Below are 56576 nucleotides of genomic sequence, written 5' to 3' on the forward strand. Positions count from 1 at the left end.
CTTCCTCCCGTTTTAGTGTATGGTTTCGGGGCGATTTTCGGCAAAATTACAGTCATAGAACCGCCTAAAATCTCCCGAAGTATCAGCGATAGGGTAGACTATCCCCCTATCAGGTTGTCGTGTTTCGGTATCATTTCGGTATCATTTCGGTGTCAGTTCGCCAGTTCTCCCCGGTGTCGTTCCTCCCCTGAATCTCACAACGGCGTATCGCTCCCTTTGGTATGCTCGTTTCGGTCAGGGTTCCTCCATATCCCTGCCAAAAGTCATGGCACTACATCGCCGGGGAAGCATATCCCACACAGGCTGGTCATTCGATTGGAATAATCCATCGATGAACTACCTGTATCATAGAACATTTTTGTGCCCTGTGCCGTATATCCACAAAGTAGGAATCAGGGGTAAAAATCAGAAATTTCCACGATTGCGGAAAGTGTGATATAATCCAGATAAGCGGCAGCAATCAAACCACCGGAAAGGAGCGTGCGCCCATGAAAGGAGCAACAAGCATACAGGAACGCCTTTGGGAACTCCGCAAGGACAAAGGCTTAAATCTGGAAGAATTATCAAAGCTGACAGGCATTTCCAAATCAGCTCTTGGGAATTATGAAAAAGAGGATTATAAGGAAATCAATCATGGCAACCTTATCCTGCTGGCAGATTTTTATGGGGTGTCCCTCGATTATCTCTTTTGCCGGACAGAAAACCGGGCGGAGATCAACACGCCATTAAGGGAGCTGCATTTGAGTGATAAGATGGTAGTACTTCTGAAAAGCGGTCGGATTAACAACCGTCTGCTGTGCGAACTTGCCACCCATAAGGACTTTATCAAGTTTCTTGCGGATATTGAGATTTATGTGGATGGGATTGCCACCATGCAGATTCAGAACCTCAACGCCCTTGTCGATACCGTCCGGCATGAAATCATTGAACGGTATCGCCCCGGCGAAGATGACCCCCATTTGAAAGTGCTGCAAGCCGCCCATATCAGCGATGATGAATATTTCAGCCACATGGTGCTGGATGACCTCAACCTCATTATCCGGGATATTCGGGAAGCCCACAAAAAGGACAGTGAGAGTGCGCCCCAGACCACCGTTGCCGATGAACTGAAAGAAAATCTGGAAGCGGTCGAAAATTTCAAGGGCAGCCGGGATGAAAAGCTGGTTGTACTTTACTGCAAGCAGCTTGGTATCAACTATAAAAATCTGTCAGACGAAGAATTTCGCTGGCTGATTCGGATTCTCAAAAAGTCAAAGAAAATGGGAACGCCTATCAGCCAGAGGAAAAAACGGTAAAGAAAAACCGCTGTTGCATGGTTTGTTGGCTTCCATGTAGCAGCGGTTTTTGCTGGGATTATTCAGTTGAATTTTTAGAACGACAAACTTGAAGTTGTACTATTGCAGCCCCATAATAAAGAGTACCAATGCCATGATCGTCAGAACAGTCCAGCCGATATATCTTCCTGCAATTTCCCAATCAGACGGCTCTGCGTGGTCGACATTGCGGATCCGAAATGCCAAACTCCAACGGAACAGCTCATCTGCAAACAAAATAGAAATTGTATTGAGAACGCAGATAAACACAGCCCCAAACCATGCAAACCATTCGCCCTTATGTGTCAGCTCGGGAGCGTTCATCAGTTCCAGTATAGTAGCTGCAGATGGCTCCACGGAATCAATTACGTCCCCGTTTTCATCCCTCTCGATCCCATCACTGGTTACATAAGAAAATCCAAAGTTATCTAAGGTTCCGTCCTCATTGTATAGCCAATATGAATCCCCTGTCTCCAAAACACCCCCACGAAACAAAATATCTCCTCCTTGACGAAGCTCCATACCGGTCATATATTCTGCCATTTCTTCGTTCCTCGGAATAGCTGTAGGATCTTCTTTTGCTGTATAAGGGCCATAGGTTTTATCGCCATACTGAAATACAACGGTCTTATCCTTCGACACCGTAAAATGTGCCTGTTTTCCTTGGATTTTACCGGAATACACCGTACTGCCATCTTCTTGACTTGGGACAAGAATTGTGTTCTTATATTCAAATCCAACTTGTGAGATTGTCATGGGATAAATCAACGCAAATACCAGTGCCATAGCAATCATAAATATTAGGACACCCTTTTGATAGCGATTCAAACTTTTGATTTTTTCCATAGTCTCATCTCCCATTCAAATTCCGATTTCTCAGTTTCAAAAACTGGAATTGATTTACTTTGTTTGTAAATCTTCCAGAAAGAAAATTCCCTCTGTTAGGTTGATAAACATTTCCTCGTCCTTGATTACATGAATTCTATTGTTCCACCAGACAGTAGTGTTATTAGCGGAGATTGTTTTGCTTGTTCCATCCTTAAGAAAATAAGTAATTGTAATAGTAGGTTCTTCTTCGCTATTCACTTTCTCAAATAAATCATATTTCAGAAATCCTGTTAGCTTTAAGGCTAAGTCAATATCTTCACGGCTTGAAATTTCTTTAACATCATCCGTGATACTCGGATACGTGATATTTACAGACTGAATATCATTTATGCGGGGCAATCCCCAAAGATACATACCATTCGTAAATATGTTGATTCCAACAATCAAAACTGTCATAACTATCACTTCTATCAAAAATCGAATAAGACATTTGAAAATCTTGTTCATCAATTTATCCTCCAATCTTGATTTCTCCTGCTCCCAAAATTCCGATTGTTCTAATCTTTTTCACGCCCACCTTCTTGCCCTTCGGACAAGAAGTATCCCTCGCTCAAAGAGCTCGGTCAATTCCGATTTCTCAGTTTCAAAAACTGGAATTTATATTTACATATAAGTGAAAAACAAATTAAACAAAATGAGAGATAGAATAACAGCCGCCCAAATTGAACTGCACCCCATTTGTTAGACAGTATGGTATACTATCTAACAAGTGGGGTGTTTTGTTATGCCAAAAGGAGTACCAAACAAACGATATACGCCGGAATTCAAAAAACTGGTGATTGAAACTATGCAGGAAGAGAAATTAAGTTACAGCGAAACCTGTCGTAGATTTGAGGTAAACAGCAGAGATCGAATCAAATCATGGGAGCGAATCTATCTGGAGGAAGGGCCGGAAGGCTTTGCCGTCGAACGGCGTGGCCGCAGCAGTAAGGGTCGTCCGCCAAAGCAGCTGCCGAAGCAGGTAGAAGAAGATCTGCTGGCCGAAGTGCAGCGACTGCGTGCGGAGAACGATTACCTAAAAAATTTGCAAGCCTTGGTTTTGGAAGACGAGCGACACCAGCACAAAAAACGCTGGTAGTTCAGAAGCTAAGGCAAAAACACGCACTCAGTATTCTGCTCTCAATCGCTCAACTGCCCCGTGCAACTTTCTACTATCATTTGAAGCAGATGCAGAAAGAAGACAAATATGCATCTGTTAAGGAAGAAATCACAACGATTTACCATGAAAACAGGGGTCGATACGGCTATCGCCGGATCACGGCAGAACTTCGCAAGCGTACATTCTCTGTGAACCACAAGACTGTCCAGCGGCTTATGAAAGAGTTGGGCTTAGTTTGCCGTGTCAGGATGAAGAAGTATCGCTCTTATAAGGGAGAAGTGGGCAAAATCGCACCAAATCTGCTAAATCGGGATTTCCATGCCGAAAAGCCGAATCAGAAATGGGTCACGGATGTGACGGAGTTCAGCCTGTTTGGAGAGAAGCTCTACCTGTCCCCGATTCTCGATCTGCACAGCAGCGATCTGGTCAGTTACACCATATCGGATCATCCTGTACTCAGCATGGTAACCACCATGCTGGACGAGGCGTTTGCAAAGATCCCGGCCGGAACACGCCTGATTCTCCACTCTGATCAGGGTTGGCAATATCAACACAAGCAGTACCAGCGGATGCTTCGCGAGAAGGGGATCCGACAGAGCATGAGCCGCAAGGGAAACTGTCTGGACAATGCTGTGATAGAAAATTTCTTCGGACTGCTCAAAAGTGAACTGTTATATCTGCAAGAATTTCAATCCATGGAACACTTCAAACAGGAACTGATCGAATATCTGGATTACTACAACAACCGCAGGATCAAGGCAAAGCTAAAGGGCTTGCCGCCTGCAATTCACAGACAGCAAGCCCTTTCGGCTGCTTGAACAATTTTTACTTCAAAATATTGTCTAACTTTTGGGGGTCACTTCAAATCCAAAAACGAGCTTTCTTTTGCAAAGTTAAGTTCAAGATACTTGTTCCAACCAAAATAATAAAACTACCAATAATAGCAGGATAATGTGTTCCACTTGAACCATTTGACCAAGGAGATATACCCAAGGCAATGAAGATTTCATCTCCAATGCAAAACTTCGCACTATTCCATGTGACACCAAATATAAGACCCAAAACAATCAGCAGGACAGCAATGAGCCTATTGGTCAAGTTCTTTCTTTTGCTCATATGATCACCTCATAAAATTGCGATTTCTCAGTTTCAAAAACTGGAAGTTGTTAGTCGCTATCTTGTTTGCGGTTAAATTCAAAAACGACAGGTTCAAATTCAACTAAATGCTTATCTTGGGTGTTAGTTCCTTTAGGGTTCTCTATGCCGGTAACTTCATAGTATTCATCACTGTATTGTATTTTACTACCATCAAAATCTTTTTGAATGGATTTGACATATTCAAACGGATTTTCTATTGGTAACAAACTTAATGCCCGCTGTAGCTGTTGTACCGCTGTCCTCTGCTCATCGGTCAGTATTTTTTCTTCGTTTGCCATGTGTTCTTCAAATTTATTTTTATCCATCCAAACGATTTGCTCCAATGGGTTAGCAGTACCACAAGCCAAGATTAAACGGATAAAATCTTCAAAATTTGCCGCTAATGGATATACATTTTGGTCTACACAACTTTCTGGATTGCAGGCAAATACCATTTCTCCATATTCCGGCAAAAAGCAATACAGAATACATCCTTCAAATCCGATTGGATTTGCGTTGACGGGATAGCAAAAATACGGGTCTGCAATATCTCCATATTCTAAACATAAAGATCCCTTATCTATGGGAAGTGCCATATACTTTTCGTAAATTGTTTCCATTGATGTGCCTCCACAAAATTCCGATTTGTCATAATCATTCTATCATACCGTTATGAATAAATCATCTCATGCAAAACAATTTCTTCTGCCCGGTTGTGGATATTATTGCACCGCTGCACCCATTCCATTTGACGGGTACGCTTCAAGTCCTCGGTCACGCCCTCGGCAGTTTTCATCTGCTCCATGATGGTGTCTAACCGTTCCTGTGCCTGTTCGTTCAGGTCTGCAAGATATGTCCACAATTCTCCGGTCAGTATCAATGTGTTCAATCTGGCTGGGTGGACTTCTCTTAAATATTCCCGGTGCATCCGTCCATACTTTCCGATGGGGCGGTGTTCTTCCGGCAGCTTCAAGTCTGGGATGTAGTAATCTCCGACAAGGATATAATCAATTCCGTTTTCCGTTATTCTTGGTTTCAATTCGCTCATGTTCCTTACCTCCTGTGGAAGCAGGCTCGTCTGGTACTAACTCAATCACATCGGTAATCTCACAATTCAGCGTTTCGCAGATACGGGCTAATGTGTCCATGCTGATGTGCTTTCCCTCTTTGCTCATGTTGGCAATCATATTCGTTGTCATACCGGCGGCAAGCCTTAAATCTTCTTTTCTCATATCACGCTCTAACAGTGTGTGCCAGAGTGGTTTATAGCTGATGTGCATATTGTTTTCCTGCCTTTCTATCCATACCACCGGGGCGGCTGCCCCGGCAGGAACTTTTCTCTTATTATAGCACCAATCTTGTGAAATCACAATTTATTCTTGTAGCCTGCCGCTGATACCGTCTGGATTGGTTTTTCCTTTCTTTTTGTTCCCTTTAATTAGCCATGAACTGCTTAATGCCCTGTGATTTTGCTTATGTGTGATAAAGAAGTAATAGAAGTGTAAAAAATTTTGCCGTTCCTATCCGGCACATGAGGTATGTCGGATAGGTCGGGCGGTTAGGTGTCGGGCAGTTCTACCTTGCCGACAAAAGAATAATAGATTTCGATTTCCTGTCTGCGTAACTTGCCCCGGCGTTTCCCGTCAAGGGCAACGCTTTCATGGACAACGATTTTCTCCACAAACTCCCGCAGCAGAGTAGGGGTAAGTTCTTCAATGGTAGTGTGCCTGCGTACCACATTCATAAACTTTTCAGCGTTTGCGGTGGCTTCCTGCGCTTTGGAAAGTTCTTCCCGCAGTCTGGCGGCACGTTCTTTCAGTTCTTTCTGCTCGGCTTCATAGTCTGCCGACAGCTCTGTGAAACGCTCGTCCGATATGCGCCCGGTTACGCTGTCCTCATACAGCCGCTTGAAGATAGCAGATAACTCGGCTATGCGTTTCTCGGCGGCTTCCAGCTCCTTTTTCTTGGCGGCGTTCCTGCGTCTGTCCCCGTCCTCATTCTGCTCGATTAAAAGCTTCATAAACCGGGCTTCATGCTTTGCCGCATAGCTGGTAACTTTCCGCAGATTGGAGAGTACGCCAGCGGTCAAGAGGTCAGTGCGGATAAAGTGCGCTGTGCAGTCGGCGGTGCGTTTCTTGTAGCTTCCGCAGATATAACAGTCCTGCTTGCGCTTGTCCGTCTGGTATCGCTGCTGGTACATGACGCTGCCGCAGTCGGCACAAAAGAGTATGCCGGAGAACAAGCCCACTTCGTCATAACGGTTGGGGCGTTTGCGCTGCTTGCGTAACTCCTGCACCCGTTCCCACGTTTCCCGGTCAATGATAGGCTCATGGTGGTTCTCAAAAACCGCCTGCTTTTCCGGGGGATTTTCTATGCTGTGTTTCAGCTTGTAGGACGGCTTCTCGGTCTTAAAGTTTACCAGACAGCCCGTATATTCCCGGTTTTCCAGCAGATGAACCACGGTATTGGTCGCCCACTTGCACTCATAGCCGGGGTGGTAGCGGCGGGTGCTGCCCGTCCTGCGGTATTCCAGCGTCCCCGGCGTGGGGATTTGCTGCTCGGTCAGCATACGGGCTATCTTGGTCGGACCGTTCCCGGCAAGGCAAAGGCTGTAAATCTGCCGTACCACCGGGGCGGCTTCCTCGTCAATGATAAAGTTTTCGTCCTCGTCCATGAGGTAGCCATAGACGGGCTTGCTTGTGATGGGCTTTCCGCTCATGCCCTTAGAGCGTTTTACTGCCTTGATTTTCTTGCTCGTATCTCTCACCAGCCATTCGTTAAAAATGTTCCGCAGCGGGGCAAAATCATTTTCCCCCTGTGCGCTGTCCACTCCGTCATTGATAGCGATGAAGCGGACACCTTTCTGTGGGAAAATCATTTCTGTGTACATTCCCACCTGTAAGTAGTTTCGCCCTAACCTCGACATATCCTTGACGATAACTGTCCCGACTTTCCCTGCTTCAATGTCTGCAAGCATGGCTTGAAATCCGGGTCTTTGAAAGTTCGCACCGGAATAACCGTCGTCGGTGTACCAGCGCAGATTAGAAAATCCATTCTGTTTGGCATAGGTTTCCAAAATCCTCTTTTGGTTGGAAATGGAATTGCTCTCGCCTTGCAGCTCGTCCTCATGGGACAGTCTTGGGTAAAGGGCGGTAATGAGTTGCTGGGTGGTCTGTCTTAACATAAATTCCTCCGTTTCCGACAGCCAGCCCCACTATTCCGTACCTTGATTGTACCACATTGGGCGGCTGTCTGTATAGCGGCAAAAGCGTCAAATCTGCTTCTTTACGGTCGGTAAAAATGACGGTTTTTCAATCAGGCTTATCACAGGTCAAATATCCGGCGGCGGCTTCTGCTTCCAGCACTTTCATCATCTTGTCAGCGGCGGTGTCGGTCGCCCCCTCCTTGAAAAAGCCAGACACCACAAGGATTGTGTTGCCTATCCTCGTTTCGGTCACGCAGTCCGGGCGGCGGGCAGGGCGTTTGTTTCTCTGGGTGTCGGTCATAGGCAAATCTCCTTTCCGGCAAGCAGCCGTTTCAGCTGTTCCATTTTTCCCTGTGCGGCGGCTTTCCTCAAATTCTCCCCGGTAAAGCAGAGAGGGGAACACATTTCAAGCAGGCGGTCATAAATCCGGGCGTGGGCGGTGTCCTCCGGGTGCTGCAATTCCTCCAGCGTGAGGTTGGTCGTCACAATCAGCGGCTTCCTGCTCCGGTAGCGGCTGTCAATCACATTGTAGACCTGTTCCAGACCGTATTCTGTGCCACGCTCCATTCCAAAATCGTCAATGATGAGCAGGGGGAAGCTGCAAAGGCGGGAAATATATTCGTTCCTGCCCGCAAAGCTGGCGGCAAGGTCGTTTAATATTGCTGCAAAGTTTGTCATGCACACCGGGACTTCCTGCTCCATGAGGGCGTTTGCAATACACCCGGCAAAATAGCTTTTCCCAGTGCCTACCCTGCCCCACAAGAGCAGCCCGTAGTTCCCGTCCTTTATCTGTTCCCAGCGTGCCACATATCCGGCGGCGTTCTTCATCTGCGGGCAGCTGCCGTTATCGTTGGCAAATGTCCAGTCCTGCATGGTCTTGTCTGTAAAGCCCTGCCGTTTCAGCCGTTCCACCGTTTCAAGGTGGCTGCGCCGCTTCTCGGCGGCTTCCCGTTCCTTACGGGCTGCCCGCTGGCAGTCGCACTCTGACGGGTGGCGGTCACGCCCGAAAAAGGTCTTGCCCTCCGGGAAATAGGCTTCTTTGGGTTTCCGGCATTTGCCGCAGTATAAAAGCCCGTCCTCCCCGGTGTAATCCTCCGGCTCGGCTGTGGTGTCGGTCATAGGCAGTATGGTGTTGTGGATTGTATCGGTCATAGGCTTTCTCCCTCCTTGAATGAATAGTCCGGTATGCCTTTCTTTGGCTTCTCTTTGGCAGCGTCCTCCTGCGCCCACTTGTAAATGGTGGCTGCATGGCTCTGGTACTGCTTCCCGGTGGAAGCGATGTGGCAGGAAAGGCGGTCAAGGTAATACTCCCACTTGCCGGGGAAGTCCTGTTCCAGCTCCAAAAGTTCTGTGTCAGAAAGAAATACATTTTTATATCTGCCATAAGCGGCGGGGGGCTGCCCCTCACTCGCTCCTTTTGTTTGGCTCTCTATTAGGTTGTTTATATTAGTTTGGTTAGGGGACGGTTTTCCGACCGTCATAAGGTCAGTTTTCCGGCTGTCAGTTGGTCGGTTTCCCGCCCTTATGAGGGGCGGTTTTCCGTCCGTCAGTTGGTCGGAAAACTGTACCACTGGGATAGGCGGCACTTTCACATACAGACGGTTGGCGGCAGAAAAGCCCGTCCGTCTGCGTTCCAGCAGCCCGGCAGCGTCCAGTTCGTTCAGTGCGCCCTTTATGGTGGTGCAGCCTTTATCCAGCATTTCCGCTATCTCTGCTATGGGGTAGACAATGTATGTCCGTCCCTCGCTGTCCTGCCAGCCGTTCTTCTGCGAAAGGGTGGAACGGTCTAACAGCAGCGCATATAACTCTCTTGCGGTGTGGGATAGGTCTGTTTCCAGCAGGAAACGGGGGTAAGGCAGGTAAGCGGGCAGCTCCGTTCCTGCGGTCATATAATCAGCGATAGGGTTCACCTCCTTGTGGTGTCTGTCTGTGGGTTCTGTTACGCTTTTAGGGGGCGTTTTTAAGGGAAAAGGATAAATGTATCACGCACCCTTTGACACCCTCCAAAAAAGCCTTGATTTATGCGGGTTTGAAATGCCCTAAAGCGTGACATTTCTCCCTTTGTTTCCGCTTCCGTTTGGCGGCGTTTATCCGCTTCATGCGTCCGGCGCAGTCCGGGCAGTATTTCCCCCGGTTGGATTTTGGGAAGAAGAACGCCCCGCAGACAGCGCAGCGTTTCCGGCTTCCCCGGCGCAAGAGGGCGGCTTCCAGTGCTTCATCAAGGGGCAGGACAGCGGCGGTAAACCAGCGGCAGAGCAGCGAATAGCTGATACTCTGTACACACACGCAAGGCTCGCCGTCCTCCAACAGCAGGCAGTTCCCGCTGTCATAGTTGCAGCACTCATGCACAAGGCGGCGGGCTGCCCGGTACTGGCGGTAGTCCATGCGGGGGATATTACCGTTCATGGCTCTGCTCCTTTCTGCGCTGCGGCTCGCTCCGGCGTAAAATCTGGTCGATATTGCCCTTGACAGTCTGCAAGCGGCGGTACTCCTCCCGTTTTGCCCGGTAATCGTTGTAGCCGCTGTTTTTCTCTTTGATAAGGCTTTCAATCTCTGCTTGCAGGGATTTATAGCTCGGCAGCTTGGAAATGCCGTTCTCCCTGAAATAGCGGGCGGCTGCGTCTGCTATGATAAAGTCACTTTCATGCTTCTGACGGTAGGCTGCTTTTGCTTTGGCGTTTTTCTGCTGTTTCAGCCCGTCCCGGACAGGGCGGGTCTTGGAATAGGCAAGCACCTGCCGTTGCAGCTCCTTTTTCCCGTTCAGCGTCTTTTCCACCTGCTTCAACCACGCAAGGCTTTCCTGCATGGCGGCATAGGCGGCAGAACAGGCTTCGTCCAGTTCCTCCGGGGAGGAAAAGCCGTACTGCTGATAGGCGGTAACGGTAGCTGCCATTTGCTTTAGGTTGTGCTTTGCCGCCCAGCGGTCATAGCCCACGCCCTTGCCCTCGGCTCGCTTGGCTTCCCGGTCAACCATGCGCTGCAAGGTGTTGTCTGCCGGGGTGGTTTTTGCAGCTTTTTCCCCTTGTAACGGCTTTTTAACTGCGGCAGGGTATTCGGGTATGGCTTTGGTCTGTTCGGCAGCTCTGTGGGCGTTCTGCGTGAGCAGGGCAAGGACAGCAGCCTTGTCAAAATCGTCCCCCAGCTTTCGGGCTGTGATAGGCTTTGTCCTGTCCGGCGTGAGGTAGGAAAGCCGCCCCCGGCTCTCCTTGACGGTCACACCCTCCCGCAGCAAAAGGGAAGAAAACTCGTCAAAGCTGCCAGCTTGGGAAAGTGCCTGCCGTATCGTCCGGCGCAGCTTCGCCTTGTCCGTTTCAAACTTGGTGGGCTTGGTCGGCTGTCCGGCGGCTTCTCTGGCGGCGTTCTCTTTGTCAAGGGCAAGCTGCCCTTTCTTTGCCGCCCAGTATTCCCGTTCGGTTATCCGTTCCTTGCTGCCGTTCAAGAGGTCGATTTGGTAAAGCCCCTCCCGGTGGCACATTTCCATGACTTCGCTCTTGAAATATTCCATAGCGGCGTTGGTGCAGCGGTGCTTGCAGCCCTCCAGCGTGTCGGCTGGTCTGTCCATGTAGGGCAGAAGCGGGACTTCGTAAATCCGCAGGGAGTTGATGACGATATGCACATGGATATTCCCGCTGTGGTTATGCCCGTCCGGGTGGGTGCAGATTAGGGCTTGGTGTCCGGGGAAATGCTCCTTGCAGAACTGCTCGCCCAGCTCCTGCGCCCGGTCTACGGTCAAGCCGTTGTCTGTCCCGTCCCGTGGGTCAAAGCTGATGATATAGTGGTGGCTTTTCACATCTTCCCGTTTTTGGTTTTTCTCATAGCGGAGATTGGCTCGCATACAGGCAACAGCGAAATCCTCGCCCCCGCAGTTGAGGGAAGAAATGCGGTAATCCTCCCTCGGTATCAGCCGCCCGTTTTCATCAAGGGTGGCTTTCATGGTAAACTCGTCATGCTCAAATGTGAGATAGGCTTCCGCTGCGCCATAGTCGGCGTTTTTAGAGCTGATATGTTTGAATGTTGCCAACAGCGTCACCCACTTTCTGCAAGACTTCAAACTTTAGGGCAGCAAGGTCGGAAACCGCCGCCCGTACCTCCCCGGCAAGCTGCGGATAGGGACTGTGCCACTCGTTCAGCGTCCGGGCTATCTGGTTTAAGTTGCCGCCGATCCTCCCGTATTCGGCGGTCAGCTTCCCGACAGCGGCAAGCAGCTCGTCATTGATGGGGGAAACGGTTATGATGGGGCGTATGGCTGCCCCGGTTATGGCTTGCCGGATAAACTCGGCTTGGCTCATGTGGTAAGCAGAAAGCCGCTGGGCAAACTCGGCGTATTCTTCCTCGGTCATGCGTGTTTTGACTACCCGGCTGCGGTGCGGCGTGTTGTATCGTTTCATAGGTGGTTGACCTCCTTTCTGTGCGTGGTGTCCTCTCACTAATAGGAGAAAAACAGGGTGTGAAGCGGAACTGTTTTTGAAAAATCCGAAAAATATTTTGAGGGGTTTTTCAGCGGCGCAAGCCGCATAAGCAGGGTTTGGGGAAGGCACTCCCCAACAAGATTCCCGCAGGGGCAAAATGAGCGATAAGCGAATTTTGGCACCTCGGTAGAATCTTGCTCTAAGAAACTGCCGGCCTGCCGTTCACTTGCTACTGCCACTTTTTCAGAAAATCTATAACCAGCTTTTTTTATAAAAGGCTGCGGGCTGGCGTTTTTCCCTTACTCCCTACAAACCACAAAAGAGCAGAATGGACGGACTTTCCGGCAAGAACTTTTCCGGCGGCTCGGTCTTTCCCGACAATAAGGCGTTTCGGAAGCTGCGTTTTGCCCGCTGTCTGAAAAAAATGGCAGCCTTTTTTGGTTTCACTGTCTAATACGGAACTTTTGGAAATTTGCCAAAAATGGACGCAAAAAAAGCAGCAAATCTTTTTCGGATTTACTGCTTCATGTGCCGCTGCGGTGCGGCGGGATGGATATTCAGTTGAAATAAAAGAGGATGGTGGTACTTTAGTCTATCGACTCTTTACTAACTATTAGGTAATCTTGAAAGATTTTCCTTGAATTTATCTAAAGAATGTTCATTGTTTCCCGCAAAAATAAGTGGAATTGTATATTCATATGATATGCCATTTTCATAGTCCGATAATTGTATTTTTATAGTATCATCCCTCTCATCTTTAGGTGCTATATATATGAATGAATTTTTATTTATATCAGATATTTTCCCTTTTTCAGAAGAAACAGTATAACCCCAGTCTGTTAAATTTGTCTTTATTGTAACTTCTGTTTCTGTTTCTTTTCTAGTCTGCAATGCTGTTTTATCGATTTGGATATCAAAAGGAGTCGAACCTAACAATTCACTGTTTATATTTACAAGTTCTTCTCCATTTGTTTTAGAAATATTAGATTCATCTTCATAATTTTGTTGAGATTCATCTTTTGGTGTTTCTCTGTTACATCCTAATAAAAAGCATAAAATAATTAGTACTAATACAGAAAGTTGTTTTTTTTGCATTTATTTCTCCTTTCATATTATCAAAGAAAGCACTGAGAGTACTTTCAAGAAATTATGAAATATTCTCAATGCTTTCTATTTTTTGATTATAAACTTGCCGGTAATGATACTATGTTAATTTATCTCTTTCGCGTAACCTTTGTTGCAATATACACATGCACCATTCACCCATTTGTGAGACATTTCAATCGTCTCAACTTCATAAATGCTTACTTCTCCACAAATTAAACATTGTTTGTAATTATATACATGACGTGTCGCACATTTATCCCAGTCATCATATATACCAGGCATTTCATCTTCATATCCATAGTACTGGGGAGAACCCTAACTATGAGTATGAGCGGCAAATACAGTCATTGGAGCAGCTACAATTCCAGCTACTACTGAAAGTGCTAAAATAGATTTTCTTAAATTCATAAGTTCCTCCCTTTCCTTAAAAATACATAGCTCTTTGTTACATTGTCATTTTAACATAATAATTGGTAAAATGCAATAATTTATTTTCTATTTACGAGAAAATACTGTGCATATTATCTTATTTAGGAATAGTTAAGGCGGCTACCTAAATCTTTTTATTACTTTACCGCACATGAGCATTTGCCGCAGGGTTGTCCGACCCGTAACCTTCCAGAAGGTTGATGACACCCCACACCGCCAGACCGGCGCCAAGAGCCATGACCAGAATTTTAAGAATGTCGATTGCCTGATTGAAAAATTCCATATACGTTCCTCCATTTTGTTTGTTTGATGGTTTTGGGTACAAAAAAAGCCGCCCACATCGGCGGCGCTTCGGGTCATCATGGCCCGAAGTTACACGAACTCGTCGCTGTCCAGATCATCGAAGTTCAACAGGTCAGCTTCTTCGTCCGTGTCGGAGCCGTCCACTTCGTACACCGTGTATTCGTCCTCCGGCTTTAGTCTCAATGGCCGGTGGCGGAACAGGCTTTCCAAGCGGAAGGCGTTTTTCTTTTTATCAAATTCGGCTGTGTACTTGTAATTCGGGTGCTTTTTCAAGTCATACTTCGGGGACAGGAAGGGCGGGAGCCCCCGAAGCTGCAAGATACATTTATCCCCGGGCATGGTGGTGATCTCGCTGGTAGTCATCAGCTCCCGGCCAAGCCGCTGCATATTCTGGCTGTAACTTTCAGACTGCCCCCGGCTCCGGCCTTCGGTCTGCATGGAGATGGTGGCCTTGCCCAGCCAGTTTTCCGAAATATCCTTTAGGGTGGAAGCCTCCCGACCTCCGAGGAACACGATACTGTCCATGTTGCCCATGATGGTTTCAGAATGGTCCTTGTACAATGCCTTGCACTGGCTCATAGCCTGATAAAAGAGTGTCAGGCTGATCTCACGGGAACGGATGACAGCCACAATTTTCTCCAGCCCCGGCACCTGCCCGGTGTTGGCAGCCTCGTCCCACAGCACCCGCACATGGTAGGGCAGACGCCCGCCATAGGTATTGTCAGCCCGTTCACACAGAAGGTTGAACATCTGCGAAAAAGCGAGGGCAACCAAAAAGTTGTAGGTGGTGTCCGTGTCGCTGATAAGGAAGAACAGCGCTGATTTTTCATCCCCCAGCTTATCAAGCTCCAGTTCGTCATAGGACATGATCTCCCGAAGCTGGGGAATGTCAAAGGGGGCAAGTCTGGCTCCGCAGCTAATCAGTATGCTTTTAGCTGTCTTGCCAGAGACGAAAAGTCAAGGACTTTTTCATCAAATTCAAAAAGAAGTCACATTTTGCGGACTTCCTCACGGAGCAGACGCTTGATTTTGTCCTCCATCGTCTCTTTTGCGGTCTGGCTGAAATGGACACGGACGATATAGGTTGTCTTGCCGATCTGCTTTCTGACAGTCGGGCAAGTGGCGGTGTTGGTTGCGGTATTGTTCATTCAAAATCCTCCTGTAAATGAAAAATGCCCGGTGACTGTTCATCATCGAGCGGTGTCGGTATGAGGGAACAAGGCAAGGCGGCAACATTAAGGTATCTATAAAAACCTTGCCGTCTTTGCCATGCTTGCCGTGTTCCTGTTGTCAGTCTCGGAGATAGCAGACCCATGCTGTGCCGTCTTTCTCGGTCACAAGTCTGTCCCCGATACGGCTCTTTGCCGTCCTCATGGTGCGTGAGGAAATCCCACGCTCATTGACTGCCTTTTCCAGTTCTGCGCTCGGCATACGCTTTCCGTCCGCAAGCAGTTCCAGAATGAGCATTTGCGCCTGTGCGGTCTTGCTCTCGGTCTTGGCGGTGTCCGTCCCGGCAAGAAGCTCGTCAGCGGTAATGTCATAAGCTCCTATCCACGCAAACCCTTTCTCGTCTCCCAGAGAAAAGGCAATGGACTGTCCGGGCGGCGCAAGGGAGCTTTTCTCATGGATCAGCACCCTCGTTGTGGGGCTGTCCTTCAGCTTGCCGATAAAGAGCAGACTGCGGACTGCCGCCGTAATGTCGATAGACCCTAATCCCCGGTAGGTGCTTTGCGTTCCTGCGGCTTTGTTGAGGTGTCCGATCAGCACGATAGCGCACCCGGTAGCCTGTGCAATGTCTCCCAGACTGCGGAATATCGGGCGCACCTCGTTTGCTCTGTTCATGTCCACATCTGCACCCAGAAAAGCCTGTACCGGGTCAATGATAACCAGCCTTGCGCTGTTTTCCCGGATTGCCCTTGCTATGCGTTCATCGGCAAGGGTCAGCGGTGTGTCTCTATCGTCAATGACAAGCACTCGTTCAAGGTCTGCGTCTGCTTCTATCAGTCGGGGCTTGACGGTATCACCCAGACCGTCCTCGGCGGTCTGATAGATGATATTGAAAGGCTCAAGTGTCTCCATACCGGGCAAAGGCTTTCGATTGGTGCAAGCCGCCGCAAGGCGCATGGCAAAGTAGGTCTTGCCCTCGCCGGGATTGCCCTGGATAATTGTCAGCTTTCCAAAGGGGATATACGGAAACCATAGCCAATCCACGCTCGTCAGCTCCACATCTGCCATGCGGAGCATGGGGACAGGCTGGGCGGTGGGCAGCTCTCGCAGCGTGATTGTCTCGGCTATGAATTTGCGGCTGGGAATGTCCCCTTGCTGACGGAGAACATCGTTCCAGTCTTTCCTTACCGGGACAAGGCGAATGACGGCGATCTCGCCGGGAATGTCCTGTGCCAGCCGGGTGCAGGCTTCACTTCCTGCGGTGTCGCTGTCAAGGCAGAGGAACACTTTTCGGATGTCCTTGCGTTCAGAAAGAAAACGGTCAAGGGCTTTGCCTGAAACGCCGCCCAGGGCAAGGTAGCTCCTTGTCTGCCAGTCCTGCGGATAAAGGCAGATAAAGGACAAAAGGTCAATCGGTGCTTCAAAGACAAAGAGCTGGTTGCCGTTTCCCTCATAGTGGAACGGATAGGATTTGTCAGACCCGGCAATGTCCTGTCTGAATGGGTCTGCCGTTCCTCGCACATGGGCGTATCTCGGCGTACCGCTTCGGTCTCTGCCGACAAACACAACATTGTGCCGCTTTGCGTCCTCGTAAATATCCCCGGAAAGAAGAAAAGCCTCAACAAGCGTTTTGTTGAGACCTCGGCTTTCTGTGAGATATTGGATTGCTCTGTCGGCTGTCCTGTTGTGCAAGGGCAAGTGAAACGCTGTGGGCGGTGCTGTGCTGGCTTCGCTCTGTCCCTCGGCGCTTTCGCCGGTTAAGAGCTGGACTGCTTCGGGAAAGGACTTGCCGTAAAACTCCATGACAAAATCAATAGGATAACCGCCCTTGCTCTGGCTGTGGCGAAACCATTTGTTTCCCCGGACGGTCAGGCTGTCATGTTCTTTCCAGCGGTATTCCCGTCCGCTTTTGATAAGTGTCTCTCCCTGTGTGCGGAGAAAATCTTCCAGACTGACGGCGTTTGCCCGGTCGATCTGTGCTTGGGTGTACTGCATGGGCGTCCTCCTTACTTCTTGAAAACAGCGCATCGTCTGCAAATGCCATGCTCACGCTCGTCCAGCGTGTAGGGGCAGTTCGCACATTCCTCGCCGTACTGTCTCATGATAACAGGCAGATAGCCCAGCTCCTGCAACATATCAATCTGGCGGTCGGTGAGGGTGGCTTCAAAGGCAAGGCATTTCCGGGTGTGTTCGTCCAGCTCGATCAGGTCGGAAAGCGGTCTGCCATCGGTCAAAGCTTCTCCGCTCAAAAGGCGTTTTGCCGTTCTGCGGATGGGGTTGTACTCGTTCTTCCAGTCGTATTTTTTCATCGTGTCATATCCTCCTTTTTCTGTCGTGTTTGGGGTCGATTTTGGAGCTTTTGTTCCTCTGTACGCTCGTTAAATCGGGCGGCAGTATCTACACATGACTTGACCTTCCAAAGGCGGTGTAAATCGTCTCTGACGGTCTTAAACTCGCCATAGGTGGTGTTGTGCGCCTGTTCCAGCTCGTCATACTCGTCGGACAGCTTTTTCATATCCACCTTGCCGTCTGGGAACTCCCCGGTCAGCTTTCGTCTGGCGGCGTAGAACTGTATCAGTTCCGCTTCATGCTCTGCCTTGTACTTGGCTCTGGGCTTCTCAAGCTTGATTTTCTGCAAGCCGTCATAGACAGGCTTCAAGTTCTGGAAAGCGGCGGAGCTGTCATAGAGCCGCTTAATCGCTTTCATTCGTGCCGTCTGCTCATCCAGCGTTTTCTTCAAGCTCTCTGTGGCAGCACTGTGTTCGCTGACACGGCTTTCCAAATCTTCAAGGGAGTAAATGCCATTCCTCCGAAGATAATTGAAAGTCTCGTTCATCTCCTTTAGATTGCTGATTTTACCTTTCTGGGAATACGCCCCGGCTCTGCGCTGGGTGTAATAGGCGTTCAGCAGAGAAACAAGGTCGGGTGCCTGCGGCTTGGCAAGCTCCACCTTTGCTTCGGCAATCCAATCAAACAGGTGAGCGATTTTCTTCTTAATGTCCCGGATAACGGCATTGGTGGCTTTGATCCAGCGGTTGAACTCGCCTTTCTCGGTGCGTATGCCCTTCTTCTCCATTGCCCGGACGGTTGCGCCCTCATGGACGGTGGGAAGAAGCTCCACGCCCTGACGCTCATAGCTTCGGTGGTCGATACTAACGTCAAGCCCCTTTTCAGCAAACTTGGCGTTGCATAGCTCCGCCCATGTCTGCCGCCAGTATTCCAGCGTTTCGGGACTGCCCCAGTCGGTAGTGGGAACGGCGTTAAACACAAAGTTTCCATCTGCGTCCCGGATACGGTTGCCGTCCTCGTCCAGCTCGTAAACTCGGTGCTGCTTACAGCCCCATTTGCCGTTCTGCTCGATGGGACGGATGGGGCAAAGCACATGAAAATGGGGATTGGGTATGCCGCCGTCCTCTCTGTCTGGCTGGTGTACAGCGAAGTCAACCACCATGCCACGGCTCACAAACTGCTCCAATAAAAATTGCCTTGCAAGAGCGATGTTTTCCTCAAGGGAAAATTCATTCTGCAAAGCAATGTCAAAGCTGTATGCAAGCTGTGCCGTCTTTCCACGCTCGGCTTTTTCCACGGCGTTCCATAGGGTCTGACGGTCTGCGTATTCTTTCGGTGCATGGGACGGCAGGAGAATGTCGGAGCATATCACGCCGCCCTTGCGGGTGTAGTCGCTGTATTCGCCATAATACTCGCTATACAATCGCTCCCCGGCACGGTAGGCGGCAGAAGCAATAGCGGACTGTCCTGCGCTTCGCTTAGTCTGCGTGACGCTCAGATGAAATAGTGCCATCGGCTTTCTGCTCCTTTCCTCTGCTCGCTTGGTTGATGTGGGTAATCGCCATGTGACGGACGGCTCGCTGGACTTCGGGCAGAGAAAAGATGTACTCCATCAGCTCCGTCATTTCGGTGCGTGTGAGATCTTTGAACTCCGGGGCAAGGCTCTCAATCGTGCCGCCCAGATTGCAAAGACGGTGGGTGCGCTTTTGTCTCTCGCCTTTCTCCAGATACTTCTTTCTGTTCTCCAGACGCTCCAGCTTGTGCTGTTCCTGTGCAAGCTGTGTCTCGACCTGTTCCTTTTCGGCTCGGAGCTGTTCAAGGTTTTTCGGTTTTGCCATTTTTCGTGACCTCCTTTTTTGAAAATGGGGATAAAAAAAGACCGTCAACTTTTCGCAGATTGCGACCAGTCAACGGTCAGTTTTTCGGTATTCAGTTGTTGTGTTCAGTTCGGTAAATTGAAGTTGGTCAAAGTTGTTGGCGAAGATATTCCACAACATTTCCATTCGTATCATAGAAACAGATGTTTCCTACATTGAGGGGCAGGACAATGGCGAAAGGCTTGCCACTATCAATATCAATCACCTGAATGCCGTTGCCATCATCTACTTCAAGTCGAACAATATTTTGGGTATTCATTGAGATAAATGCCCTTTCGTTATTTCCCTCAACAACAAACTCTGCAATGTAATCATCAACCTCAACTATATCTCCACCACCACGGAAGAAATATCCAAAAGACAAGCCAGGGCGATTTACATAGACAGAAAAAGTGTGGTCTGTCTTGTCCTGTGGGTAAGAAATAAATGCAGCCATTGTGTCGGAAATGCTTCCATCAACAATCCAATCATCCAAAATTTTTTGAGATTGGCGAATGTCTGCTTCTAAACTGTTTGCGGTTTTACCAATGTCATTGTTTGCATAAAGGAAACCGAAAACCAACACACAAGCCAAAATAACACCCAAGAGGATTATGGGTAATTTCTTTTTCATAGAATCACACTCCTTTATCAAATTAAGATTCTTGATTTTCAAACTTGCTGGCGGCGAACGGTTTGTCAAAACCGTTTGCGGACGGCAAGTCCACAGGGGATAGCCGCTTTAGCGGCGCAAGGGGGTGTAGCCACCTTGACGGAACGAAGTGACGCAACATTCTCGGTCATGCAGTTTTCTTCTGCTGACGGAGAATGAAGCTCCGCAGGGCGCACTACTCTCGACAGAGAGTATAGAAGTGCGCCCTTTAGTTCCTAAAGGGGTTTGCTCCGGCTTAATTTCTCGACAAACTGCAATTAGTCATTTCAGTAAGTATTTTCCGAGTCCTATCTGAATCAAATATAGGACAAGGATATGTGCTGGATAAAAAACATAGAAGAAGTATTTTAGCTTCAGTTTACCACGCTTTCCGTTGTATAGCAGAATAAGCAAGCAGGCAAGAAGCGTACATAAAGGCGGTTGATTCCCCGTTGTCCCCATGTAAGCCAAAAGGAACAGCAACACTTGATAGATTCGGTGATTACGGCAAATATAAAATGCTGATATGAATAAGATCCCCTGCATACCGTAGTCACAATGGATTCCTTCCGCAATGCCGGAAAAAAGCACTACACTGAGAACTTGCAGGACTGCTGATTTTATTCTATCCACCGGTAGGTCTGATTTACACGAAAATCTTTCAAGGCATACCAATGTCAATAAGCCTAAAAACAAGGTGAAAAATACATTTTGATACTTCAAGTAAAACGGAAATGTATCTTCCATTCGTGAATACGCACTAAAGAAACCTATGTCAAATGGAACTTCCGAAATAAGGGCAAATGCAAGCATCAACCCAATATAGCGTTTTTTACTTCTTGTGTGTTGGAATCCTTCTGCCAGCAAAAAACAGAATAGCGGAAAAGCAATCGTCCCAATGCTTTGCAAATCAAACCGTATGAAATAATCTATCTCTCGGAATCTCTCCCACGACATTTGCCCGTTATCTGCCATAGCCCCCCAGTAGTTTGATAGCAGCCATTGCAGCACAATTTTACATAGATGGTCAATAAGCATTGTCAGTACAGCAATAACCTTTAGCGAATTTCCTGAGAGAAATTGAATGCGATTTATTTTCCTATCAAGGCTCATAAAGCAACCTCCTACCAACTTCCAATTCTACGATTTTTCGCATTCAAATTATACCATAAAACTCGTGAACAATTCTATCGCAACTTTGGAATATATGAGAAAAGTCCGAACAGTTTTCTGCCCGGACTTCCTCACTCAATCATAAATCAATTCTGCTTTCACAATCTCCTCTGCCTGTGCCTTGCAAGCGTTCATCTGCCGCACCCATTCCATTTGATTATCGGCTTTCAGTTGCTCAGTCACACCGTTTTGCTCTGCCAGTGACCGCACGATCAGCTCCATGCGGTTTCGTGCCGCTTCGTCAATCTCGGCACAATGTTCAAAGAGCTTGTCGGATAGCACCAGTTCATTGAACAGTATCGGGCGGTGCATTTCCAGATACGCCTTGCGAAGTCTGCCGTAGTGTCCGATGGGCTTGGTCTTGCGGATAACGATGTTCGGGATAAGATAATCGCCGTTCTGTGTGTAAGTGATATTCATGCTGATTGTACTCCTTTCATTGGCTCTCTCTGCGGTAAGCTGCTGACAGGGACGAACACGCCCTTTGCAATGTCCTCTGCACGAATGGCGGCTTTCTTGGCTTCGATTTCTGCCTTTTTCCGCTCCTTGATTTTATCCTCGTATCGCTTCTGCGCTCCGCTGGCTTTACGCTTCAAGTAGTTCTGATGAAGTCTGTCCTTGCGTTCCTCTCGCTTGCGGATTTCTTCTAATTCCTCCGGGGTCAGCTCCACTTCTCCAAACGCCGGGGGAACGAAACGCCCAACAAAATTGAAGTAAATCTCAACCTCCTGTGTGGTCTGTATACTTCCTTTGCGGTCACGCTCATGCACAAGAATTTTCTCGATAAACTCGTTGAGCATGGCAATGGTCAGCTTGTCGAAGTTCTCATACTTACCAATCAGAGCGATAAAACGGTCAGCGTCCTTTTCGTGCTTCTCATAGCTCTTGACAGCCTTTTCCAGAACAGAGATTTCAGCGGTAAGCTCGGACTGTTCCTTTTCGTATTGAGCGTCCAGAGTGGCGTATCTGCTGTCGGACAGCTTGCCTAAAATGTTGTCCTCATAGATTTTGCAGAGCAGGACTTCCAGCTCGGAAACTCTCTGCTTTGCTGTGGCAAGGCGTGTCCGCTGTTTCCTGACCTCTGCCGTCTGCTGGCTGGACTGTGCTTCCTGCACCACACGGACAAACTCGGCTCTGTCATGCTTGGCATATTCGGCAATAGCTTTGAGCATTTCGGAAACAAGGGACAGTACCACATCTTCATTGATACGGTGCTGTGTCGTGCAGAGCTTTCCAACTGGGACTTTGCTGTATTGGGAACAGGTATATTGAGAAATACGCTTGCCGTTGTTGGTACGGTGGACATACATCTTGCCGCCGCAATCGGCACAATAAAGCAAGCCTGTGAGGGGAGCTGCTTCGCCCCAGCCGTCCGGGTAGCGTCTGACATTCCCACGGATTTTCTGCACAAGGTCAAAGGTCTGCTGGTCAATAATGGCTTCGTGCGTATTCTCAAAAATCGTCCATTCGTCCTCCGGGACATAATGGCTTTTCTTGTCCTTGAAGTGCTTTCGGGTCTTGAAATTGATGGTGTGTCCCAGATATTCACGCTTTTCAAGAAGGTTGCAGATGGTGGAAGAACCCCAGCCGTACACATCTTTGAAAGTCTTATTCTTGTTCACGCCCTCGCCGTGCTGGGCAAGGTAAGCGGACGGAATGAGAATTTTTTCTTCTTTCAGCTTGCTGGCGATCTGATACGGACCGTAGCCCTCAATCGTCATGGCAAAGATACGCTTGACCACCTCTGCGGCTTCGGGGTCAACCAACCATTGGTCTCTGGCTTCGTTCCAGAGATAGCCGTAAATGACTGTGCCTGTGAGGTGCTTGCCGGACTTGCCTTTGGACTGGAAAGTGGAACGGATTTTACGGCTGGTGTCTCTGGCGTAATACTCGTTCATAATGTTGCGGAAAGGGGTAAAATCATCGTCCCCTCTGGCACTGTCCACGCCGTCATTGATGGCGATAAGGCGAACGCCACGCTGACGCAGGATTTCCATAATCTGACCGACTTTCAGATAGTCACGACCCATGCGACTCATGTCCTTGATGCACAGATACTCCACATTCCCGGCTTCAACCTCTTTCATCATTGCCAAAAATCCGGGACGGTCAAAGCAAGTACCACTAATGCCATCGTCCGTGAAATGGACAATGTTCGTAAAGCCCTGCCGTGCGGCGAACTCCTCCAACATAGCCTTTTGATTGGAAATGGAATTGCTCTCACGCTGTTGGTCATCATCTTTGCCAAAGTCATCACGGCTCAGTCGTTCGTACAGAGCTGTGATTTTCTCGTTTTTTCTCATAACTTGCGCTCCTTTCTTCGGTTTTAGGTTGTGTGTTCTAAGAGACTTCCCAACCGCTTGATTAAGAAGTCTTTTAGAGCATACAACACCGCTGGCCAGCTTGTATTTCTTATACTGTCTCACAGCGAAGTGCTGGGGACTGCGGCGTTCCAGCCCATCGAACATATAGTCAACCGCATTTTTGAAGGTTTCGTCATCTTCCCGGACTTCCATGCTGTTTATCATTTCCACCAGCGTATTCATGTTGCGTTCTTCCTCCGGCCCCTCAAAGACGATATAGGCCACAAGGGCGCAGTACAAAAGGGTTTCGGCTTTTGTCCAGAACTCGTCGCCCTCCTTGCCATCGCCTTTGGTATTGGCAATCAGGGCGGTAACGAATTTCAAAACATCGCTTTCCGTCTTGATATAGGCCAGCGGATTGTAGTGCATGGATTTGGAGAAGTCGATACTGTTGAACACCCGCACCCTGTATTTTTCCCTTTGCAGGAACCGCCCGCACTGGTCGAGGGTGCCGCCCTTCGGGTCTACCACCACATACGAGGAATGGGCTTGAAGGAGCTGCGGGGTCAGCCAGAACCTTGTCTTTCCCGAGCCGGACGAGCCGATGACACAGGCGTTTAGGTTCCGGGCATTGGCAGGTACCTTCGGACGGGTGTTCATGGTAAGGAACTCCGTCCCGGTTAAAATGACATTGTTCTGAAATTTAGGGTCTACAAACGGCTTTATATCCTCCTTTGTTCCAAAGCGGGCGGTGCCGTACTCCGCATCCCGCCGGAATTTTTTTGCCTTCCTGATCTTTGACTGTATCAGCAGATACATCCCAGCCGCACCGGCAAGGCCCACCAGCAGGTCAATACCGCCCAGCCCCGGCCAGTAGGTTTCAAAGGCTTTCGGGAAGGTGTCGAGCATCCCCATGAGCTTTGTCCCGAAGTCTGTGCCGGGTGCAGTCCGGTAGGCCGTCCCGATTTTGGAAAAAAACCAGAACACAAAGAGGTACGGCAGGTTGGGGAGCACATATTTTCTGATCTTGTCACTCAACGTCCGTCCTTCACCGCCTCTCTGGTCCGCTGCTTCTCCTTTGCCTGCGTCCTGATCTGCTCCGTGAATTTCCGAAGCTGGCCGAGGATAGAAGGCTTGTCCTGCTCTTTGTCCAGCACCTTTGCACTGTACTTCTGGAAGGCCGCCGTGATAGCGTCCGCCTGATTGGCTTTGAAAAACAGCAGGTAATGGCCGGGGCTCACTTTATGGAAAGCGTAGTCCACATGGAACTCCTTCGCGATCCGGTCAAAATCCTTCGGGGCTCCCACATAGGGCATGGCGCTTTTGCCGCCATAGTGGTTCATCAGCTTTTTCACACTCTGGCGTCCCTGTGGGGTCAGCGCCTTCCGGTGGTGCTTTTGCAGCGTCCGCACCACCTTCCCAAGAGCGGCAGCCAGCACTTTTCCCGTGAGCTTCGTTGTCCTGATCGAAAGGGCAACCGTTTTTTGGTTTACTTCTTCCTGCATAAAACCTCCTTTCCGTCGGGGTTCCCGCTATCCGGGAGGCCCCCGTACAATCTCGGGGAACAGAAAGCCTCGGGCCAATGTGGCCCGAGGCTTACCGCTCGGCATCCCTGCCGGACGGAGCTTTCTTTTCCGGCTCCGTCTGGACTTTTTCGCCCTGTTCCCGCATGGTCTGCAAGATAGAGGGCTTCTTTTGAAGCTGGGAGGGCTTTTCGCCGGACAGCGGCTTGATACATTCCAGCCGGTCAGCCGCCCGGATGGCGTTGTCCGTGAGCTGCCTCTGCCATGCACCCACGCTGGGAGCCCAACGAAAGCCGCTGCTTTTCAGCTCGGCCCGGGTGTCCGCGTCAGGCTTTCCGTCAAAGAACACCTGCAAGCGGTTGTCCTCCCGGTTCATTTCCACACGACCCCCATCGAACTCCCAGCCGGAAAATTCCTGCTGTGCCTGTTTGGAAAGCTGTTCGATACGGGCCTTTACCCGGCGGATCTCCGCGTTGTTGTTGGTAAGCTGGTAGCTTTCAAAGGGCCTCGGGTCGCTCCGCCAGCTTGACGCCATGCTTGCTTTCAGCTTTTCGATCTGGTCCGGCGACAGCAGCGCACAGCCATCCAGTTTGCCATGCTTGCGGTAATAGGCGTTGACCTCCTTCATAATGAGCTGGGAGCGTTCCAGCCCGTCCAGCTTCTTCTGGAGCTTTTCAATCGCTGCCGGGTCATCGGCGCTGATCCCGCCCATGCCGGTACTGCGTATCTTATCCAGCAGCCCTTGAATATACTGCCATTCCTCCATGTTGCTGTCCCGGGCCCGGTTCTGTTTTTCCTTCTTCCCCACCGGGAAATTGGCAGGTCCGGCGATCATCACAGAGGGAACCCTTGCGTCAATGGCAAAGCCCTGGTTCATGTTTTCAGCCAGCTTTCGGGCATAGGTGTCTAACAAATGGTCGATCTTCTCATGGTACATGGGGGCCACCCGGGATTTCTGCTTTTCCGCTATGGCGGCGGCCTTGTCCACCATTGCCCGGTATTCCGCCGTTGCGCTCCCTTCCTTGTAGTCGGAAAAGCTGTTCATTTCTTTTGCCCGGCGGGCGGCTCCTTCATTGATAGGGTAATAGTTGATGGTATGCACCTCCTTCATGCTTCGGGCCATGCTGGCCCGAAGTCCTACCGTTCTTCATGGGAAGGCCCCGCCTTGTCCTTTTTCGGAGCGGGCGGGGCTTCTTGAAACCGTTTGAGTGCAACGAGAATGGAGTGGACAGGTTCGGCCTTTTCAGGATAGGCAAATATCCGGTGTTCCGGCGGAATGTCCTGCGGCCCGTGGTAATACTCCTTGAAGCCCTCCGGGACTGCCGACACATATCCACCGGGAGCGAATACGCCGCCCTCGTTGATACGCACATCCCGCCCGTATGCTTCATAATCGAAGTAGTTCTGAATGTGCTCCGGTATGTCGATGGTCCCAAGCTCGTCGGCGTAAAGGCGGCCCAGCCCTTCATCATCGGAAATATCCGGGTAAAAGCGGTAAAGGTCAAGGTTCTGCGTCAGGTTTATCAAATCCTTCACGCTCCGTGTGTGGTTTCCCAAGACAAGAGCGGCTTCAAAGGTTTCCAGTCCGCCCTTATCCCGTACTTCCAGCAGGGCGTGGCCCAGCTCGTTCAGCTCGTCGATGTTCTCACATTCGTAGAGATGATCGTAGAGCCCCAGCACATCGCTGTCAAAGCTGGTAAAGAACACTTCGCTGTACCGTTTCCCGTCTATCCCGATTTTGGCAAGGGCGGCCTGCAACTCCTGTGTCGTCGTGGGGAAATGTACCGTTGTCCCTACCTCAATCCCCATCAAGGGGTACAGGGCGGTGTTGGTTATATAGGCTTCAAACATGGGCTCATTCCTCCTTTCCGGCCCGGTCAGCCAGCACCTCATAGATCCCGGCCATAATGTAATCGGCGCAAGGGAGGGCAATCGCGTTCCCCAGCGCCTTGTAGCGTTGCAGAGGCCGGATCTCCACGCCGTCCGCCCCGTACTTTGTCCAGCCCTCTGGCAGCCCCATCAGCCGTTCGCTTTCCGTTTCCGTCAGAAAACGGATACAGCCGCCCTCCGGGTCGCCCTCATACCAGAAGGCGAAGGGCGTCACGTCACTGGCTAAAAGAGTGGGAAAAGGGTCAGTTGGTAATCCGAAGCTGTTTCGGAAGGCCGTTTCTTCCTGCCTTTTTGCCGCTCCCCGCATACGGAAGCACTGAAAGGGGTGGATGACTGGTATCTGCCGCCCTGTTTCAAAAGAAGCTGTTCGATCTCCTTCGGCGGCGGCCCGCCCGCCCTCTCCGCAAGGCGGAGGAAGTGGGAGCATTGGACGGGGCTTAAATAGTATGTCTGCGGCACGTCTGCCTCCAAAATCCGCCACGACGAAAATCCGCTGCCTTCGTGCCAGCCTTCGGGTGCCTGCCCAATACTGGGCGTCCATGAGCCGCCAGCACACATCAGGCGTTCCCCCTCGCACCATTCCGGCATTTCCCCATCTTCCCGAAGGAGGCATTGGAACTTCGGTGTCCGAGAAGGCGGATAGGACGGCTCTAAAGTCCATCCGGTCATTTGTAGAAAACGCTCCCATGACGTTTTCCCAAACAGCGATAGCTGGATATAGGTTATCAGTAGCATCCCTCATTTCCTGTATGATACGAAACGCCTGATAGAACAGGCTTGATTTTGCCCCGGCAAGGCCGGAGCGGTTGCCGATCAGAGAAAGGTTCTGACAGGGGGAACCGAAGGTTATCACATGGACCGGCGGGATTTTCCCGCCGTCCACCTTCGTAATATCTCCCAAATGCGCCATATCGGGAAAGTGCCTTTTGGTTATGGAGATGGGCGCTTTTTCAATCTCGCTGGCCCAGACCGGACGGATACCGCACCGGGAAGCAGCCAGAGGGAACACGCCGATCCCGTCGAAAAGGCTCCCCAGCTTAATGTCCGGCATGGCCCGGGGTGCCGTGTCCCTTCACGGCAAGCACCCCTTCCAGCGTTGTCGCCGCAATGCCCAGCCGTCCGGCAACCGCAATATCGTTTTTCACATCCTCGTCCACAACGCTGCCGCAGACGATCAGGGTATGAGAACGCCGCAGCATATCCCGGCGCATATCAATCCCGGCCTTATGTTCCTCGGGAACGCTGTCATTCAAAAACAGCGGCAGGTACAAGAGCGGGCAGATCGGGGAAAAGCCCGCCTCATAAGCAAGGCGGCAGTAGTGAGCCGCCAGCTCCATATCAACATCCGGCTCGCCGCTCCATGCGGCGGTCAGGTACGCTAAAGGTCGTTTCATTGGTTGAGCCTCCATTTCTGTTTTGGTTTAGGGAAAAGCAAGAGTTCGCCCAATCCCTCCGCCCCTTCCCCCGGGAAGGGGAACGGCTCTGGAGAATTTATATCCCCGTCGCTTGACCGGGAAAAAGCATAACCGGGAGAAATCCGTCAAGGGTGCCTCTGGCACCGCCTGCGGCGGCGCTGCCCTTGACTGATTTTCCCGGCTATGCTACGGAATAACTGGCGACGGGGAATCATTTATATCTCCAGAGCTTCGGGGCGCGGGGCAGAGCCCCGCAATCCTCGGGCCATGCTGACCCGAAGTTTTAGCTTACTTTTCCTGTTCGGTTTTCTTCTCCGGTTTTTCGTGTTCCTTCTGCTGACCCTTCCAGTCGTCCAGCAGCTTGATGATCTGGTCCTTCATTTCCCTCGGCGTAGTTTCCTTGCCGAAATACTTGCTCAGTTCCGCACCTGTCAAAATCACTTTGTCTACCTCCTTTTTGTCCTCCATCATAATGCCGTCGATCACATCCCCGTTGAGCAGCTTCTTTTCGTCCAGTTCCCGCATACGCTTTGCCTGCGCCTGTGAAGGCGAGGACTGCTGGCTGTCAATGGCAACGGCGATATAGTTCTGGTTCTTCTTGCCGATATAGGAAAGCTCCACCGCCGTAGTAAAGCCCAGTTTTTTTTCATCCATCAGCTTCATCAAGTCGGGAACCAGCTCATTGAGCCGGATATACCGCTGCACCTGTTTGACCGCCATCTTATTACGCTCGGCCACAATTTCGTTGGAGCGTTTTCCTGCGTCCTTCGGGTCAATCTGGCCCGAAGTGCGGGAGCCCTGGTGCTTGATAGCCTCAAGCTGCATTTTCAAGGCTTTGGCCCGCTCACTGGGGAGGATTTCTTCACGCTGGTTGAGATTATCCTCGACCATCTGCGTGATGGCTTCATCGTCTGTCAGGTTTCGGACGATACAGGGCATATCCGCATATCCGGCAAGCTCGCTGGCTTTCTGGCGGCGGTGGCCGGACACGATCTCATAGCCGCCATCCTCACGGGGACGGACGATAGCGGGCTGGGTCACGCCCTTGTCCTTAACGCTGGACACCATAGCCCGCATTTCTTCATCGTCCCGGACTTCAAAGGGATGGTTCTTGAAGGCGTGGAGTTCGTTCAGCTTGATATAGACGATCTGCTCCTTGCCCCGGCGTGGAGCATCCTTCGGTTTTTCGGGTTCCTTCGGAGCGGGAGCGGCCTGTACCGTTGGAGCCGTTTTTTTCTCCGGTTCCTTTTTGACCGCCTTTTCCGTTTTCTGTGCGGGAGCTTTGGATTTCGAGGCTGCGTCCTTGTCCTTATCTGCTTTCGGGGGACGGCCCCGGCGCTTCGGCTGTTCCGGCTCTTTGGGTTTTTCCTCTGCTTTTTTCGGAGCCTCCGGCTGCTTTTCCGGTTTCTCCGCTTTTGCCGGGTCAGGCTTTTCCACGCCGGGAGCTGCCGCTCGTTCCTCGGCTTTCTTTTCCTTCATAATTTCAGCGAAGTTATAGACAGAAACCTGTGGGGTCTTTACCTCTGGTTCCGTCTTTTTTTCCGGCTCCGGGGAAACGGAAACCTTCTCCGGCTCTTTTGGGGGATTAGGCGGTGTTTCCTTGCCCGGCCCGCTATCCGTTACCGGCTGTTCCGGCGTTTTTGTGGTTTTATCATCTGCCATAAGCATTTACCTCCTGTTTTTTGGCATGAAAAAAGGGGCTCAACTTTTCAGTCAAGCCCCCGTGGGAAGTTCCTCCTTTCTCCGCCATGATACAAAAATACCGCCCGTAGTCTCGTTTGGGCGGTACTTTGTGTAAGATTGGCAGTCCATTATTAAGTTTTTTATTATGTTCCCTTTGTACACCGTTGCAAAAATCTGTGCTGGAATCTGTGGAAAAACTGCGTACAGATTATCTGGATCTGATGCTGCTGCATCAGCCGTTTGGTGATACTTACGGCGCATGGCGTGCTTTGGAAGAACTGTACAAAGAAGGAAAACTCCATGCAATCGGTATCTCCAATCATTATACAGACCGCATGGTAGAATTTGCAAACTTCACAAATATTAAGCCAATGGTAAATCAGATGGAAACGCATCCCCTTAACCAGCAGAAAACATTAAAAGAATGGGCAGACAAATATGATATCCGGCTGGAAGCGTGGGCACCATTTGGCGAAGGAAGAAACGGTCTTTTTGAGAATGAAGTCCTGAAAACGATTGGACAGAAATATGGAAAAACAACAGCCCAGGTAATGCTCCGCTGGCATATCCAAAGAGGTGTGATCGTAATTCCGAAGTCTGTACATAAAGAACGTATGATTGAAAACTTTAATGTATTTGACTTTGCGCTTGATGAGAATGATATGAACCAGATTTCACAGATGGATACTGCCACAAGTGCTTTTTTCTCACATCAGGATCCAGCAATGGTGGAGTGGTTTGTAAAAATGGTTGAGGAGCGCAAATCGCAGCATGACAGCAGCAAAGAAAAAAAGAACTGGTAAAGCTGCTTATGAGGTGAGAACGCACTTTTTTACTGCTATTGTCACCGGAAGCTGCCGGTGGCAAACTCAGTTGGAAGAAAAAGAAATTAGGTGGGGACAAAGAATGAAAGGCCGTGTTGCAAAATATTATCTGACAGACGGAAGAAGACATACAGATTCAGAAGGTTATAAGACAAGCGTGGCATTTGAAAAATACCTTGCAGACTGCGGTCTTCAGGTGGCGACTGACAGAGACTTTGGAATTACAGCTCTGCGGTGGGCAGGAATGAAGGCGGGAATTGGAATCATACGAAAAAACAATTTCTTTTATACCGAGAAAGGGTCTTATCAGTATCTGGAGGCTTTTTTAATTGATGAGCCGCTTCAGTACATTGTGGAGAATCAGATCAGACCATGCGCTGAGAAATGTAACCTGTGCATGCGATCCTGTCCGACAGAATCATTGGAAGCGCCGTACATGATGTGCAGAAACACCTGCGTTTCCTGCCTGACAACATGGGATGGCTGGGATCTAAGGACGGAACCGCTGCAGAACAAATTCGAAAAATGGATCTACGGCTGCGATGCCTGCCAGGATGCATGGCCCCATAATAGAAAAGCATGGAAAGATACAGAAGAATTCCCAGAACTCGAAGCGTGGAGCAGCCATTTTACGGATACAGAGATCGTTCTGGCGGAATACAGCTGGCTGCGATCCGTCGTGCAGCCCAAACTCTGGTATATTCCGCAGGGGAAAGAGTGGCGGTATAAAACGAATGCGCTGAACGCGATGTTAAATAACTATGATCCGAAATACCTTCCGGTTATTAAAAAAGTATGTCAGGATGAATATTGTGAGGTTCGTGATATGGCGGAGTGGGTGCTTGAAGAGATTGAAAGGAAAGGTATCGGTGAATCGGAAAATGGGCGTGATGTTGCATATAGAACATAAAATTACAGATAATTAACTAAAATATAAATAATATATTACAAATTATGAAGATATACGGAGGTATATTGAAAAAAACAGCAATTGAAATATAATTTAAATAAGAGAAAAGCGCAAAGTGGACTGCCCCTCGGAGAGGAGGATATCAATGAAAAGACGCGAAAAAATTATGTTGGCAATATTTGCTGTTGATCTGTTCCTTTTACTGTTTTACAATCAGGTCCGCGAGGATGTGCGGACTAATTTTACCTATAAGAAAATCTTATTCTGGTGGTTCTATTTTTATCCTATTGCTTATTTTATGGGAGGATATTTCCTAAGTTATTTTATCCTCGTAAAAAGTAAAATTGTTCTTGATAAGCAAGTGCAGAGAATGCTGATAGTTTTAATTACTGCTGTCGCAGGGGTGTATGTACTTGCAACGGGAGCGATGATCGTGCATCAATTTCATCCATTTGTGCCACATTCGCTTGGCACAACATTCGAGTATGCCTTTTTTACGATATATCCCAAACATGTATATATATTTTCGATAGTTGGTTTCCTGACAGCCGTATGTTTATTCAGTCACCCGGAGGGGAGGCAGTATGAGCAAGAAGAAAATTAAAATAAGATATATCATTTTTGTTCTGATCATCATAGGCATAGTAGTTTTTGTTGGAAAAATAACTAAGCTTGATGATTTAAACGCAGAAAAAGTCACCGAGATCATACTCGTATCCCCACCTTATAAAAAGAGAATAACAGACCGGCAGGAGATCGAAGAATTTACGAGTCTGTTTAATGAAAGAAAAAAGAAACCTGTATTTTCAATCATCAACTCATCTGGCTGGAGCAAAAGAGCCATTATAACAACGGAAACATATCAATATGATATTATTTTTTGCGGGGAAAACATCACAGTGAACAGGCAGAAATATGTCATGGATGAATCGATCGATTCTGAACTGGAACAGTTTTATCGGTTCCTGAATGAGACAGAGGAAAAATATAATTAACAAAGCCCCGTTAAGATGAATGCCCCCGGATAAGGAGGTCACTATTATGGATAAATCAATAAAAACATGGAGAGTTTTTCTTTTTGGGATGTGCTGTATCTTGGTGAGCCTGTATATAAAAAAAATTTTACTCTCATTAGAAATAATAAAAGGTGATTTTTTATCCAATAGTATTGTTGGGGTTGCGGTGATCTGGTTCATAGCCGGTATTTTTCGCCTATACCATTTAAAGCGAACATATCCTGAATTTAAAACAGTCTTATCGAAAGATAAATGGTGCATAGCAGAATCTATTCTTATTTTCATTCTAGCAGTGGGATTAACATTAACTGGTGTAGGAGCGCACAATACCCAGATGTTATCTGAAATATTTCAAAGAGATGAAGATGAGAATATCACAGAATCTATAGTAAACACAGAGTATGGTTCTATAGAGGATTTTTCAGCAAACAACAGCATGGATATTTTTGTGCTTAATTTTAACAAGGAAAGCAATTTAGATAATGGATCGTTCAGCGCAGTAGATAAAACTGTTTCTGTGGCAAAGAGCTATACGGCAGTAACATATGAATGTGAGATAGATAGCGATAGATTTCAGGTAAAGTTGGCAACATATGATTCGGACAATGGCGAAGAACAACTGAACGCTGTAATAAAAAGCAATCCGGACATATTCACGAAAAAAGATATTAGAGGGAATTCCACATATTATTGCCCGGGATCAAAATATGACTGGTCGGACTGTTATGCAATGGTAGTAGATCATAAATTACTCGTGGTTAATATAGAAAAAGAATATGATCAATACATTGAATGGGTGTTAGGGCATATCACATTACAGTAATAAAGAAAGTAATTACTTTTTGTAATATTACAAGGAGCTAGTTTATGCAGATTATATTTCTGCCTGGTGATGAACCATTTTCGCAGTATCCTAATCATTATGTCGTTACTTCTAGTCTTGAAAACGTGATACTCACCATTTAAAGAATGGAGATGATCCTGATTAAAAAGATACGCATAATTGCATTAATATCTATTCTGTGCCTACTGATAGTTTATTTGCTTTGGAATAACATGAGTTTAAAAGGAAATTGGCTTGATGATTCTGATACCATTTCCATTGAATGGTATGATTATAAAGGAATCTATCACAACCAGACTTTGACAGAAGAAAGAAGCGGACTTACTCAATTAATAAAGGATATAACCCCAAAGAAAATATACATAACTCCGCAATCACGTTCAGGAGAACAAAGTTATAATATTGACTATTCTGGCAAGCGAAGTGTTCGTTATACTGTAAAAAGTTCAGGTTTAATTATTATTTTGAATAATGAATTTCCATTTCAACATTCGGTCTGGAAAATAGGAGATTACGCGGTAATTATTCAATACATAAATAGTATGGTTGATAGATGAGCAAAGAAGAAAAAACGCATCACCATAAAAGCTGTTTGATCGTGATATGAATGGAGAACCTGTACACTGGTACACAAAATCAAAGGGAAATGGAGGGGACAAAATGAAAAAACATTGTATACTATGGACGGTAGTAATAACTCTTATTGTTTCCTGGTTTTTATTTTTTCCATGGAGTAAACAAGTATTTGAGGATGGCGGGACTATTGTCTATTCCAGTTTCACATACAAAATTTATATATGGAACTCAATAGGAGGAAAAAACACGACTGAGATATATTATTTCCCATTTAATTTTAAGTATAGAAGTGGGATATTAGATAAATGATCAAAAGTTAATGACAGCACTTTGATTATTGTTTATGAGTCTAACAACGCACATTTTAACTGTCGAAAGTCCAGAACACGGTTGATCATAGATGGATCTTGAACTGGAGCGGTTTTATCGATTATTGAATGAAACTTTGGTAAAGAGAGGATACATCGGCAAAATTTATGGAGGTGAGGACTATGAGGAAAATAAAAGAGATCCTTTTTTCTGAGAATGGCATGAAGGTGGTTAATACTCTGTTCTTTTTGGCGATGTTTTTTTATATGAGCGGCCTGTTGTTTGTCGCTTATATTGTCTGGATCTGTTATCTTGTGTTTTGCATTAGAAATACGGAATCCAGGGGAAGCAAGGTGGTTTATTCGGTGTTTGTTGGACTTGCAGTGGTTATGATCGGAGTGAGTCTGTATGGTTTGATACGAGGATGATAGATCATCCGGATTTCCTTTTGAACTTCCTGCCCTTCATGATCTTGTTACAGACTTTTTCATAGGCTCACTTGTTCTGCGCACATATCATCTCCCATGCTTCCTCATCGATCTCCTCCTCATGGAACAGTTTTCTTCTGTCGGTCTCGGTGATCCTGCGAATGACGCGACAGGGATTGCCGGCAGCGATCGACCAGTCAGGAATATCTTTTGTGACAACACTTCCGGAGCCGATCACAACGTTATTTCCGATGTGGACGCCTGGACACACGACGGTATTTCCGCCCAGCCAGACATTGTCCCCGATGGTAACTTCCTTCCCGTATTCGAACCCGGAATTGCGGGTATCCGGATGGATCGGATGTCCGGCTGTATAGATCGCAACATTCGGAGCCATCTGGCAGTTGTCACCGATTTTTACTTTTGCGACATCCAGGATCGTACAGTTGTAATTGGCATAAAAATTTTTCCCGACTTCAATATGGGAGCCGTAATCGCAGTAAAAAGGCGGATTGATCCAGGCATTTTCGGATTTCCCTAAAAGTTCTTTTACTGTCTCCGAAATCTCATCAAAATCGGAGCGGTCTGCAAAGTTAAGCTTTTGCAGGATCTTTCTGCATTTTGCCATTTCCTCCATGACACTCTGATCTGCGATGTACGCGATCTGCATGTCTCTTCTACGTTTCATGTCCATGTTTTGTTTTCCTTTCTACGCATATATAAATAAACGTTTTCATTGATTTTCATATCAGGATCTTCCATAATGATATAATAATCTCATAAGTATGACAATACCGGGTCATGGAAAGTTCGAAATAAAAGAATAAATAAAATGCGATATTTCGGAATCTATTTCCAGAGCCGGATTTACAACAAATCTGTTTTCGTACAAAGAAAGCACTATCGCTGCTGCAGTTTGAGGGGAGTGAAAAATAAAATGAAAACCTCTTGACAAGTAACCGATTGGTTACTATAATGCAAAGTAACCGAACGGTTACAAGAAACAAGGAGTCAGGTCATGGCTGGAGAGATGAAAGAACGAATTTTGGAGGCTGCCCTTGAGCTGTTCGCGCAGAGCGGATATTCGGGGACTTCCATGAATGATATCGCAAAGCAGCTGGGAATTACAAAGGGAGCTTTGTATAAGCACTACACGGGAAAACAGGAGATCCTGGACAGGATCGTGGAGCGGATGAATCAGATGGATTATGAGCGGGCGGAAGAGTACGAGATGCCGGAGACGGAGCCGGATGGTTTCGCGGAGGCGTATCTTCACACGCCGATCGGGATGATCCGTTCATATAGCATGGCGCAGTTTGCCCACTGGACGGAGGAACCGTTCGCGTCTAATTTCAGGAAGATGCTGACGCTGGAGCAGTATCGCAATCCGAAACTTGAAAAGCTGTATCATGATTATCTGGCGACCGGGCCAGCGGAGTATATGGCGGCGGTGTTTCGGAAGATGACGGACAGCGATGCGTCTGCCATGCAGCTTGCCCTGGAGTTTTATGGTCCGATGTTTCTGCTCTACAGCGTTTATGACGGCGCAGAGGAAAAAAGTGCAGTTTCCGGATTGCTGAGGGAACATATCGACCGTTTTATCAGGCGGATGGAAGCAGAGAGGATGGATGTAAAATGACAGAATATACAGGGCGGGAAAGATTCTGGATCCGATGTCCGGTGTGTGGGGCAAAAACACGTCTGCAGCTGCTTTGGGAGACGGAACTCAGGGCATTTCCGTTGTTCTGCCCGAAATGTAAAAGCGAAACATTGATCGATGCAAAAAATTATATGATCCAGGTTCAGGTTGAGCGCAAGTGAGACCTGATGTGTGATCCGGTTCAGTATAAGCTGACAAAATATTATGCCCCACCACATGGAAGAAGTGGTAGCCCAATTGGAACAAGAGAAAGAGCCAGACGCTAAGACGCAGTGCTGATCGAGAAATCGATCCCGCATTGTGTCTTTTTTTACGCGAACAACGAGACAAAGTCCGCGCTTGCGCGAGACCTTGGCGGTTGTCGCGATAAGAAGGGGAAACTCGCGAAGCATGTTTTTATTTGTTGGAGGAGAATCATATGGAGGCGATCATTTATACTACGAATACCGGCAGTGCAGAGCAATATGCCAAGATCCTGGCGCAGGAAACAGGACTTCCTGCATATTCAATGAAAGAGGCACAAAAAAAGATCCGACCAGGTGTAGACGTGATCTGCCTGGGCTGGATCATGGCAGGTACCATAAAAGGATATTCAGCGGCTGTCAGGCATTATCAGGTGCAGGCTGTCTGTGCCGTCGGAATGGGACGTACGGGAACGCAGACGGACGCTGTCCGGAAAAAGAACTGCATTCCAGGGGAGTGCCCGCTTTTTACCATACAGGGAAATTTTGATGTGAATAAGCTTCATGGGATGTACCGCATGATGATGGAGCTCATGATACGGACTGCGGGGAAAGCACTTGCGGGTAAGAAGGACCGCACAGCGGAGGAAGACGATATGTTGGATATGATGCTCCGCGGTGGTGAACGTGTACGGCGGGAAAATCTGATGGAAGTGTTGGAATGGTATCACTTACAAGAACACATTTGATCTTTGAGCGAAGCGGAGAGAGGTGATATTCCGCAGGCTGCAAGTGGATTGCCATAATTGACAATAATGATAATTATTACTGATTTTAGCTTGATAATGTCGCGGCAATATGGTATAATCACACCAGTTCAGAAAATAATATTGAAGAAAGGAAGTTATCAATATGCAGTATGCAATTGCGCATTTAGATCAGGACGGAAAGGCCGATTGTGACCAGAATCCGTATATCTCCGTAGATTTTGAGAATAATCTGGAGTCATGTCTTGAGGCAGCGAATATGATGGAAGACGAAGGATATCAGGAAGTGACACCGTTTATCCTGGAAGATGAAGGAAAGAGCGGCACATATACCTGGGAGTATGTGAGAATTCACACGATCTAAGAGATGGTAAGACAAAGGAAGATCCGACAGCGAATCATAACAATGATCCCCGCTGGCGGATCTTTTTGCGTTTTCCGTGCTTAAGCTATTGTGGCCAGAGAACTTTATGGGCAGAGAAGAAAAAACATAGAAAAGCTTGACGAACATATGTTCTGATTGTATAATAGGAGTATCGATCAAGAGAGAAATAAGAGAAATAAGTCGGAATAAAAATTTCGGAATACAGGAATAACAGAAAACAGGAATGGAAAAAAGAGAGGGCGGAGAAAATATATGGGTACGATCAACCGTGATGACATGCTGGAACTTACGAGGAGAATGACGTTAAAAAGAAACTGCTTTGACCGGATCGCCGGTGCGTATCTGGATAAAGATGGATTTGTGGACGGGACCTTTAATAAAAATTTCCGTCAGCTTTCCCTGCCGGATCAGCAAAAGAACCTTGATATCGCGAAGATGATCCCGTTTTCTGAAACGAATGTTGCGTTAAAGGAGTATGTTTTTGACCCGGAGGAGAAGAAGCAGGGGAGTGTATGGCAGCTGCTCTGTGCGCTTCGGGAGTGTGAGTTAAAGAATGATGCACTGCTGGATATTTTTTATGAGATGTTTGGGGAAAAGTATCAGGCGTCCGGGGATTATGCGGTATATTTCTTTCATGGGAACTATGATGTGCCGAGAAAGGCAAAGGATAAGGAGAGTCTATGGGAATCGGAGGAAGTTTACCGTTTCCTGATCTGTGCGGTATGTCCGGTGAGAGGGGATTATGAGCCTGGAATGCCGGTCTGCGGATTTATGTTTCCTGCGTTTAAAGACCGTGGACCTGATAATGGGCGGATCCAGGTATTTGAGGCGGATCCGGCGCGGCCGCACAGGGATTTTTTGCGGGTCCTTCTTCCTGTGAGTGCAAAATAAAAGAAGACAGAGAGGAATACTTCTACGAAGAGTTTGGTGGCTTAAAATAACAGGAATGCGCAGAAACTCTGAATAAGATTGTAGAAAAAACAATGGGAGGGGAGAATAGCAATGGCAGATACGACAGGCAGAGAAAACAGGATCTACGCTGCAATCGATCTGAAATCATTCTACGCCTCCGTCGAGGTTGTAGACAGAAATCTGGACCCAATGACGACAAATCTTGTCGTTGCAGATCGGAGCCGGACTTCGAAAACAATCTGTCTTGCGGTGTCGCCTTCCCTGAAAGCGTATGGGATTCCCGGGCGTGCCCGCCTTTTTGAGGTGGAGCAGAGAGTGTCGGAGGTGAACCGGGAGAGAAAGAAATACGCTCCCGGAGGAAAATTTACGGGAAGTTCCTGCGAGGCGAATGAACTGGCAGCAAGACCGGATCTCGCCCTGGATTTTATCGCCGCGCCGCCGCGGATGGCGCACTACATGAAAATCAGTTCGATGATCTACCAGATCTATTTAAAATATATAGCTCCGGAAGATATTCATTCGTACTCGATCGATGAGGTGTTTATCGACCTGACTTCGTATCTGGAAACGTATCATGCGACGGCCCACGAATTGACAGTCCAAATGATCCGTGAAATTCAGAAACAGACAAAGATCATGGCGACAGCCGGGATCGGAACAAATCTTTACCTCTGCAAGATCGCTATGGATATCATGGCGAAGCATATCGAGCCGGATGCGGACGGAGTCCGGATCGCAGAACTGGACGAGATGAGCTACAGAAGAAATCTGTGGGATCACCGCCCACTGACGGATTTCTGGCGCGTGGGACGTGGATATGCGAAAAAGCTGGAAGAGCGGGGAATTTATACGATGGGGGATATCGCAAGGTGTTCACTCGGAAGTGACGGGGATTATTATAATGAAGATCTTCTGTACCGGCTGTTCGGAGTCAATGCGGAACTTCTGATCGATCACGCCTGGGGATATGAACCGTGTACGATCGCGGACGTTAAGGCATATAAACCGGAAAATCACAGTGTCGGATCGGGACAGGTTCTCGCCTGCCCTTATACCGTTGAAAAAGCGAAACTTGTTGTCCGGGAGATGGCAGACCTTCTGGCGCTGGATCTTGTGGATAAGAAACTGACGACGGATCAGGTGGTCCTGACGGTGGGGTACGATATCGAGAACCTGACAGATCCGAAACGAAAGGGAAATTATGGCGGTGAGATTGTTACCGACCGTTACGGGAGAAGAATCCCGAAACATGCCCATGGTTCTAAAAATCTTGGCGGACATACTTCTTCCACAAAGCGGATCACGGACGCAGTGATGTCTCTTTACGATGAGATCATGAATCCGAAACTTCTGGTGCGGCGGATCGCGCTCTCTGCAAACCATGTTGCCTGTGAGGGAGCGGAGCAAAAGAAGGAAACGTACGAACAGTTGGATCTCTTTACTGATTACGGAGCGCAGCTGGAACAGAAAAAGAAGGAAGCGGAAGATCTGGCACGGGAAAAACGGATGCAGCAGGCGGTTCTGGAGATCAAGAAAAAGTTCGGAAAAAACGCGATCCTAAAGGGAATGAACCTGGAAGAGGGAGCGACAGCGGTAACCAGAAACAGCCAGATCGGAGGTCACAAGGCATGAGTGCGTGGGAGACATACAGAGATATCATTGATCTTCCATATCCGACAAGGTCAAGGCATCCCCGGATGCCGATCGGGGACCGGGCAGCCCAGTTTGCTCCATTTGCGGCACTCACCGGTTTCGGGGCGGTCCTGAGGGAGACGGAACGGATCACGGAAAAGCGGATCGAGCTAGATGAATATGAAAAAGAGAAGCTGGATGAGAAAATACGGCTGATATTGGAAGAGAAGGAGATTCACCCTGAAATTACGGTGACCTTCTTCGTCCCCGATGAAAAAAAGGATGGCGGTGCATATGTGACAGCCTCGGGGCATATAAAAAGAGTGGACGAGGCGGAGCAGCTGCTGATCCTGGAAGAGGGAGACAAGATCCCGATGGAAGATATTTATGAAATCTCGCGAGTGTAAAAAAGAGGTTTTGCAGGTCTGTATCATCGGAATACTGAGAAGGAGAAAATGCCTGTGAGCCCCGAATCTGAACAAATGATCGGTCTGCTGAGTTATGCAAGGCATATGAGAGAGTACAGTTAGGAAAATACGATCAGTCAAGTTGCTGTGGAATGAAAAAAACTGACAAGCAATTATAAGACTGAAAAAAGAACAGACTGCTTTATATAGAAAGTAAAGCTAAAACACATAAAAATATCAGAATATAAACCGGGAATCGCTTGCGTTAATTATTTAACAATGATATAATACTCTCAAAGGGAAAAGGAAACCAGGCAGGATATTCGCCAGATCTTTTTCGCTCAATATGCGATATAAACACTGCATCAATGTCTGAAAGGACAGCTTTGTGAAAGGAGAACGGAACATATGGCAAGATTTACATTACCGAGAGATATTTATCACGGAAAAGGATGTCTGGAAGAGTTAAAGAATCTGAAGGGCAAAAAAGCATTCCTTGTTGTCGGCGGTGGTTCCATGAAGCGCCAGGGATTTCTTGACAAGGCGGTTAATTATTTAAAAGAAGGCGGAATGGAAGTCGAGGTTTTTGAGGGGGTTGAGCCGGATCCGTCCGTAGAGACAGTTATGAGAGGCGCGGAAGCAATGCGCAAGTTCGAACCGGACTGGATCGTATCGATGGGCGGTGGTTCCCCGATCGACGCGGCGAAGGCGATGTGGGCCTTCTACGAGTATCCGGAAACAACATTCGAAGATCTGATCACTCCGTTTAGCTTCCCGGAACTGAGACAGAAGGCGAAATTCGCTGCGATCCCGTCTACTTCCGGTACAGCCACAGAGGTGACTGCGTTCTCCGTTATCACGAATTATCAGACAGGCGTGAAATATCCGCTTGCCGACTTTAATATTACTCCGGATGTTGCGATCGTGGACCCGGATCTCGTTATGGGACTTCCGGTCAAACAGGTTGCATATACCGGTATGGATGCCCTGACACATGCGATCGAGGCCTATGTCTCCACATTGAACGGACCGTTTACAGATCCGCTGGCACTCCAGGCGATCGAGATGGTTCTTGAATATCTGCCGGCATCCTACAACGGAAATAAGCATGCGAGAGAAGAGATGCACTACGCACAGTGTCTCGCGGGAATGGCATTCTCCAACGCACTTTTAGGAATCGTGCATTCCATGGCTCACAAGACAGGTGCTGCTTTCTCCACCGGACATATCCCGCACGGATGTGCAAATGCGATCTATCTTCCGTATGTGATTCAGTATAATGCGAAAGATACGGTTGCGGCTGATCGTTACGCGGAGATCGCGAGAAGAATGGGATTGGAAGGAAGATCCAGACAGGCACTGATCAACAGTCTCTGTGCTAAGATCAATGAATTCAACGAGAAGTTGAATATTCCGAAGACATTAAAAGAATTCGGCATCAATGAGGATGAGTTCAAGGAGAAGGTAGATCATATCGCAGAACTTGCCGTCGGTGATGCATGTACCGGCTCCAACCCGAGACCGATCGATCCGGCGGCGATGGCGAAACTGCTTACCTGCACTTATTATGGAACAGAAGTTGACTTCTGATCCATGGAAGTATGACTGGAATCACTGCGCGTACCCGAACGCTGTTTATCCCGGGCGGGAGATTTTCGCAGAGATGAAATAACGGTCGCTCCCTATCTGAAGAAGATGGGAATGATCGGATCGAGAAAAGATGTGTAAAAAGTGATCCTGACACTTGCGGACACACGTTGATATGCTCCCTGCCAGACAGACAAGAGAAATGATAACACCTGTTTGTCCGGCAGGGAATTTTTTTACGCGAACAACGAGCCAAAGTCCGCGCTTGCGCGAGACCTTGGCGACTGTCGCGATAACAAGGGGAAACTCGCGAAGCGTGTTTTCACTTGTTACCTGGAAACCGTTGTTGTACATGGCAGAAAGTTTCTGAACTGAAAATTCCGTATGATACCGTTGCGGCTGCAGATTTTGCCAATTCAGAATACGAAGCGTCGGCAAAATACTGTCATCCTATTGACTTTCTATAAAAGCCACTCTATAATATATGGTATTGAATACTACATCACGGGGAATGAATAAAAATATATCAGAGCCGTGATAGGAAATAGAGCTGGAGGAAGCAGTATGAATTATAGAATTATCGGGGACAGCTGTATGGATCTTACAGAAGAGCAGAGAAAAGATCCGCATTTTACATTGATCCCGTTTACGCTGATGGTGGAAGATCACCAGTTTATCGATGATGAGAATTTTGACCAGAAGCGTTTTCTTCAGATCGTAAAGGAGAGCCCGGAATGCCCGAAGACCGCTTGCCCGTCTCCGGAGACATTTAAGGATGCTCTTTGCTGTGAGGAGGAGAATGTCTTTATTATCGCGATCTCTTCCCACTTAAGCGGATGCTACAACAGTGCGGTTCTTGCGAAGAATCTCTATGAGGAAGAGTTCGGAACTGGAAAGAAGAATATCGCGGTGATCGATTCTGAGTCGGCTTCCACGGGAGAGGTAAATCTTGCGCTTTATATCCAGGAACTGTGTGAGCAGGAGCTCCCGTTTGATGAGATCGTGAAGAAAGCACTGGAATACCGCGACAGACAGAAGACATATTTCGTTCTTGAGACACTCGATACGCTGAGAAAGAACGGACGTCTCACAGGACTTCAGGCATTCTTCGCAACAAAGTTAAATATCAAGCCGGTCATGGGCGCAGATCACGGTGTGATCATCAAGCTCGATCAGGCCCGCGGTATTCAGAAAGCGCTTCAGAGAATGGTGGAGATCGTCGTAAAAGAGGCAGGAACAACGGAAGATAAACGCCTTACGATCGCACACTGCAATGCACCGGAGCGCGCGCAGTATGTGAAAGAAAAGTTTGAGCAGACTGCAAAATTCAAGGAGATCATCGTGACGGAGATGGCCGGTCTTGCAACGGTCTACGCGGGAGACGGCGGAATTATCGCGGCGGTATAAAATTAACAATAAAACCAAAGGACGTGTCTATGACAGACGGGAATCACATGCTTTGTAATGAAATGACTGACTGTGGATCAGAACAATGAAGGAAAGCAGCAACCGTTTTGAAAAACATTAAAAGTCTGGTTTTCAGTGGGAAAAAGAAATTTTCTCTCATGAAAACCGGACTTTTTTGCACTTACAAAAGCCCCATTCCCTGATAGATTTTCTGCTCCTTCAGATATTTCACGATCGAATTCAAAACAAGCCGCTTGTTTCCACTCCATTCCGGCGCAATGAGCAGAGACTTCGGTCCGTCCCCGCTGATCCTGTGGATCACGGTATCGGGCGGGAGGATTTTCAGACAGTCTCCGATGAGCTCCAGATATTCCGGCAGCTCCATCGTGCGAAAAGCGCCGGAACGGTAGAGAGCTGCGAGATCAGTGCCTTTTAAGACGTGGAGGAGCTGCAGCTTGATCCCGTCCACATGCAGAGCTCCGAGATATCGGACGGTTTTAAGCATCTGCTCTTTCGATTCTCCAGGGAGCCCGAGGATCACATGGACGATCACGGTGAGGCCCGCAGCTTTTAATCTGCGGTACGCATCCTCAAAGACAGGAAGCTCATATCCCCGGCGGATGAGTTTTGCTGTATCCTCGTGGATCGTCTGCAGTCCAAGCTCCACCCATACCGGTTTTTTCCTGTTTAATTCTGCCAATAATTTCACCGTCCCATCCGGCAGACAGTCCGGTCTTGTCCCGATGGAAAGACCGCAGATCTCCGGGAAAGAGACAGCCTCAGTGAAAAGCTGTTCCAGATAAGGGAGCGGAGCATATGTGTTCGTGTAAGACTGGAAGTAGGCGATGTAGGAATTGTCATTTCCGGATATCTTGCGTCTGACACGGGTTTTTGCGAGATCCATCTGTTCCTTAAGGGAAGAGGTGCGTTTTTCCGCGAAATCCCCGGATCCTCCGGCGCTGCAGAAGATACAGCCGCCTGTGCCGAGTGTTCCGTCGCGGTTCGGGCATGTCATGCCGCCGTCTAAGGAGATCTTATAGATTTTTTTTCCAAATTGCTTCTTTAATTCATAGTCGAGAGAGTGGTACGGTTTTCCGCCCCAGTCGGTTTGCAACATATATAAAATCCTTTCTGATTCATGTTCATTTAAGTTGAATGCGCGTGAGGCCTGACGCATGAGCCGGACCAGCGTGAGCGGCTTGCTCACCGCCTGAAAGATATGGAAGCTTATCACGACGAAGATAAAGTTTTCCTTGCAACACATATAAGAAGTATTATATAATAATAGAAAGTTTCTTTTCAATCGGATTTTGCTGCATTTCACTGGAACATACCGTAAAAAAGAAAATTTTTCATGAAGAAAAGCGAAAAAAAGAATTTGTTATCGCGACAGTCGCCAAGGTCTCGCGCAAGCGCGAACTTTGGCTCGTTGTTAGCGTAAACAAAATATCCGCAGAGCGGATCGAAAAGGAGATTGGGGTTATGGATAGAGAAGCTGCAAAAAAAGCATTACAGAGCGAGAAAGCGTCCGGATTTTTTAAGGAGATGTACGGAACCGGCGCCGCTGAGAATGAGAAGCGCTATGAGCATGTTCTCGAGGAATTCGGACAGGCGTTTGGGGAGAAGAATGTAAGCATGTTTACCTCCGCAGGCCGTACCGAGATCAGTGGAAACCATACGGACCACAACAACGGAAAGGTCCTGGCCGGAAGTATCAATCTGGACTGCGTAGCCTGTGCGGCAGCAAACGGAACCGACGAGATCCACATTATCAGTGAGACATACAACCAGAAATTCACGATCAATATCAATAACTTAAAGCCGAGCGACAAGATGGCGGGGACTATCGATCTGACAAAAGGAATGCTGGCAGGTTTCCAGGAGATGGGATATCAGATCGGCGGATTCGATGCCTACATTACGAGCAACGTGATCAGCTCCGCCGGGGTCAGCTCCTCCGCATCCTATGAGATGCTGATCTGCTCCATGATCAACGAATTCTTTAATGACGGCAAAGTGGACGTCGTTACATATGCCCATGTCGGCAAATATGCGGAGAACAAATACTGGAACAAGGGATCAGGACTTCTCGACCAGATGGCATGTGCGGTCGGCGGCATGATCACGATCGACTTCAAGAACCCGTTAAAACCGGCCGTTGAGAAGATCGATTATGATTTCGGCGCGCAGGATCACAGTCTGATCATCGTCCAGACAGGAAAGGGACATGCAGACTTGAGTGAAGAGTATTCCTCAATCCCGAATGAGATGAAACGCGTGGCAGCCGTGTTCGGCAAAGAGTTCTGCGCGGACATCACGGAAAAAGAAGTGATCGACAACGCAGAAAAAGTGAGAAAAGAGGCGGGCGACCGCGCATTTTTACGTGCACTCCACTTCTTTGAGGAGAACAAGCGCGTGGAGAAAGAAGTAAAGGCTTTAAAGGAGAACCGCTTCGACGAATTCCTGGATCTGATCACGGAATCCGGAAATTCCTCCTGGAAATGGCTCCAGAACTGTTATGTTCCGGGCTCTGAGGAGCAGGGGATCACATCCGCGCTGGCTCTCACGGAGTTATTTATCAAGGAGAAAGGCTGCGGCGCATGCCGTGTTCACGGAGGCGGATTCGCAGGCGTTATCATGGCGATGCTGCCGAACCGTGTGGCTGATGAGTACATCACCTATATCGAAAAGGCCATGGGACCGGGAAGTGCGTACCGCATGAGCATCCGCCCGTATGGCGCTGTCTGCGTGGACGGATATATCGCATGATGAAAATGCTGAAAAACAGGAAGAAACGGGTGTGTGCGGGAATGGCGGCTCTTCTTGCCGCGTCCTGCGTGCTGTCCGCATGTTCGAAGAAGGAGTCTGATGCTCAGGAGACACGGAAACTCATTATGGGGACTTTCACTGAGGACAGCGTGATGGACCGGGCCGGAAAAGCCGTGGCGGCGACCATCAGCAACACAGTTCCGGGGATCTATGTGGAGACATGGCCGTCGAAAGGCGCCTATGTGAGTATGGATCATCTGTTTGACGGAACGTATGATCTGGTGATCGTTCCGGCGGGGGCGGCTCTGGAGGCATACACGGGAACCGGAGCGTGCGAAGGCGAAAAGAAGGAAAAACTCCGCGCGATCGCGGCCTGTTACCCGATCGTCTCCACCTGGGCATCCCCGAAAGAACTGGGACTTTCTGAGGTACAGGAGTTAAAGGGACATCCGCTCGCGGCCGGAAATGAAGGTTCTGAGACTGCAAAAGTGTCCGGGGAAGTGTTTGACGTTCTGGGGATCAATGAGGAAAATTCCGAGATCTGGTACTACGGGATCAAAGGGGGAGCCGACGGGATCCGCGACCAGTGGGCGGACGGGATCCATGCGTTCACGGAGAGTCCGGTTTCAGCTTATAAGGATCTGGCATCGGAGAACAGGATCCGCTTTTTATCCTATACGGACGAAGAGCTGGATGCGATCCTGGCCGGACACCCGGAGTACAGTAAGATCACGATCCTGGCGGAAACCTACGAAAACCAGGATGAGGAGATCACGACATTTTGCGAGAAAGTCCTGGTCTGTGTCTCTGCGGACATGGACGAGAAACTTGCCCATGAGATCGCCTGGGCGCTGGAGGTCAACGGACCTGTGTATACAGCCGGACAGGATTTCATGCGGGCAATGGATGACAAAGAATTCCGTGCACTGGATCTCCCGGTCCCGCTTCATGACGGGGCTCGGCGGTACTATGAGGAACAGGGCTATTTTAAATAATGGAAATAAGACCAGGAAAAGGAGGATGTTTTATGCTTTATAAAGAATTGATCGAATTGTTTGATATTCTGGACAGTGCGTCAGCGTCCGGCAGCGAAGTGGTAGAGTATCTGAAAGCCATCAACCCGATGTGCCAGGCGGAGACATATCCATTGGCGGGACCGAACGGTCACACGGACATGGTGCGGATCCTGATCCCCGGGAAGAACGGAAAGTCGAAAGGCGGAAGTGCGGGAACGATCGGGATCCTCGGACGTCTCGGAGGACTTGGCGCGAGACCTGACCAGACAGGATTTGTCTCGGACGGCGACGGTGCACTGACAGCACTCGCAGTAGCTGCAAAACTTCTGAGAATGCAGACAAAAGGCGATTTCCTTGAGGGGGACGTTTTCGTCTCCACGCATGTCTGCCCGGATGCACCGACGGTTCCACATGAACCGGTGCCGTTTATGAACTCCCCGGTGGAGACATGGCAGGTAAATAAGGAGGAGGTGACGGATGACCTGGATGCAGTCCTCGTCGTGGATACCACAAAGGGCAACCGGATCATCAATCACCGCGGTTTTGCGATCTCCCCGACCGTATGTCAGGGATATATCCTGAGGGTCAGCGAAGATCTTCTCGATGTCATGCAGATGACGACCGGAAAGCTGCCCTACGTATTTGCGCTGACGCAGCAGGACATCACGCCGTATGGAAACGGGATCTTCCACCTGAACAGCATCCTGCAGCCTGCGACAGCCACCAAAGCGCCGGTGGTGGGCGTGGCGATCACTACCGAGACTATTGTTGCCGGATGCGCAACAGGATCTATGCACATGGAGGACCTTGACGACGCGGCGCGCTTCATGATCGAGGCGGCGAAGGCGTTCGGAAAAGGAAAACTTGAGTTTCTTGACCGGGAGGAGTTTGAGCGGATCAAGTCTCTCTACGGCAGCATGGAACATTTCCAGACGCTGGGTAAGAATTAAAAATAGGCGAATTCCGGCAGAAAATCCAGATTTTTAAGAAAATTGAAATAAAATTATTATAAATCCCGGTGGAAAAAATTTGACAGGCTCCGCCGGGATTGTTACAATTACGGGTAGAGTAAAAAAGAGGTAAATGATGTGACGGTAAAAGGATGAAGCCGTTACGAAAAGATATGAAAACCGTCCATGGGGCGGATGATGGAGAACATACATGTCAGACAGAGAAATGATGGAAGAAACAGAAAAGGAAGATCCGGTGAGCGTGGATAACGCAGCGCAGGAGGATCAGATTACGGAAGTTCCGGCAGATGAAACTGTCGGGCAGAACGCGGAGCAGCCGTCAGGCGGCAATACGGCGGAACAGTCTCCTCAGATGCAGACGGAGTCTGTACCACAGGAAGCGGATCAGCAGCCGGATGATACTGCAGCGCAGGGACAGGAAACGGAGCCGGAGAATGAAAAATCTGAGACTCTGGGAGCGGATCAGGCAGAAACTGCTGAAGCAGAGCATGAGCCGGTACATAGGACACGTTCGGAACGAAGTTCAGGAACTCACAGAAGCAGACAGCCTGAACGCCCGAAGAAGGATCATCAGGCGAGCCAGCGCGACAATATCCTGAGACTTCGCGAGATCAAGAAGAAAAAAGCGGCGATGCCGTATATGAAGATCCTGGCAGCAGGCGGTACGGCTGTTGCGATCGTTGCAGTTGTCGCAGTCGCGGGAACCATGATCAAAAACCATAAAGACACGTTTGGCGGCATGAAGGTCGAGACGGCAGCGGCTTCTTTGGAGACGACCGAGGCGGTATCCGAGAGCGGAGAAGAGAAAAATATCGTTCTCGAGACAACGCTTTCCGCCGAGGAGATCGAATCAAAAGAATTCGAAAAGACGGTTCAGAGTATCGTGGACAGCTATGCAAATCTCGGTATCGCGGAGGTTTCCGGATATCTGAACGTCAGAAAGACGCCGGAGAGCTTCGGAGAGGTTGTCGGAAAACTTCCGAAAGGCGGTGCCTGCGAGATCCTGGATACTTCGACAGAAGGATGGTATAAGATCTCATCCGGCGGTGTGACGGGATATGTGAGTTCCCAGTATGTCTACACAGGGGATGAGGCGAAGAAACTGGCTGCTGAAAACGTGGCGGAACGCGCCGTGATCGATGCGGATAAGTTAAATGTCCGTTCCGAGCCGAAGGCGGATGCCGACGTGGTGGACCAGGTATTCAAGAATGAGCGATGCGACATCAAGAGCCAGCAGGACGGCTGGATCCAGATTTCCGACGGATATATCTCCGCGGATTATGTCACGGTAAAATATGCCCTGGATGAAGCGATCAAGCAGGATATGAGACAGACCGTCTTAAGCCTCTATGATAACCTCGGTGTTTCCAATGTATCGAACTACCTGAACGTCCGTGATAACCCGGATGAGACGAAGGGCAAGATTATCGCGAAGCTGCCGAGCAATGCGGGATGTGATATCCTCGACACATCGACTGCAGGATGGCTGAAGATCCGTTCCGGAAATATCACCGGTTATGTCAAATCCGAGTATATCCTGACCGGACAGCAGGCGAAAGATAAAGCTCTCCAGGTTGCAAAACTGATGGCGATCTCCAATACGGACGGTGTCAATGTCCGGACGGAGCCGAATACGAACTCTTCGATCTACACACAGATCTCCAACAGTGAGCGATTCCTTGTCGCGGATCAGCAGGACGGCTGGGTCAAGATCGAGATCGATGATCAGGATGCATACCTGTCCAGTGACTACGTGGATGTTAAGTATGGTCTTGAAGAGGCGATCAAGTACACACCGGTTGTTGAAGTTGCGGATACCTCTAACAGTAAGAGCAATACGAAGAACAGCACCGGAAAGAGCAGTTCCAGCTCCAAGAGCAGCGGAAAGAAGAGCAGTGCAAATGACGGAGCGGCCGGATCGAAGTCCGGAAGCGTTTCCTCCAAGCGTGCGCAGATCGCGAACTATGCGGTACAGTTCGTCGGAAACCGCTATGTATACGGCGGAACGAGCCTGACAAACGGAACAGACTGCTCCGGATTCACGATGTCCGTCATGGCGAAGTTTGGTGTTTCCCTGCCGCATAACTCCGGTGCACAGTCCGGAAGCGGAAAGTCGATCACATCGAGCCAGATGCGTCCGGGCGACCTTGTATTCTACTCCGGAAGCGGCGGAATCAACCATGTAGCTCTCTACATCGGTAATGGTCAGGTGTGCCATGCGTCCAATGCGAAATCCGGTATCAAGATCTCCACATGGAATTATCGTACACCTGCGAAGATCGTGAACGTATTAGGAGACTAAAAGTTATACGATCAAAAATATAAATCAGAATAAACAGTCCGGTAGAGATACCGGGCTGTTTATCTTAGGCAGATCAGACGGAGACAGACGCTTTGCAAAGGCGCACATGGTCCGGGGACAATGGATCACGTGCAGAGGTTCATGTATATTTAAACGGAAGAAAAACGGGGTGCCTTTTGAGGCAGGAAAGGAAAAAAATGAGAAAACAGAAGCGATTTAAAACATTAAAACCAGTCCTGTGTGCGGGACTGTTCACGCTGTTTGCGATGACAATGCCGATGACCGCTCTTGCGGACACCGTTTATGTGAACGCTTCCAAATTAAACTACAGAAGCCAGCCATCGACAGCTTCCGGAAAGGTGCTTGGAACCTTATCGAGAGGGACCGAGGTTTCAAGAGTAAAAAATAACGGAGAGTGGAGCGAAATCCAGGTGGGAGGTTCCAAAACAACGGTCTATGTGGCAAGCCGTTACCTGACGGCCAGCAAACCGCAGGCGGGAAACGGCTCAACGAGTACGGCAGCCGGAGGTACGGCTGCAGTCTCCGCAGATGGAACCGTTTCGGTCCCGGATTCCTTAAAAGCGTACGTGGACAAGGCATGGCAGGTCGGAATGAACTCCGGTTGGAAATATGCGGATTTTTCGGCGATCAACAGCGGACATGCGGTTTACTATCACAATGGAACAGCAAATAGAAAAAATAAAGTGATCGCCGTGAACGCCGGTCATGGAACATCCGGCGGTGCGAGTGTCAAGACCTACTGTCACCCGGATAAGACTGCGAAGGTGACGAGCGGAACGACATCGGCCGGAGCGACAAAGGCTGTCGCGGTATCCGGCGGAATGACATTTGCGGACGGAACAGCGGAGAGCACGGTGACACTCCGGATGGCACAGATCTTCCGCGACAAGCTTCTCGCGGCGGGATATGATGTCCTGATGATCCGGGACGGAAAGGATGTCCAGCTCGATAATGTGGCGAGAACCGTGATGGCGAATAACACGGCAGACTGCCACATCGCCCTTCACTGGGATTCGACAAAAAAGGACAAAGGCGCCTTCTATATGAGTGTGCCGAATAATGCCGCTTACCGCGCGATGGAGCCGGTAAAATCCCATTGGGAGTCCCACAATAAGCTTGGAGGTGCGCTGGTTTCCGGATTGAAACAGAACGGAGTGAAGATCTTTTCTTCCGGCTCCATGGAGATGGATCTGACCCAGACTTCCTACTCTACGATCCCGAGTATCGATATTGAGCTTGGAGACGGAGCTTCCGCCCATGATGACGCGACGTTGGGCAAACTGGCAGACGGACTTGTGGCAGGGGTGAACAGCTTTTTTGTTCCATAGAAAATTCCGATGGAACAAAAATAACAGAGGTGATAACAAAAACACCATCCGGAAAACGGATGGTGTTTTTTATGGACCTGATCGGATTCGAACCGACGACCCCCACAATGCGAATGTGGTGCGCTCCCAACTGCGCTACAAGCCCGTTTATGAAATTGTGAGATGTCTGAAATCTCTCAACGGTCTTATTATCGCACCGAAGGAAGATTATGTCAAGAATTTTTGATGGAAAGTCAGAAAAATTCTTCATGTGAAAATTCTGTATCTGTCTGTTTCTACCCTGGATTCCGCTGCTGAAAGGAACTTTACAAAAGAAAAAGGAATCGAACATACGGTTGCCTGCAAGGCGGAAATGTGGTAGAATACGGGATAGGATCGAAAGATATGATACAAGGGGAGGGGAGCATATGATACTGATCGTATGTGTGGATGACCATAACGGGATGATGTTCAATCACCGCAGACAGAGCCAGGACCGGATCCTGCGCGGGGATATCCTGGAGCTGACAGAAGGAAAAATCCTGTGGATGGATGCCTATAGTAAAAAGCAGTTCGTGGAAGAAGGGATGACGCAGATCCGTGTGGAGGAAGATTTCCTGCAGAAAGCGGGCGAAGGTGAATTCTGCTTTGCGGAAGATGCGGATCTTTCCGGGGAGGAAGAGCGGATACAGGAAATCTATCTGTACCGGTGGAACCGGGATTACCCTGCGGATGTGTATTTCCCGGTCGATCTTTCAGGATGGAACTGTGTAGAAACGAAAGAGTTTGCCGGTTCGTCCCATGAAAAGATCACGAGAGAACGTTATGTGAGGTAAATCTTTCAGAGGGAAGAACGGAATAGAATCATGACATCGGAGGAAAATGACAGATGAGGAAAAATTTAAGAAAATGGCTGCTCGGCGTGATCGCCGCGGTATCACTCGCGGTAACTGCCTGCCAGGGCGCGGATGTCGCGTCGGGAGCAGGCGCGGCGGCTGATATTGCACAGGCAGCAGGAAATATTCTGGGAGATCTTGCGGAATCAAAAGCATCCGGAGCGGGCAGTGATCAGTCAGGAAAAAGCAATTCCGGCTCATCGAAAACGAGCGGAAGTTCCGGAACCTTCCAGTTATCGGATATTCCGGAATATTCCGGATCACCGTATGTTGCGGTCAATGGAAATGTTCCGTATTTTTCGGAGAGCGATCTCACGGATGTCTCCTTTGAGAGCTACAGTGACCTCGATGCGCTGGGACGATGCGGCGTGGCATACGCTTCGGTAAGTACGGATACGATGCCGACGGAAAAACGCGGCTCGATCGGGGAGGTCAAGCCGACGGGCTGGCACAATAAGAAGTATGACTTCGTGGATGGAAAATATGTGTATAACCGCTGCCATCTGATCGGATACCAGCTGACGGCGGAGAATGCAAATGAGAAGAACCTGATCACCGGAACAAGATATCTGAATGTTCAGGGAATGCTGCCGTTCGAAAACCTGACAGCCGACTATGTAAAAGAAACCGGGAACCATGTGCTCTACCGGGTGACGCCGATCTTTGAGGGAGACAATCTCCTGGCCTCCGGCGTTCTGATGGAAGCGGAGTCGGTGGAGGACGATGGAGACGGTGTCCTGTTCTGTGTTTATGTCTATAATGTCCAGCCGGGCGTTGCGATCGACTATGCGACCGGGGATAACTGGCTGGCGGAAGATGGAGGTGCCGGAAGCGCAGCTGCTGCAGGCAGCGGGAATAGCAGCGCTTCCGAAAATGGCGCAAATACTTCTTCGTGCGGAAAGAACACGTCCGCGGGCAGTTCCGGCAGTACAGTTTCGAAAACATCTGATTCGGAGAGCGGTACCTACATCCTCAATACAAAGACCATGAAGTTCCACCGCCCGGATTGTACCTCTGTCGAGAAGGTCAAGGCGGAAAATAAGGAAGAGTATACGGGAAAACGGTCGAAATTGATCGAAGAGGGATATGAGGCTTGTAAGAGTTGTAAGCCGTAGGAGATAAAAGAATATCGGGAGAATGACGAACTGGTTTTGTGTGCAGAGAATGTACATAAAACCAGTTTTTTGTTTACCAGAAAATTCCGATGGAACTTCCCGGTAAACAAAAAGGTACTGCGTGCCTAAGATACGCACTCGCGTGAAGATGAATGGTGTTGCAAGTGATTACGCGTGATACGAAATGTCTACGAGTATAAGTTTTGTGTTAATGAGAAAATTCCCCATATAAATGATATTGAAAATCATTCTCATATAATCTATTGAGAAAACACCATTGAATTGCTATAATGTGCTAGCATTCAAATTGAATTGAACATACGAGGAGGATAAAAGGTGAAAGGTATTCGAAAAAATGGATTCAAGGGAGTGGCGGTAGCCGCTGCATTATCTATGACGATGACGACCATGGTGTCTCCGGCAGCGACTGCGATCCCGACAGGAAGATGGGAGCAGTCGATGCAGACAGGAGCATGGAAATACAGAAGTGTTACAGGTGAATATGCCGCAGACCAGTGGCTTTTTGAGAACGGGAAATGGTATCGCTTCGACAAAGACGGAAATATGATCACCGGATGGTATCAGAATCCGGTGACAAAGGACTGGTACTATCTGTGGGCGAACGGAAGTATGGCAACCGGCTGGGTTCCGGTTGGTGGCCGCTGGTATTATCTGAGTGTGTCCGGTGAAATGGCACATGACGGTACGACACCGGATGGCTACAAGGTAAATGCGAACGGTGCTTGGGTTGATGCAAACGGAAAAGAGTATGATGCACCGGGTGGTGAGCAGAAGACATCCGGAAAAAGATCCGGTGGAAGTGATGGATCTTCGGACAGCGATTCAGGAAGCAGTTCCGGCGGGAATTCCTCCAACAGTGGAAATACAGGCAACAATGGAAGCAGTTCTGAAAATGGCGGAAGCACCGATATCGGTGGGGACAATTCAGGTAATAACGGAAGCACGGACAATAGTGGAAATAATTCCGGAAACAACGGAAACGCAGGCGATAGCGGAAACAATTCCGGAAATAATGAAAATACAGGGGACAATGGAAACAATTCCGGCAGCAATGAAAAACCGGGAGACGGCGGAAATGATTCTGGAAATGAGGAAACTCCGGAGACAAAAACTCTTGTTGTAGAGAGCCAGACAAAGCTGGTGGATCTCGGATGGAGCCAGTATGTGACGGTTGCATTTGCAAAAGGCTACTCCCTGGATGACTGCACACTCACAGTCGATGGAACCGATGTGACATCTGCGTTCACAAAAGTAGATCGTGACGGAACCATTGCAAAATGGGAGATTACAAACTTAAACCCGGCGGTTCTTGCCGTGACAGGAAAAGATGGAGAAACACAGATCATCCGTCTGAGCGAAAATGAGAATCCGGAAGCACCGGAAGTTCGCGAAAATACAGCACCGGCTGCCTTTCTGGCACATGGATCTGTATATGTGTGGGATTATCATCTTGATAACTATGATGAGAACGGAAATATCAGACGGAAACCGGAGACAACGACCTTTGATCTCGGAGAGGAAAAGAGCGGGATCCGTTACTATGCACCGGCAGCAGAGCTGACAGAGGACAAGAGTAATCTGTATGGCGTCGGCGGACAGGCTGTCGTAATGTTTAACTATACGGAAGAGGTGGACAAACAGTGGTTTGATGAGATCACAAAAGTAGCACTGGTATCTGGAAATGGTTACAACAATACGATCAACGGTGATCTCCGATATGAGAAGAAGCTGGGAGAGCATTACGGAAATACGGTTGGACAGATCATTGTACCGCTGGGCCAGTCGAATTTCTACTCGAACGGTTCTTATTACCTGCGCATCACCTCCGGCGGAAAGAATACACTGATCCCGATCGAGGTTGTAAACGGAACGGCTCCGAGCATGGTCTTAAAAGAGGCTGGAGCGATTACAAGCGGAAAGAATATTCACTTTGAAGTGAAGAACATGACTTATGGAATCGAGATTCCGGTCAGCAAGGTGGAACTTACAGATCCGCATGGAAATACGACCGAATTGGAGAAGATCCGTGACTGGTATCTGATCGGAAACACGTTTGTCCTTTACAATGATGAGAATGCAGAAAACGGACGCAACAATATTCCGGAAGCAGGAAAATATACGATCACTGTACATTCTACCGGATTTAAGGATATGAGCTACACATTTACCGTGAGCACAGGTGCAGCTGCGCAGAACAGTGTAGTTACAGAAGATGTCTATGGAATTGATGCGATGTCCAGCGCATCCATCAGCGGCGGAAGCACAAGTGGAAGCGGAAATGCAGCAGAAGGCGGAAGCACGACGATGTCCGCAGACCTGATGTTCGATGCGGATCTGCTCACGAACGCACTTCTCCTTCAGAATATCGGAGTGAAAAATGAATCTGCCCAGGCAATCGCGGATCGTTGGAATTACGATATGAGCGGTTGGGATGCGGTGATCGGGGAAGATGGGACAACATTCTATTCCTT

Annotated in this window: 57 protein-coding genes, 1 tRNA gene and 2 pseudogenes (1 of these 60 cut by a window edge); 26 read left to right on the top strand and 34 right to left on the bottom strand. The window is 48.7% G+C overall.

Annotation, left to right across the window (positions count from 1 at the left end; genetic code table 11):
* Positions 1 to 488 precede the first annotated feature (488 nt).
* Positions 489 to 1295 (top strand): helix-turn-helix domain-containing protein, encoded by an 807-nt coding sequence (locus ACXMYH_RS06140; RefSeq protein ID WP_118700848.1) that lies wholly within the window; start codon positions 489 to 491, stop codon positions 1293 to 1295.
* A gap of 99 nt (positions 1296 to 1394) precedes the next feature.
* Here ACXMYH_RS06140 and ACXMYH_RS06145 read toward each other — a convergent pair whose 3' ends face one another.
* Complete coding sequence (locus ACXMYH_RS06145; protein WP_118603719.1) at positions 1395 to 2159, bottom strand: hypothetical protein; 765 nt, start codon at positions 2157 to 2159, stop codon at positions 1395 to 1397.
* 54 nt (positions 2160 to 2213) lie between these two features.
* Positions 2214 to 2663: a hypothetical protein gene (locus ACXMYH_RS06150; RefSeq protein ID WP_118604542.1), complete on the bottom strand. Its 450-nt coding sequence runs from the start codon at positions 2661 to 2663 to the stop codon at positions 2214 to 2216.
* A gap of 262 nt (positions 2664 to 2925) precedes the next feature.
* On the opposite strand from ACXMYH_RS06150, the gene ACXMYH_RS06155 reads away from it, so the two are divergent.
* A complete protein-coding gene (locus tag ACXMYH_RS06155; protein WP_118655571.1) occupies positions 2926 to 3279 on the top strand; it encodes a helix-turn-helix domain-containing protein in 354 nt (117 codons plus the stop codon).
* Positions 3273 to 4118: an IS3 family transposase gene (locus tag ACXMYH_RS06160; protein WP_118655573.1), complete on the top strand. Its 846-nt coding sequence runs from the start codon at positions 3273 to 3275 to the stop codon at positions 4116 to 4118. Before ACXMYH_RS06155 ends, ACXMYH_RS06160 begins: the two co-directional genes overlap by 7 nt.
* Before the next feature lie 43 nt (positions 4119 to 4161).
* Here ACXMYH_RS06160 and ACXMYH_RS06165 read toward each other — a convergent pair whose 3' ends face one another.
* From ACXMYH_RS06165 to ACXMYH_RS06305, 29 genes and pseudogenes are all read right to left on the bottom strand, one after another.
* Positions 4162 to 4416, bottom strand: a complete 255-nt coding sequence (locus ACXMYH_RS06165; protein WP_486555236.1) for a hypothetical protein — start codon at positions 4414 to 4416, stop codon at positions 4162 to 4164.
* Between the two features lie 50 nt (positions 4417 to 4466).
* Complete coding sequence (locus ACXMYH_RS06170) at positions 4467 to 5057, bottom strand: hypothetical protein (protein WP_227296399.1); 591 nt, start codon at positions 5055 to 5057, stop codon at positions 4467 to 4469.
* A 50-nt stretch (positions 5058 to 5107) separates the two neighbouring features.
* A complete protein-coding gene (locus ACXMYH_RS06175) occupies positions 5108 to 5485 on the bottom strand; it encodes a TnpV protein (protein WP_486555715.1) in 378 nt (125 codons plus the stop codon).
* Entirely contained in the window at positions 5445 to 5807 is a 363-nt protein-coding gene (locus tag ACXMYH_RS06180; protein WP_022742028.1) for a helix-turn-helix domain-containing protein, read from the bottom strand. The genes ACXMYH_RS06175 and ACXMYH_RS06180 overlap by 41 nt, the downstream gene beginning before the upstream one ends.
* 188 nt (positions 5808 to 5995) lie before the next feature.
* On the bottom strand, positions 5996 to 7621 hold the full coding sequence (locus tag ACXMYH_RS06185; protein WP_002594230.1) for a recombinase family protein: 1626 nt from the start codon (positions 7619 to 7621) through the stop codon (positions 5996 to 5998).
* Between the two features lie 127 nt (positions 7622 to 7748).
* Positions 7749 to 7943: a transposon-encoded TnpW family protein gene (locus ACXMYH_RS06190; RefSeq protein WP_002594231.1), complete on the bottom strand. Its 195-nt coding sequence runs from the start codon at positions 7941 to 7943 to the stop codon at positions 7749 to 7751.
* Positions 7940 to 8794, bottom strand: a complete 855-nt coding sequence (locus ACXMYH_RS06195; protein ID WP_002594232.1) for an ATP-binding protein — start codon at positions 8792 to 8794, stop codon at positions 7940 to 7942. Before ACXMYH_RS06195 ends, ACXMYH_RS06190 begins: the two co-directional genes overlap by 4 nt.
* On the bottom strand, positions 8791 to 9531 hold the full coding sequence (locus ACXMYH_RS06200) for a replication initiator protein A (RefSeq protein ID WP_002594233.1): 741 nt from the start codon (positions 9529 to 9531) through the stop codon (positions 8791 to 8793). The genes ACXMYH_RS06195 and ACXMYH_RS06200 overlap by 4 nt, the downstream gene beginning before the upstream one ends.
* Before the next feature lie 130 nt (positions 9532 to 9661).
* Positions 9662 to 10048, bottom strand: a complete 387-nt coding sequence (locus ACXMYH_RS06205) for a cysteine-rich VLP domain-containing protein (protein WP_002594234.1) — start codon at positions 10046 to 10048, stop codon at positions 9662 to 9664.
* Positions 10038 to 11663 (bottom strand): relaxase/mobilization nuclease domain-containing protein, encoded by a 1626-nt coding sequence (locus tag ACXMYH_RS06210; protein ID WP_002594235.1) that lies wholly within the window; start codon positions 11661 to 11663, stop codon positions 10038 to 10040. Before ACXMYH_RS06210 ends, ACXMYH_RS06205 begins: the two co-directional genes overlap by 11 nt.
* Positions 11635 to 12030 carry a plasmid mobilization protein gene (locus ACXMYH_RS06215; RefSeq protein ID WP_002594236.1) on the bottom strand — a complete coding sequence of 132 codons (396 nt, stop codon included), beginning with the start codon at positions 12028 to 12030 and terminating at the stop codon, positions 11635 to 11637. The genes ACXMYH_RS06210 and ACXMYH_RS06215 overlap by 29 nt, the downstream gene beginning before the upstream one ends.
* Positions 12031 to 12657: 627 nt before the next feature.
* Complete coding sequence (locus ACXMYH_RS06220; protein ID WP_002569239.1) at positions 12658 to 13146, bottom strand: hypothetical protein; 489 nt, start codon at positions 13144 to 13146, stop codon at positions 12658 to 12660.
* A 595-nt stretch (positions 13147 to 13741) separates the two neighbouring features.
* A pseudogene (locus ACXMYH_RS06225) lies at positions 13742 to 13870 on the bottom strand (Maff2 family mobile element protein); the annotation flags it as partial.
* A gap of 89 nt (positions 13871 to 13959) precedes the next feature.
* Positions 13960 to 14838 (bottom strand): annotated as a pseudogene (locus tag ACXMYH_RS06230) (VirD4-like conjugal transfer protein, CD1115 family); the annotation flags it as partial.
* 41 nt (positions 14839 to 14879) lie between these two features.
* Positions 14880 to 15038, bottom strand: coding sequence for a transposon-encoded TnpW family protein (locus tag ACXMYH_RS06235; protein ID WP_006428300.1), 159 nt, complete (start codon positions 15036 to 15038; stop codon positions 14880 to 14882).
* Between the two features lie 142 nt (positions 15039 to 15180).
* Positions 15181 to 17052 (bottom strand): AAA family ATPase, encoded by a 1872-nt coding sequence (locus ACXMYH_RS06240; protein WP_117861105.1) that lies wholly within the window; start codon positions 17050 to 17052, stop codon positions 15181 to 15183.
* An 11-nt stretch (positions 17053 to 17063) separates the two neighbouring features.
* On the bottom strand, positions 17064 to 17366 hold the full coding sequence (locus tag ACXMYH_RS06245) for a hypothetical protein (RefSeq protein ID WP_024729653.1): 303 nt from the start codon (positions 17364 to 17366) through the stop codon (positions 17064 to 17066).
* Entirely contained in the window at positions 17363 to 18859 is a 1497-nt protein-coding gene (gene mobQ, locus ACXMYH_RS06250; RefSeq protein WP_215684634.1) for a MobQ family relaxase, read from the bottom strand. Before mobQ ends, ACXMYH_RS06245 begins: the two co-directional genes overlap by 4 nt.
* The gene (locus tag ACXMYH_RS06255) at positions 18825 to 19184 is read right to left on the bottom strand and encodes a DUF3847 domain-containing protein (protein ID WP_055191773.1); all 360 of its coding nucleotides are present in this window, start codon (positions 19182 to 19184) and stop codon (positions 18825 to 18827) included. Before ACXMYH_RS06255 ends, mobQ begins: the two co-directional genes overlap by 35 nt.
* Before the next feature lie 127 nt (positions 19185 to 19311).
* Complete coding sequence (locus ACXMYH_RS06260; protein ID WP_015516227.1) at positions 19312 to 19836, bottom strand: hypothetical protein; 525 nt, start codon at positions 19834 to 19836, stop codon at positions 19312 to 19314.
* Positions 19837 to 20136: 300 nt separating this feature from the next.
* Positions 20137 to 20967: a TraX family protein gene (locus ACXMYH_RS06265; protein ID WP_025483373.1), complete on the bottom strand. Its 831-nt coding sequence runs from the start codon at positions 20965 to 20967 to the stop codon at positions 20137 to 20139.
* Between the two features lie 135 nt (positions 20968 to 21102).
* Complete coding sequence (locus tag ACXMYH_RS06270) at positions 21103 to 21447, bottom strand: TnpV protein (protein ID WP_033119194.1); 345 nt, start codon at positions 21445 to 21447, stop codon at positions 21103 to 21105.
* Positions 21444 to 24368, bottom strand: a complete 2925-nt coding sequence (locus tag ACXMYH_RS06275; protein ID WP_486555716.1) for a DUF4368 domain-containing protein — start codon at positions 24366 to 24368, stop codon at positions 21444 to 21446. Before ACXMYH_RS06275 ends, ACXMYH_RS06270 begins: the two co-directional genes overlap by 4 nt.
* A complete protein-coding gene (locus ACXMYH_RS06280) occupies positions 24365 to 24835 on the bottom strand; it encodes a PcfB family protein (protein WP_107001182.1) in 471 nt (156 codons plus the stop codon). The genes ACXMYH_RS06275 and ACXMYH_RS06280 overlap by 4 nt, the downstream gene beginning before the upstream one ends.
* Before the next feature lie 91 nt (positions 24836 to 24926).
* Positions 24927 to 25964 (bottom strand): hypothetical protein, encoded by a 1038-nt coding sequence (locus tag ACXMYH_RS06285; RefSeq protein ID WP_227589682.1) that lies wholly within the window; start codon positions 25962 to 25964, stop codon positions 24927 to 24929.
* Between the two features lie 26 nt (positions 25965 to 25990).
* Entirely contained in the window at positions 25991 to 26704 is a 714-nt protein-coding gene (locus ACXMYH_RS06290) for an antirestriction protein ArdA (protein ID WP_107001184.1), read from the bottom strand.
* A gap of 4 nt (positions 26705 to 26708) precedes the next feature.
* Positions 26709 to 27794 (bottom strand): DNA cytosine methyltransferase, encoded by a 1086-nt coding sequence (locus ACXMYH_RS06295; protein WP_107001185.1) that lies wholly within the window; start codon positions 27792 to 27794, stop codon positions 26709 to 26711.
* Positions 27781 to 28137 (bottom strand): DUF7768 domain-containing protein, encoded by a 357-nt coding sequence (locus ACXMYH_RS06300; protein ID WP_009901612.1) that lies wholly within the window; start codon positions 28135 to 28137, stop codon positions 27781 to 27783. The genes ACXMYH_RS06295 and ACXMYH_RS06300 overlap by 14 nt, the downstream gene beginning before the upstream one ends.
* Before the next feature lie 309 nt (positions 28138 to 28446).
* Positions 28447 to 29826: a ParB/RepB/Spo0J family partition protein gene (locus ACXMYH_RS06305; RefSeq protein ID WP_118530126.1), complete on the bottom strand. Its 1380-nt coding sequence runs from the start codon at positions 29824 to 29826 to the stop codon at positions 28447 to 28449.
* A gap of 203 nt (positions 29827 to 30029) precedes the next feature.
* Between ACXMYH_RS06305 and ACXMYH_RS06310 the strand changes: the two genes are divergently transcribed.
* The 6 genes from ACXMYH_RS06310 to ACXMYH_RS06335 all read left to right on the top strand — a co-directional run bounded on the left by ACXMYH_RS06310 (position 30030) and on the right by ACXMYH_RS06335 (position 33992).
* A complete protein-coding gene (locus ACXMYH_RS06310; RefSeq protein WP_486555717.1) occupies positions 30030 to 30644 on the top strand; it encodes an aldo/keto reductase in 615 nt (204 codons plus the stop codon).
* Positions 30645 to 30747: 103 nt separating this feature from the next.
* Complete coding sequence (locus ACXMYH_RS06315) at positions 30748 to 31575, top strand: epoxyqueuosine reductase (RefSeq protein WP_486555718.1); 828 nt, start codon at positions 30748 to 30750, stop codon at positions 31573 to 31575.
* Positions 31576 to 31720: 145 nt separating this feature from the next.
* Complete coding sequence (locus ACXMYH_RS06320; protein WP_486555719.1) at positions 31721 to 32179, top strand: hypothetical protein; 459 nt, start codon at positions 31721 to 31723, stop codon at positions 32177 to 32179.
* Positions 32160 to 32570, top strand: a complete 411-nt coding sequence (locus tag ACXMYH_RS06325; RefSeq protein WP_405579774.1) for a hypothetical protein — start codon at positions 32160 to 32162, stop codon at positions 32568 to 32570. Before ACXMYH_RS06320 ends, ACXMYH_RS06325 begins: the two co-directional genes overlap by 20 nt.
* Positions 32571 to 32616: 46 nt before the next feature.
* Positions 32617 to 33414 carry a hypothetical protein gene (locus tag ACXMYH_RS06330; protein ID WP_486555720.1) on the top strand — a complete coding sequence of 266 codons (798 nt, stop codon included), beginning with the start codon at positions 32617 to 32619 and terminating at the stop codon, positions 33412 to 33414.
* 233 nt (positions 33415 to 33647) lie between these two features.
* Positions 33648 to 33992, top strand: a complete 345-nt coding sequence (locus ACXMYH_RS06335) for a hypothetical protein (RefSeq protein ID WP_486555721.1) — start codon at positions 33648 to 33650, stop codon at positions 33990 to 33992.
* Positions 33993 to 34815: 823 nt separating this feature from the next.
* Here ACXMYH_RS06335 and ACXMYH_RS06340 read toward each other — a convergent pair.
* Positions 34816 to 35442: a sugar O-acetyltransferase gene (locus ACXMYH_RS06340; RefSeq protein WP_486555722.1), complete on the bottom strand. Its 627-nt coding sequence runs from the start codon at positions 35440 to 35442 to the stop codon at positions 34816 to 34818.
* 324 nt (positions 35443 to 35766) lie between these two features.
* On the opposite strand from ACXMYH_RS06340, the gene ACXMYH_RS06345 reads away from it, so the two are divergent.
* The 9 genes from ACXMYH_RS06345 (at position 35767) to ACXMYH_RS06385 (ending at position 43687) form a co-directional block, all read left to right on the top strand.
* Positions 35767 to 36387: a TetR/AcrR family transcriptional regulator gene (locus ACXMYH_RS06345; protein WP_486555723.1), complete on the top strand. Its 621-nt coding sequence runs from the start codon at positions 35767 to 35769 to the stop codon at positions 36385 to 36387.
* Complete coding sequence (locus tag ACXMYH_RS06350; RefSeq protein WP_118297797.1) at positions 36384 to 36569, top strand: cysteine-rich KTR domain-containing protein; 186 nt, start codon at positions 36384 to 36386, stop codon at positions 36567 to 36569. The genes ACXMYH_RS06345 and ACXMYH_RS06350 overlap by 4 nt, the downstream gene beginning before the upstream one ends.
* Before the next feature lie 257 nt (positions 36570 to 36826).
* Positions 36827 to 37339, top strand: a complete 513-nt coding sequence (locus tag ACXMYH_RS06355; protein WP_405579782.1) for a hypothetical protein — start codon at positions 36827 to 36829, stop codon at positions 37337 to 37339.
* Positions 37340 to 37502: 163 nt separating this feature from the next.
* On the top strand, positions 37503 to 37721 hold the full coding sequence (locus tag ACXMYH_RS06360; RefSeq protein ID WP_118297799.1) for a hypothetical protein: 219 nt from the start codon (positions 37503 to 37505) through the stop codon (positions 37719 to 37721).
* Between the two features lie 273 nt (positions 37722 to 37994).
* Complete coding sequence (locus ACXMYH_RS06365; protein ID WP_118529581.1) at positions 37995 to 38633, top strand: DUF4317 family protein; 639 nt, start codon at positions 37995 to 37997, stop codon at positions 38631 to 38633.
* Between the two features lie 111 nt (positions 38634 to 38744).
* Positions 38745 to 40286, top strand: a complete 1542-nt coding sequence (locus tag ACXMYH_RS06370) for a Y-family DNA polymerase (RefSeq protein ID WP_486555724.1) — start codon at positions 38745 to 38747, stop codon at positions 40284 to 40286.
* Complete coding sequence (locus ACXMYH_RS06375; RefSeq protein ID WP_118529583.1) at positions 40283 to 40693, top strand: YolD-like family protein; 411 nt, start codon at positions 40283 to 40285, stop codon at positions 40691 to 40693. Before ACXMYH_RS06370 ends, ACXMYH_RS06375 begins: the two co-directional genes overlap by 4 nt.
* Before the next feature lie 408 nt (positions 40694 to 41101).
* On the top strand, positions 41102 to 42283 hold the full coding sequence (locus ACXMYH_RS06380; RefSeq protein WP_118605807.1) for an iron-containing alcohol dehydrogenase: 1182 nt from the start codon (positions 41102 to 41104) through the stop codon (positions 42281 to 42283).
* A gap of 561 nt (positions 42284 to 42844) precedes the next feature.
* Positions 42845 to 43687, top strand: a complete 843-nt coding sequence (locus tag ACXMYH_RS06385) for a DegV family protein (RefSeq protein WP_329751529.1) — start codon at positions 42845 to 42847, stop codon at positions 43685 to 43687.
* A 181-nt stretch (positions 43688 to 43868) separates the two neighbouring features.
* On the opposite strand, the gene mnmL is transcribed toward ACXMYH_RS06385, so the two are convergent.
* Positions 43869 to 44804, bottom strand: coding sequence for a tRNA modification radical SAM protein MnmL/YtqA (gene mnmL, locus ACXMYH_RS06390; protein ID WP_486555725.1), 936 nt, complete (start codon positions 44802 to 44804; stop codon positions 43869 to 43871).
* Positions 44805 to 45169: 365 nt separating this feature from the next.
* Between mnmL and ACXMYH_RS06395 the strand changes: the two genes are divergently transcribed.
* From ACXMYH_RS06395 to ACXMYH_RS06415, 5 genes are all read left to right on the top strand, one after another.
* Positions 45170 to 46456, top strand: coding sequence for a galactokinase (locus ACXMYH_RS06395; RefSeq protein ID WP_329751527.1), 1287 nt, complete (start codon positions 45170 to 45172; stop codon positions 46454 to 46456).
* Positions 46453 to 47451: a TAXI family TRAP transporter solute-binding subunit gene (locus ACXMYH_RS06400; protein ID WP_486555726.1), complete on the top strand. Its 999-nt coding sequence runs from the start codon at positions 46453 to 46455 to the stop codon at positions 47449 to 47451. Before ACXMYH_RS06395 ends, ACXMYH_RS06400 begins: the two co-directional genes overlap by 4 nt.
* A gap of 32 nt (positions 47452 to 47483) precedes the next feature.
* The gene (locus ACXMYH_RS06405) at positions 47484 to 48422 is read left to right on the top strand and encodes a DUF1177 domain-containing protein (RefSeq protein ID WP_118529587.1); all 939 of its coding nucleotides are present in this window, start codon (positions 47484 to 47486) and stop codon (positions 48420 to 48422) included.
* A 211-nt stretch (positions 48423 to 48633) separates the two neighbouring features.
* Positions 48634 to 50745, top strand: a complete 2112-nt coding sequence (locus tag ACXMYH_RS06410; RefSeq protein ID WP_486555727.1) for a C40 family peptidase — start codon at positions 48634 to 48636, stop codon at positions 50743 to 50745.
* A 197-nt stretch (positions 50746 to 50942) separates the two neighbouring features.
* A complete protein-coding gene (locus tag ACXMYH_RS06415; protein ID WP_486555728.1) occupies positions 50943 to 52094 on the top strand; it encodes an N-acetylmuramoyl-L-alanine amidase family protein in 1152 nt (383 codons plus the stop codon).
* A 72-nt stretch (positions 52095 to 52166) separates the two neighbouring features.
* Here ACXMYH_RS06415 and ACXMYH_RS06420 read toward each other — a convergent pair.
* Positions 52167 to 52239 (bottom strand) — tRNA-Ala (locus ACXMYH_RS06420).
* Between the two features lie 262 nt (positions 52240 to 52501).
* Here ACXMYH_RS06420 and ACXMYH_RS06425 point away from each other — a divergent pair.
* The 3 genes from ACXMYH_RS06425 to ACXMYH_RS06435 all read left to right on the top strand — a co-directional run.
* Positions 52502 to 52909 carry a ribonuclease Z gene (locus ACXMYH_RS06425; protein WP_118529588.1) on the top strand — a complete coding sequence of 136 codons (408 nt, stop codon included), beginning with the start codon at positions 52502 to 52504 and terminating at the stop codon, positions 52907 to 52909.
* A 53-nt stretch (positions 52910 to 52962) separates the two neighbouring features.
* Complete coding sequence (locus ACXMYH_RS06430) at positions 52963 to 54084, top strand: DNA/RNA non-specific endonuclease (protein ID WP_486555729.1); 1122 nt, start codon at positions 52963 to 52965, stop codon at positions 54082 to 54084.
* 336 nt (positions 54085 to 54420) lie between these two features.
* A protein-coding gene (locus ACXMYH_RS06435; protein ID WP_486555730.1) for a hemoblobin-interacting domain-containing protein crosses the window boundary here: on the top strand, positions 54421 to 56576 show its 5' portion. The gene runs 1735 nt beyond the window's last position; the window shows 2156 of its 3891 coding nt (coding positions 1-2156); the start codon lies at positions 54421 to 54423; the stop codon falls past the right edge of the window.

Source organism: Pilosibacter sp. NGB245 (genome assembly GCF_057397225.1).

Excerpts from the sequence above, each read along its gene's own strand:
- ACXMYH_RS06190 (WP_002594231.1), bottom strand. The coding sequence starts at position 7,943 with ATGACCGACACCCAGAGAAACAAACGCCCTGCCCGCCGCCCGGACTGC.
- ACXMYH_RS06220 (WP_002569239.1), bottom strand. The coding sequence starts at position 13,146 with ATGCAAAAAAAACAACTTTCTGTATTAGTACTAATTATTTTATGCTTT.
- ACXMYH_RS06335 (WP_486555721.1), top strand. The coding sequence starts at position 33,648 with ATGAGTTTAAAAGGAAATTGGCTTGATGATTCTGATACCATTTCCATT.
- ACXMYH_RS06350 (WP_118297797.1), top strand. The coding sequence starts at position 36,384 with ATGACAGAATATACAGGGCGGGAAAGATTCTGGATCCGATGTCCGGTG.
- ACXMYH_RS06155 (WP_118655571.1), top strand. The coding sequence starts at position 2,926 with ATGCCAAAAGGAGTACCAAACAAACGATATACGCCGGAATTCAAAAAA.
- mobQ (WP_215684634.1), bottom strand. The coding sequence starts at position 18,859 with ATGGCACTATTTCATCTGAGCGTCACGCAGACTAAGCGAAGCGCAGGA.
- ACXMYH_RS06370 (WP_486555724.1), top strand. The coding sequence starts at position 38,745 with ATGGCAGATACGACAGGCAGAGAAAACAGGATCTACGCTGCAATCGAT.
- ACXMYH_RS06295 (WP_107001185.1), bottom strand. The coding sequence starts at position 27,794 with ATGCCGGACATTAAGCTGGGGAGCCTTTTCGACGGGATCGGCGTGTTC.
- ACXMYH_RS06320 (WP_486555719.1), top strand. The coding sequence starts at position 31,721 with ATGAAAAGACGCGAAAAAATTATGTTGGCAATATTTGCTGTTGATCTG.
- ACXMYH_RS06205 (WP_002594234.1), bottom strand. The coding sequence starts at position 10,048 with ATGAACGGTAATATCCCCCGCATGGACTACCGCCAGTACCGGGCAGCC.
- ACXMYH_RS06305 (WP_118530126.1), bottom strand. The coding sequence starts at position 29,826 with ATGCTTATGGCAGATGATAAAACCACAAAAACGCCGGAACAGCCGGTA.
- ACXMYH_RS06430 (WP_486555729.1), top strand. The coding sequence starts at position 52,963 with ATGAGGAAAAATTTAAGAAAATGGCTGCTCGGCGTGATCGCCGCGGTA.
- ACXMYH_RS06140 (WP_118700848.1), top strand. The coding sequence starts at position 489 with ATGAAAGGAGCAACAAGCATACAGGAACGCCTTTGGGAACTCCGCAAG.
- ACXMYH_RS06315 (WP_486555718.1), top strand. The coding sequence starts at position 30,748 with ATGAAAGGCCGTGTTGCAAAATATTATCTGACAGACGGAAGAAGACAT.
- ACXMYH_RS06400 (WP_486555726.1), top strand. The coding sequence starts at position 46,453 with ATGATGAAAATGCTGAAAAACAGGAAGAAACGGGTGTGTGCGGGAATG.
- ACXMYH_RS06175 (WP_486555715.1), bottom strand. The coding sequence starts at position 5,485 with ATGAGCGAATTGAAACCAAGAATAACGGAAAACGGAATTGATTATATC.
- ACXMYH_RS06235 (WP_006428300.1), bottom strand. The coding sequence starts at position 15,038 with ATGAACAATACCGCAACCAACACCGCCACTTGCCCGACTGTCAGAAAG.
- ACXMYH_RS06265 (WP_025483373.1), bottom strand. The coding sequence starts at position 20,967 with ATGAGCCTTGATAGGAAAATAAATCGCATTCAATTTCTCTCAGGAAAT.
- ACXMYH_RS06195 (WP_002594232.1), bottom strand. The coding sequence starts at position 8,794 with ATGACCGATACAATCCACAACACCATACTGCCTATGACCGACACCACA.
- ACXMYH_RS06395 (WP_329751527.1), top strand. The coding sequence starts at position 45,170 with ATGGATAGAGAAGCTGCAAAAAAAGCATTACAGAGCGAGAAAGCGTCC.
- ACXMYH_RS06280 (WP_107001182.1), bottom strand. The coding sequence starts at position 24,835 with ATGCAGGAAGAAGTAAACCAAAAAACGGTTGCCCTTTCGATCAGGACA.
- ACXMYH_RS06410 (WP_486555727.1), top strand. The coding sequence starts at position 48,634 with ATGTCAGACAGAGAAATGATGGAAGAAACAGAAAAGGAAGATCCGGTG.
- ACXMYH_RS06300 (WP_009901612.1), bottom strand. The coding sequence starts at position 28,137 with ATGAAACGACCTTTAGCGTACCTGACCGCCGCATGGAGCGGCGAGCCG.
- ACXMYH_RS06360 (WP_118297799.1), top strand. The coding sequence starts at position 37,503 with ATGCAGTATGCAATTGCGCATTTAGATCAGGACGGAAAGGCCGATTGT.
- ACXMYH_RS06255 (WP_055191773.1), bottom strand. The coding sequence starts at position 19,184 with ATGGCAAAACCGAAAAACCTTGAACAGCTCCGAGCCGAAAAGGAACAG.
- ACXMYH_RS06145 (WP_118603719.1), bottom strand. The coding sequence starts at position 2,159 with ATGGAAAAAATCAAAAGTTTGAATCGCTATCAAAAGGGTGTCCTAATA.
- ACXMYH_RS06185 (WP_002594230.1), bottom strand. The coding sequence starts at position 7,621 with ATGTTAAGACAGACCACCCAGCAACTCATTACCGCCCTTTACCCAAGA.
- ACXMYH_RS06340 (WP_486555722.1), bottom strand. The coding sequence starts at position 35,442 with ATGGACATGAAACGTAGAAGAGACATGCAGATCGCGTACATCGCAGAT.
- ACXMYH_RS06330 (WP_486555720.1), top strand. The coding sequence starts at position 32,617 with ATGGATAAATCAATAAAAACATGGAGAGTTTTTCTTTTTGGGATGTGC.
- ACXMYH_RS06215 (WP_002594236.1), bottom strand. The coding sequence starts at position 12,030 with ATGAAACGATACAACACGCCGCACCGCAGCCGGGTAGTCAAAACACGC.
- ACXMYH_RS06285 (WP_227589682.1), bottom strand. The coding sequence starts at position 25,964 with ATGAAGGAGGTGCATACCATCAACTATTACCCTATCAATGAAGGAGCC.
- ACXMYH_RS06380 (WP_118605807.1), top strand. The coding sequence starts at position 41,102 with ATGGCAAGATTTACATTACCGAGAGATATTTATCACGGAAAAGGATGT.
- ACXMYH_RS06385 (WP_329751529.1), top strand. The coding sequence starts at position 42,845 with ATGAATTATAGAATTATCGGGGACAGCTGTATGGATCTTACAGAAGAG.
- ACXMYH_RS06365 (WP_118529581.1), top strand. The coding sequence starts at position 37,995 with ATGGGTACGATCAACCGTGATGACATGCTGGAACTTACGAGGAGAATG.
- ACXMYH_RS06260 (WP_015516227.1), bottom strand. The coding sequence starts at position 19,836 with ATGAAAAAGAAATTACCCATAATCCTCTTGGGTGTTATTTTGGCTTGT.
- ACXMYH_RS06165 (WP_486555236.1), bottom strand. The coding sequence starts at position 4,416 with ATGAGCAAAAGAAAGAACTTGACCAATAGGCTCATTGCTGTCCTGCTG.
- ACXMYH_RS06405 (WP_118529587.1), top strand. The coding sequence starts at position 47,484 with ATGCTTTATAAAGAATTGATCGAATTGTTTGATATTCTGGACAGTGCG.
- ACXMYH_RS06415 (WP_486555728.1), top strand. The coding sequence starts at position 50,943 with ATGAGAAAACAGAAGCGATTTAAAACATTAAAACCAGTCCTGTGTGCG.
- ACXMYH_RS06200 (WP_002594233.1), bottom strand. The coding sequence starts at position 9,531 with ATGACCGCAGGAACGGAGCTGCCCGCTTACCTGCCTTACCCCCGTTTC.
- ACXMYH_RS06375 (WP_118529583.1), top strand. The coding sequence starts at position 40,283 with ATGAGTGCGTGGGAGACATACAGAGATATCATTGATCTTCCATATCCG.
- ACXMYH_RS06240 (WP_117861105.1), bottom strand. The coding sequence starts at position 17,052 with ATGCAGTACACCCAAGCACAGATCGACCGGGCAAACGCCGTCAGTCTG.
- ACXMYH_RS06290 (WP_107001184.1), bottom strand. The coding sequence starts at position 26,704 with ATGTTTGAAGCCTATATAACCAACACCGCCCTGTACCCCTTGATGGGG.
- ACXMYH_RS06270 (WP_033119194.1), bottom strand. The coding sequence starts at position 21,447 with ATGAATATCACTTACACACAGAACGGCGATTATCTTATCCCGAACATC.
- ACXMYH_RS06170 (WP_227296399.1), bottom strand. The coding sequence starts at position 5,057 with ATGGAAACAATTTACGAAAAGTATATGGCACTTCCCATAGATAAGGGA.
- ACXMYH_RS06425 (WP_118529588.1), top strand. The coding sequence starts at position 52,502 with ATGATACTGATCGTATGTGTGGATGACCATAACGGGATGATGTTCAAT.
- ACXMYH_RS06345 (WP_486555723.1), top strand. The coding sequence starts at position 35,767 with ATGGCTGGAGAGATGAAAGAACGAATTTTGGAGGCTGCCCTTGAGCTG.
- ACXMYH_RS06355 (WP_405579782.1), top strand. The coding sequence starts at position 36,827 with ATGGAGGCGATCATTTATACTACGAATACCGGCAGTGCAGAGCAATAT.
- ACXMYH_RS06325 (WP_405579774.1), top strand. The coding sequence starts at position 32,160 with ATGAGCAAGAAGAAAATTAAAATAAGATATATCATTTTTGTTCTGATC.
- ACXMYH_RS06245 (WP_024729653.1), bottom strand. The coding sequence starts at position 17,366 with ATGAAAAAATACGACTGGAAGAACGAGTACAACCCCATCCGCAGAACG.
- mnmL (WP_486555725.1), bottom strand. The coding sequence starts at position 44,804 with ATGTTGCAAACCGACTGGGGCGGAAAACCGTACCACTCTCTCGACTAT.